General features: G+C 43.2%; 47 protein-coding genes and 3 pseudogenes (1 of these 50 running past the window's edge). 18 read left to right on the forward strand and 32 right to left on the reverse strand.

Going from position 1 to position 57,671, the window contains the following annotated elements; genetic code table 11:
- The first annotated feature begins 81 nt into the window (after positions 1 to 81).
- Positions 82 to 777 (forward strand): LuxR C-terminal-related transcriptional regulator, encoded by a 696-nt coding sequence (locus ACGF7G_RS02920; protein WP_133814562.1) that lies wholly within the window; start codon positions 82 to 84, stop codon positions 775 to 777.
- A 128-nt stretch (positions 778 to 905) separates the two neighbouring features.
- Positions 906 to 1,796: an N-acyl homoserine lactonase gene (locus tag ACGF7G_RS02925; RefSeq protein ID WP_387463432.1), complete on the forward strand. Its 891-nt coding sequence runs from the start codon at positions 906 to 908 to the stop codon at positions 1,794 to 1,796.
- A gap of 134 nt (positions 1,797 to 1,930) precedes the next feature.
- Here the strand turns inward: ACGF7G_RS02925 and ACGF7G_RS02930 are convergent.
- The 8 genes and pseudogenes from ACGF7G_RS02930 to cmoM all read right to left on the reverse strand — a co-directional run.
- Positions 1,931 to 2,062 (reverse strand): annotated as a pseudogene (locus tag ACGF7G_RS02930) (RNA-guided endonuclease TnpB family protein); the annotation flags it as partial.
- Between the two features lie 12 nt (positions 2,063 to 2,074).
- Positions 2,075 to 2,254 carry a hypothetical protein gene (locus tag ACGF7G_RS02935; protein WP_133814560.1) on the reverse strand — a complete coding sequence of 60 codons (180 nt, stop codon included), beginning with the start codon at positions 2,252 to 2,254 and terminating at the stop codon, positions 2,075 to 2,077.
- Between the two features lie 166 nt (positions 2,255 to 2,420).
- On the reverse strand, positions 2,421 to 2,675 hold the full coding sequence (locus tag ACGF7G_RS02940) for a Txe/YoeB family addiction module toxin (protein ID WP_387463434.1): 255 nt from the start codon (positions 2,673 to 2,675) through the stop codon (positions 2,421 to 2,423).
- A complete protein-coding gene (locus ACGF7G_RS02945; protein WP_387463436.1) occupies positions 2,668 to 2,919 on the reverse strand; it encodes a type II toxin-antitoxin system prevent-host-death family antitoxin in 252 nt (83 codons plus the stop codon). The genes ACGF7G_RS02940 and ACGF7G_RS02945 overlap by 8 nt, the downstream gene beginning before the upstream one ends.
- Positions 2,920 to 3,044: 125 nt before the next feature.
- Complete coding sequence (mukB, locus tag ACGF7G_RS02950) at positions 3,045 to 7,493, reverse strand: chromosome partition protein MukB (protein WP_387463437.1); 4,449 nt, start codon at positions 7,491 to 7,493, stop codon at positions 3,045 to 3,047.
- Positions 7,490 to 8,212 (reverse strand): chromosome partition protein MukE, encoded by a 723-nt coding sequence (mukE, locus tag ACGF7G_RS02955; RefSeq protein ID WP_387463439.1) that lies wholly within the window; start codon positions 8,210 to 8,212, stop codon positions 7,490 to 7,492. The genes mukB and mukE overlap by 4 nt, the downstream gene beginning before the upstream one ends.
- Positions 8,193 to 9,515 (reverse strand): chromosome partition protein MukF, encoded by a 1,323-nt coding sequence (mukF, locus tag ACGF7G_RS02960; RefSeq protein WP_133814555.1) that lies wholly within the window; start codon positions 9,513 to 9,515, stop codon positions 8,193 to 8,195. The genes mukE and mukF overlap by 20 nt, the downstream gene beginning before the upstream one ends.
- Positions 9,512 to 10,297, reverse strand: a complete 786-nt coding sequence (gene cmoM / locus ACGF7G_RS02965) for a tRNA uridine 5-oxyacetic acid(34) methyltransferase CmoM (protein WP_387463441.1) — start codon at positions 10,295 to 10,297, stop codon at positions 9,512 to 9,514. The genes mukF and cmoM overlap by 4 nt, the downstream gene beginning before the upstream one ends.
- A gap of 153 nt (positions 10,298 to 10,450) precedes the next feature.
- On the opposite strand from cmoM, the gene elyC reads away from it, so the two are divergent.
- Positions 10,451 to 11,290, forward strand: coding sequence for an envelope biogenesis factor ElyC (gene elyC, locus ACGF7G_RS02970; RefSeq protein ID WP_387463443.1), 840 nt, complete (start codon positions 10,451 to 10,453; stop codon positions 11,288 to 11,290).
- An 80-nt stretch (positions 11,291 to 11,370) separates the two neighbouring features.
- Here elyC and kdsB read toward each other — a convergent pair whose 3' ends face one another.
- From kdsB to ACGF7G_RS03000, 6 genes are all read right to left on the reverse strand, one after another.
- Positions 11,371 to 12,120: a 3-deoxy-manno-octulosonate cytidylyltransferase gene (kdsB, locus tag ACGF7G_RS02975; protein ID WP_387463444.1), complete on the reverse strand. Its 750-nt coding sequence runs from the start codon at positions 12,118 to 12,120 to the stop codon at positions 11,371 to 11,373.
- Positions 12,121 to 12,123: 3 nt separating this feature from the next.
- Positions 12,124 to 12,303, reverse strand: a complete 180-nt coding sequence (locus ACGF7G_RS02980) for a Trm112 family protein (RefSeq protein WP_133814551.1) — start codon at positions 12,301 to 12,303, stop codon at positions 12,124 to 12,126.
- Positions 12,304 to 12,549: 246 nt separating this feature from the next.
- A complete protein-coding gene (locus ACGF7G_RS02985; RefSeq protein ID WP_021325185.1) occupies positions 12,550 to 12,765 on the reverse strand; it encodes a cold-shock protein in 216 nt (71 codons plus the stop codon).
- 392 nt (positions 12,766 to 13,157) lie between these two features.
- Entirely contained in the window at positions 13,158 to 14,153 is a 996-nt protein-coding gene (lpxK, locus tag ACGF7G_RS02990; RefSeq protein ID WP_387463447.1) for a tetraacyldisaccharide 4'-kinase, read from the reverse strand.
- Positions 14,150 to 15,898 carry a lipid A ABC transporter ATP-binding protein/permease MsbA gene (gene msbA, locus ACGF7G_RS02995; protein ID WP_387463587.1) on the reverse strand — a complete coding sequence of 583 codons (1,749 nt, stop codon included), beginning with the start codon at positions 15,896 to 15,898 and terminating at the stop codon, positions 14,150 to 14,152. The genes lpxK and msbA overlap by 4 nt, the downstream gene beginning before the upstream one ends.
- Positions 15,899 to 15,934: 36 nt before the next feature.
- Positions 15,935 to 18,271, reverse strand: coding sequence for a ComEC family protein (locus ACGF7G_RS03000; RefSeq protein ID WP_387463449.1), 2,337 nt, complete (start codon positions 18,269 to 18,271; stop codon positions 15,935 to 15,937).
- Between the two features lie 549 nt (positions 18,272 to 18,820).
- On the opposite strand from ACGF7G_RS03000, the gene ACGF7G_RS03005 reads away from it, so the two are divergent.
- Together ACGF7G_RS03005 and ACGF7G_RS03010 are read left to right on the forward strand one after the other, a co-directional pair.
- Complete coding sequence (locus ACGF7G_RS03005) at positions 18,821 to 19,633, forward strand: 2OG-Fe(II) oxygenase (protein ID WP_387463451.1); 813 nt, start codon at positions 18,821 to 18,823, stop codon at positions 19,631 to 19,633.
- Between the two features lie 4 nt (positions 19,634 to 19,637).
- Positions 19,638 to 20,273 carry a LysE family translocator gene (locus ACGF7G_RS03010; protein WP_387463453.1) on the forward strand — a complete coding sequence of 212 codons (636 nt, stop codon included), beginning with the start codon at positions 19,638 to 19,640 and terminating at the stop codon, positions 20,271 to 20,273.
- A 37-nt stretch (positions 20,274 to 20,310) separates the two neighbouring features.
- Here ACGF7G_RS03010 and ACGF7G_RS03015 read toward each other — a convergent pair whose 3' ends face one another.
- From ACGF7G_RS03015 to ansB, 7 genes are all read right to left on the reverse strand, one after another.
- Positions 20,311 to 20,607: a DUF86 domain-containing protein gene (locus tag ACGF7G_RS03015; protein ID WP_387463589.1), complete on the reverse strand. Its 297-nt coding sequence runs from the start codon at positions 20,605 to 20,607 to the stop codon at positions 20,311 to 20,313.
- Positions 20,608 to 20,698: 91 nt separating this feature from the next.
- Complete coding sequence (gene ihfB, locus ACGF7G_RS03020; protein WP_021325190.1) at positions 20,699 to 20,983, reverse strand: integration host factor subunit beta; 285 nt, start codon at positions 20,981 to 20,983, stop codon at positions 20,699 to 20,701.
- Positions 20,984 to 21,053: 70 nt separating this feature from the next.
- A complete protein-coding gene (rpsA, locus tag ACGF7G_RS03025; RefSeq protein WP_133814544.1) occupies positions 21,054 to 22,727 on the reverse strand; it encodes a 30S ribosomal protein S1 in 1,674 nt (557 codons plus the stop codon).
- 173 nt (positions 22,728 to 22,900) lie between these two features.
- Positions 22,901 to 23,593, reverse strand: a complete 693-nt coding sequence (gene cmk / locus ACGF7G_RS03030) for a (d)CMP kinase (RefSeq protein ID WP_133814543.1) — start codon at positions 23,591 to 23,593, stop codon at positions 22,901 to 22,903.
- Positions 23,594 to 23,772: 179 nt separating this feature from the next.
- Positions 23,773 to 25,059, reverse strand: a complete 1,287-nt coding sequence (aroA, locus tag ACGF7G_RS03035) for a 3-phosphoshikimate 1-carboxyvinyltransferase (RefSeq protein WP_387463454.1) — start codon at positions 25,057 to 25,059, stop codon at positions 23,773 to 23,775.
- 123 nt (positions 25,060 to 25,182) lie between these two features.
- Complete coding sequence (serC, locus tag ACGF7G_RS03040; RefSeq protein WP_387463456.1) at positions 25,183 to 26,271, reverse strand: 3-phosphoserine/phosphohydroxythreonine transaminase; 1,089 nt, start codon at positions 26,269 to 26,271, stop codon at positions 25,183 to 25,185.
- A gap of 235 nt (positions 26,272 to 26,506) precedes the next feature.
- On the reverse strand, positions 26,507 to 27,550 hold the full coding sequence (ansB, locus tag ACGF7G_RS03045) for an L-asparaginase 2 (RefSeq protein ID WP_387463457.1): 1,044 nt from the start codon (positions 27,548 to 27,550) through the stop codon (positions 26,507 to 26,509).
- Positions 27,551 to 27,688: 138 nt separating this feature from the next.
- Here ansB and ycaO point away from each other — a divergent pair, with 138 nt between their 5' ends.
- The 5 genes from ycaO to ACGF7G_RS03070 all read left to right on the forward strand — a co-directional run bounded on the left by ycaO (position 27,689) and on the right by ACGF7G_RS03070 (position 34,950).
- Positions 27,689 to 29,452 carry a 30S ribosomal protein S12 methylthiotransferase accessory factor YcaO gene (ycaO, locus tag ACGF7G_RS03050; protein ID WP_387463459.1) on the forward strand — a complete coding sequence of 588 codons (1,764 nt, stop codon included), beginning with the start codon at positions 27,689 to 27,691 and terminating at the stop codon, positions 29,450 to 29,452.
- A gap of 325 nt (positions 29,453 to 29,777) precedes the next feature.
- Positions 29,778 to 30,635, forward strand: a complete 858-nt coding sequence (gene focA / locus ACGF7G_RS03055; protein ID WP_387463460.1) for a formate transporter FocA — start codon at positions 29,778 to 29,780, stop codon at positions 30,633 to 30,635.
- A gap of 55 nt (positions 30,636 to 30,690) precedes the next feature.
- On the forward strand, positions 30,691 to 32,973 hold the full coding sequence (pflB, locus tag ACGF7G_RS03060; protein ID WP_387463461.1) for a formate C-acetyltransferase: 2,283 nt from the start codon (positions 30,691 to 30,693) through the stop codon (positions 32,971 to 32,973).
- Between the two features lie 74 nt (positions 32,974 to 33,047).
- Entirely contained in the window at positions 33,048 to 33,788 is a 741-nt protein-coding gene (gene pflA, locus ACGF7G_RS03065) for a pyruvate formate lyase 1-activating protein (RefSeq protein WP_133814536.1), read from the forward strand.
- Between the two features lie 316 nt (positions 33,789 to 34,104).
- Complete coding sequence (locus ACGF7G_RS03070) at positions 34,105 to 34,950, forward strand: DUF4225 domain-containing protein (RefSeq protein WP_387463463.1); 846 nt, start codon at positions 34,105 to 34,107, stop codon at positions 34,948 to 34,950.
- 502 nt (positions 34,951 to 35,452) lie between these two features.
- On the opposite strand, the gene ACGF7G_RS03075 is transcribed toward ACGF7G_RS03070, so the two are convergent.
- Positions 35,453 to 35,932, reverse strand: coding sequence for an Hcp family type VI secretion system effector (locus tag ACGF7G_RS03075; RefSeq protein ID WP_166295830.1), 480 nt, complete (start codon positions 35,930 to 35,932; stop codon positions 35,453 to 35,455).
- Positions 35,933 to 36,301: 369 nt separating this feature from the next.
- Between ACGF7G_RS03075 and ACGF7G_RS03080 the strand changes: the two genes are divergently transcribed.
- Positions 36,302 to 37,099: a BPSS1780 family membrane protein gene (locus tag ACGF7G_RS03080; protein WP_387463465.1), complete on the forward strand. Its 798-nt coding sequence runs from the start codon at positions 36,302 to 36,304 to the stop codon at positions 37,097 to 37,099.
- Positions 37,100 to 37,201: 102 nt separating this feature from the next.
- Here the strand turns inward: ACGF7G_RS03080 and ACGF7G_RS03085 are convergent, their stop codons facing one another.
- A complete protein-coding gene (locus ACGF7G_RS03085; protein WP_387463466.1) occupies positions 37,202 to 38,098 on the reverse strand; it encodes a leucine-rich repeat domain-containing protein in 897 nt (298 codons plus the stop codon).
- 691 nt (positions 38,099 to 38,789) lie between these two features.
- Here ACGF7G_RS03085 and ACGF7G_RS03090 point away from each other — a divergent pair.
- Positions 38,790 to 39,590, forward strand: coding sequence for a BPSS1780 family membrane protein (locus ACGF7G_RS03090; protein ID WP_387463467.1), 801 nt, complete (start codon positions 38,790 to 38,792; stop codon positions 39,588 to 39,590).
- A gap of 826 nt (positions 39,591 to 40,416) precedes the next feature.
- Here ACGF7G_RS03090 and serS read toward each other — a convergent pair.
- The 6 genes and pseudogenes from serS to lrp all read right to left on the reverse strand — a co-directional run bounded on the left by serS (position 40,417) and on the right by lrp (position 47,669).
- On the reverse strand, positions 40,417 to 41,706 hold the full coding sequence (gene serS, locus ACGF7G_RS03095) for a serine--tRNA ligase (protein WP_387463468.1): 1,290 nt from the start codon (positions 41,704 to 41,706) through the stop codon (positions 40,417 to 40,419).
- A gap of 104 nt (positions 41,707 to 41,810) precedes the next feature.
- Positions 41,811 to 43,154 carry a replication-associated recombination protein A gene (locus ACGF7G_RS03100; RefSeq protein WP_387463469.1) on the reverse strand — a complete coding sequence of 448 codons (1,344 nt, stop codon included), beginning with the start codon at positions 43,152 to 43,154 and terminating at the stop codon, positions 41,811 to 41,813.
- 8 nt (positions 43,155 to 43,162) lie between these two features.
- A complete protein-coding gene (lolA, locus tag ACGF7G_RS03105) occupies positions 43,163 to 43,774 on the reverse strand; it encodes an outer membrane lipoprotein chaperone LolA (protein ID WP_133814528.1) in 612 nt (203 codons plus the stop codon).
- 27 nt (positions 43,775 to 43,801) lie between these two features.
- Positions 43,802 to 45,874: pseudogene (locus ACGF7G_RS03110) on the reverse strand (DNA translocase FtsK); the annotation flags it as partial.
- 654 nt (positions 45,875 to 46,528) lie between these two features.
- Positions 46,529 to 46,930, reverse strand: a pseudogene (locus tag ACGF7G_RS03115) (DNA translocase FtsK 4TM domain-containing protein); the annotation flags it as partial.
- Positions 46,931 to 47,174: 244 nt separating this feature from the next.
- Positions 47,175 to 47,669, reverse strand: coding sequence for a leucine-responsive transcriptional regulator Lrp (gene lrp / locus ACGF7G_RS03120; RefSeq protein WP_023044766.1), 495 nt, complete (start codon positions 47,667 to 47,669; stop codon positions 47,175 to 47,177).
- Positions 47,670 to 48,176: 507 nt separating this feature from the next.
- On the opposite strand from lrp, the gene trxB reads away from it, so the two are divergent.
- The 5 genes from trxB (at position 48,177) to infA (ending at position 53,839) form a co-directional block, all read left to right on the forward strand.
- Entirely contained in the window at positions 48,177 to 49,136 is a 960-nt protein-coding gene (gene trxB / locus ACGF7G_RS03125; RefSeq protein ID WP_387463470.1) for a thioredoxin-disulfide reductase, read from the forward strand.
- A 105-nt stretch (positions 49,137 to 49,241) separates the two neighbouring features.
- On the forward strand, positions 49,242 to 51,011 hold the full coding sequence (gene cydD / locus ACGF7G_RS03130) for a cysteine/glutathione ABC transporter permease/ATP-binding protein CydD (protein ID WP_387463472.1): 1,770 nt from the start codon (positions 49,242 to 49,244) through the stop codon (positions 51,009 to 51,011).
- Positions 51,012 to 51,013: 2 nt separating this feature from the next.
- Positions 51,014 to 52,780 carry a cysteine/glutathione ABC transporter ATP-binding protein/permease CydC gene (gene cydC, locus ACGF7G_RS03135; RefSeq protein WP_387463473.1) on the forward strand — a complete coding sequence of 589 codons (1,767 nt, stop codon included), beginning with the start codon at positions 51,014 to 51,016 and terminating at the stop codon, positions 52,778 to 52,780.
- Complete coding sequence (gene aat / locus ACGF7G_RS03140) at positions 52,771 to 53,463, forward strand: leucyl/phenylalanyl-tRNA--protein transferase (RefSeq protein WP_133814523.1); 693 nt, start codon at positions 52,771 to 52,773, stop codon at positions 53,461 to 53,463. The genes cydC and aat overlap by 10 nt, the downstream gene beginning before the upstream one ends.
- Positions 53,464 to 53,620: 157 nt before the next feature.
- Entirely contained in the window at positions 53,621 to 53,839 is a 219-nt protein-coding gene (gene infA, locus ACGF7G_RS03145) for a translation initiation factor IF-1 (RefSeq protein ID WP_002211347.1), read from the forward strand.
- Between the two features lie 70 nt (positions 53,840 to 53,909).
- On the opposite strand, the gene clpA is transcribed toward infA, so the two are convergent.
- Positions 53,910 to 56,186, reverse strand: a complete 2,277-nt coding sequence (gene clpA, locus ACGF7G_RS03150) for an ATP-dependent Clp protease ATP-binding subunit ClpA (RefSeq protein ID WP_387463474.1) — start codon at positions 56,184 to 56,186, stop codon at positions 53,910 to 53,912.
- 31 nt (positions 56,187 to 56,217) lie between these two features.
- Positions 56,218 to 56,538 (reverse strand): ATP-dependent Clp protease adapter ClpS, encoded by a 321-nt coding sequence (gene clpS, locus ACGF7G_RS03155; RefSeq protein WP_387463475.1) that lies wholly within the window; start codon positions 56,536 to 56,538, stop codon positions 56,218 to 56,220.
- Between the two features lie 344 nt (positions 56,539 to 56,882).
- Here clpS and cspD point away from each other — a divergent pair, with 344 nt between their 5' ends.
- Positions 56,883 to 57,113, forward strand: a complete 231-nt coding sequence (gene cspD, locus ACGF7G_RS03160; RefSeq protein WP_133814520.1) for a cold shock-like protein CspD — start codon at positions 56,883 to 56,885, stop codon at positions 57,111 to 57,113.
- A 75-nt stretch (positions 57,114 to 57,188) separates the two neighbouring features.
- Here the strand turns inward: cspD and macB are convergent, their stop codons facing one another.
- Positions 57,189 to 57,671, reverse strand: partial view of a macrolide ABC transporter ATP-binding protein/permease MacB gene (gene macB / locus ACGF7G_RS03165; RefSeq protein WP_387463476.1) — the 3' end only. Its footprint extends 1,461 nt past the window's final position; the window shows 483 of its 1,944 coding nt (coding positions 1,462-1,944); its start codon lies beyond the right edge, outside the window — the gene reads right to left on this strand; the stop codon is at positions 57,189 to 57,191.

Consider the following 57,671-nt stretch of genomic DNA (forward strand, 5'->3'; position numbering starts at 1 on the left):
ATTTGATAGTTGTTCTAATCAATTATTGGACTAGGCTTAATATTAATGTTTTGAGATATTTAACAATACCCAGGTTAAATTATGATTAATTTATATGAATTTTATTCGGATTGTGTTGTTGAGGAGTTTAATGATCTTCATTTTGTTATTAAAACCATTCAATCTATTACTGATATAGAATGGTACTCTCTCTTTTACTCTTCAACTAAAAATAATATTAAAGAGGGAAACTTCATTACCAATAATGATCAATTAGCCTTAAAATATCAAAAAGAAAAATATATCAATAACAATCCCGTTTTTGAATATTGCATAAAAAACACTATCCCTTTCATATGGGATTGCAACAAACTAGAAAAAAAATCACTTTTTTTCCATAAAATTAAAGATTATGGAATAAACCATGGCATATCTTTTCCTATGCATGGTATTAATCATGAGTTTGGCATTTTAACTTTATCTTTTTGTTGCAAAGAAGAGGGTTATATAAGGACAATAAATAGAAATTTCAATCAATTAATGGCATTAAGAGATATAATACTACATTATTTAATTATTTTAAAAAACAAAAAAAACAATATTAAATTAAGTGAAAGAGAAAAAGAAGTTTGCTCTTGGTATTTAATTGGAAAAACAACATGGGAAATATCACGCATACTGAATTGCTCAGAAGCAAATATTAACTTTCATTTTAAAAGAATTAGAGAAAAATTTAATGTTAACTCTAGAGGTGCAGCCATAATAAAGGCCATTGAAAATGGCCAAATAGAATTATGAAGCCTTGTTTTACTATCAAATCTGATAGTTGTGATATAAAAAAAATAATGAAAAACTCTACCCGGAAGTGAATAAGAAACAATTTAATTTCAATTAGAATACTTTAATTTAAATTAAGTGAGGATTTTATGAAAAAGCCTATCGTAGGTTTGCTCCTTAGTATTGCCTTTTTTTCAGCAAATACTTTTGCTTTCACGCAAACGGGAAATGAAACCGATGTACAAAATGATATTGCTAATACATTAACCCAACAATATAATAATACCGTTAAAGATTGTGGTGATACTCAATCACCTGCTTTCCTTTGCTCTGGAGTTATATTGCGTGGCACTATACATTCAAATGATTATAAATTTTGGCAACCTAGCCCATCATCCATAAAAAGTGGTGGTGTTTCTTTTTCCTATTTAAGGAAAGACGCTAAGTTTAAACGCTTAGCTTATGGATATAAAAATGGATTTATTGTTTTCCCCAAACATATAGCACCTAAAAATAGAGTCGATTTTTCTGTATTGTGTGCATTTCCTATTGATGGCTATACAGATGAGAGAGCGAATCAAGGTTGTGGTGAAAATATTACTAAGGCGAAAGGTAAAGGTAAATCTTGCCAAGAACAAAATGTGATGAATTCCGATGATTGGATAAAAAATTATAGGAAAGTAAACTCTCAAGATCTTTTTCAATGTGGATTTAATGTTACTAAAGATGTAAATAATCCAGCTATAGCTTTCTATCAAATGTTAGAAAGTATCAAAAAACTTCCACGTACTCCTAATACTCCACCAAAACAGAATGAAATCAGAATTTCAACCTGGAAAGAAAATGATCCTGATAAATTACCTATTGAAGCCCTTTTTTATTCAGAAAATTCAGGTTTAGCTGATGCACAAAAAGATCAGCGTGATTATAAAAACGCAACAGGTAAATTTTTGCCTATTGTTAAAATGCTACTAGCAAGAACTTTAAATGAGGATACATTATTCAAATTTAATATTGAAGATCAAGTTATTAAGTCATAAACGATTATTGGATTACTGTAAGCTCTATTTTTCATACTGAGCTTACCTGTAATCCACCTTCGCCCTTCGTGATGAAACAGAACTCCACTTTGACATCCTCGCCCCCCAAAGGAGGGCGAGGATCCTTACTATGTTCAGACCGGAGTCTGAATCATTTCGGTAGGTTCCTGCTTCACCGGACGGCTTGACTGTACCGTTCCTTCTCCACAGATAAGCACAGCATGTCCTGCCGCTAAAATATTACGAGCGCCGTTTATTATGGCATTCAACTGCTACCTTCAATGGGCTGAAGCGACTGTGCAGCTTCCTTTGCTCAACGCGGCTATCAGACTGAGAACCAGAGACGGTGGCCCAATATTTCTGAGTCGCTCCATAAAGCCACAGCTACGGGCGGGTTTTTCAAGAAAAGTGTCGCTGAAGAATTGTATTAACTGAGGTTTTGTGGAGATAATTGTCATCGGCTTTATTCTCTACTCTCGGTATTTTGTTTGGCGACAATTATCAGATCATAAATAAAGCCTTTTTTCTATCTAAAATAACAGGTTGCTGCTAAAGATCCTGTTTATGATTCCTTGCTAAAAATTTACAAATAATTTCAGACGAAAAATATAAGGTCCTATCCCATTAATAATGATACCGACAAGAAAGAATGATCGTCCGCTCATCTTCCACTTTATAGATCAACCTATGCTCATCAGTAATACAACGTGACCAATAGCCCGTGAGATTATGTTTCAATGGCTCAGGTTTACCAAAACCCCGAAATGGCGTACTTTCTATATCTTTAAGAAGCTCATTAATCCGCTTAACGAGCCTCTTATCATTTTGTTGCCAGTAAAGATAATCTTGCCAGAGTTCATCAGTAAAGATCTTATACATCTAACTGTCTTTCTTGTGAATTTCCATTACTCACCTGCTCTAATGATTTGAGCAAATGCTTAGCGTTAGCCGGTGAACGTAGCAGATAGGCGGTCTCTTCAAGGCTTGCATATTCCGCACTCGAAATAATGACACAATCTCCACCATTTTGTCTGGTGATCAATATTGGTACACAATCCTGAACAGCTTGATCCATAATAGAAGCAAGATTTGCCTTTGCAACACTATATGTTGTCCTCCGCATAATATATCCTTTTCTCGTGTTAATAATACCGAATCTAATAACGATACAATCTCAGAATAAATATCTATGCGCCATCCGTGGCATACTCTCTTTATTTTTATGACTATCGCAAGCCATCCATTTAATTAAGCAGTAGCATCTGAAATTAATTGAGTTACCGGGGCATCCTGCCCAAATCCTCTCAGCCCAACCACGTGCACATGCTCGTGATTTTTAAACACCTTACGCACCAATTTATAGGTGGTCCCTTTTTCAGGGCTGATATTTTCCGGGGCAGCGATAATTAACTGCATTTGCAGGCGTTCGCATAGTTCAAATAGAGTGGCAATGGATTTAGCATCCAGACGCGCCGCTTCATCGAGGAATAGCAACCGACAAGGTGAGATATCTTTACCACGCAGACGGCGGGACTCTTCTTCCCAACTCTGTACCACCATCACCAATATCGACATGCCGGTACCGATCGCTTCACCGGTAGACAGCGCCCCACTCTCTGCTTTCAGCCAGCCATCCGATCCACGGTTAACTTCAACATCCAGTTCCAAGTAGTTACGGTAATCCAACAACTCTTCGCCGATGGTTTGCGGCAAGCGCTGCCCCATATCCACCTGCGGATTCAGGCGTTGATAAAGTTTTGCCATTGCCTCAGAGAAGGTCAATCGCTGGCTATTAAACAGGTCCTGATGTTGTTCCTGCTGTTCAGAAAGTACATCCAGCAATATTGCATGGCTTTCACGCACATTCACATTTAACCGCACACCACGGACTTGTCCGAAGGAAACAGCTTGCAGCCCTTGGTTCAGCATGCGGATTCGGTTCTGCTCACGCTGAATGGTTTTGCGGATAATATTCGCTACACTCTTCGAGCTAATCGCTAATTTCTGTTCACGGGCCGTCAGCTCTTCCGTCAGACGGGCCAGCTCAATTTCCATCTGTTCAATCGCGTCAACCGGATCGTCAGTACGGATAATATCCTGACGAATGCGTTCACGCAGATGCTGATAAACAGCAATAAAGAACTGTACTTTGCGTTCAGGCCGTTTGGGATCTTCCGACAAACGCAGCGCATCACGCAGATGTTCGTTATCAGCCACCGCCAGACGCAACGCACCCAACGCTTTATCCGACATGGAACGTAACGCACCACCCTCCATATAAGCCAACTCACGACGATGCAAACGACGCTCAACACCATTGTCTTTCACCATGCGCATTACCGCGCACCAACCCGCTTTAGCCGAAACCACTTGTTCACGGATCTGATGATAATCGCGTTCCAGTTTACGCAGTTTTTTCTGCACGCTTTCCATTTCCGCTTCACAGAAGGCGATCTGCTTCTCAAGCTGATTGACTCTGGAACGGTTAACGCTGAGTGCTTCATGCAGTCGATCACGACGCTCGCGGGCACGAATTTCAGCATTCGCATCCGCCTGAACACCGATATCTTTCATCTCCTGTTGCAACTCTTTCAGCATATCCTGCTTGGTTTCGTAAGAGCTTTTCAGGGATGCCAGCACCTGATTAAATTGGGAATACTGCGCTTGCTGTTGACGAAGTTGTTCACGGGCACGGCTGCGATCCGATTCCGCATGTTCCAGACGCCGACGCAGTTTGTCATTCAGATCCGCATTTTCACTGAGCATACCCGCAGAATCACTGTAGCTGAAATGCGCACGCCGCTGTACAACTTCCACCAGCGCGAAAGCCTGTTGTTTAGCCTGATGCTGACTGTGTTTGGCGGTTTCATAATCCTGCTGTAACTGTTCATGTTGCTGTGGATCGCTTTGCAGAACCGCAACCATAGGTTCCAGTTTCGTCAGCGCCGAACCATGTTGTTGCAGGAAACGCGCCGCTTCCTGCGCTTCGTCCAGCTCTTCGCGCACTTCTTCTACGCGATCAATTAAAGTTTCATCCAATAACAGACTGATTTGAGGGATCAGACGGTTTAATGTCGTCAGGCTTTCTTTCGCCTGTGCATACTGCTGGCGCTGCTGTTGAGTCTGATCTTCAAACCGGGACACTTCACGTTCCAGTTCCGTGTGACGCTGTCTCCGTTCACGGATTTCGGCTTCCGGATCGGTATCAAATGCAACAGACAGATGTTTACCAACAAACTGACTGTACGCCTGATGAGCACGCTGTATTTTCTGTACATCAAACGAGAGCGTGGCATAACGCTCTGCCAAGGCATCACGCTCCAGATTCAAGGCTTCTAAACGGTTTTCTCTGGCAGCACGACCAAACAGCGGCAATTCAGGGTAACGGGAGTAACGCCATTGGCGGTCAGACGATTTAACCAGCACTGCATTGGTCTGCTCTTCGGCATTAAATACGCTGTCATCAAAGGATTGTGGATCCCCTTCAATTAAGTAGAGATCTTCCGGACAATCTTCCAGCGTTTCAAGATGCGGACGGACCAGAGAAAGATCCGGCACCACAATGCCGTGACGCGCCGGTCCATACAGGGCCGAGAAATACGGCGCATCATCAATGGTGATATCGTCATAAATTTCTGACAGCAAAACCCCGCCGAAACGTTCTGCCAACGCAATCATCCGGCTGTCTTCCGCGCCGCTTGGTTGGCTGAGGCGCTCAATCTGTTTTTCCAGCTCACGTTTTTGTGCCGCAACTTCATCACGCTCTACCGTGGCTTCACGCTCACGCTCAAGCAGCTGCTGCATATATTCCGTCACGTCATTGCTGCTTGCCAACGTTTCACCACTCTGTTCACACAGTTGGTTCAGGGTATCCTGCGCCGCCAGCCAGATCGGTGCGCGGGCCGTCAGTGACTGAATTTTTTGTTTCAGTTGTTCAAGTTCCTGACGCATCTCCATGCGGCGTTCACCGCTTTCATTGACTCTCAGGCTCAACGCTTCTTGCCGGGCTTCAAGTTCATTTTGCAACGCTTCCAGATCTTCAGCCTGATACTGACGCCCCTGGCGCTGACAAAATTCGCCCAATAAACGCTCTGCGTTCTGCTGGTTGTTCAGCCGCTGTTCCAGTTCAGACAACCGCATCCGCAATGGCTGCACCCGATCCGCCAGGTGTCGCTGTGACGGCCAGTCACGCAGCAATTCGCGGGCACTCTGCCATGCTTCACTGCGGCTGGTTTCGCCAACGATATTTTTAACCAGTTGATATGCCTGTTCGAACTGATGATGCGCCGCGTCCGCAACACTTAATTTCTGCTCCAGCGCCAACAGGGATTCTGTCGCCTGCTGCTCTTTAGCCTGAAAGGTTTCCAGCCACGCTTCTGCGTTATCAACGGAAAGATCCGGTAGCCGGCAAAGCTCACGGGCGCGTTCCAGCGCTTGTAATGCCTGTTGATACTGAATAGCCCGGGTTTGTTGAACATCCAGTGCCTGCTGGTAATCCGCCAACTGGCTTTTCAGTTCATCCACTTCCTGTTCCGTCGCCTCCGCTCTGGCTTCATATTCAGCCTGAAGCTCTCCTGCTTCTCCGACAACGTCTGTTTGTTCCTCCAAACGGTAAGACAGCTCTTCCAGATCTACCTGATAACGGTCGATTTTTTCCTGCTGGCGCATAGCGGTCTGCACCAGGTTCAAGTGGTCACTGGCCGCCTGATGATCCGCCTCCAAATCGGAAGAGGCGCCACTCTGTTCAGCCAGCTCACGGGCCATTTCAACATGGCGATACCGCTCAGTTGCCAGTTGTTTACAGCTGCCAAACAGTTCACTACGCAATGCTAACGCTTCATCCAGATGAGTACGGCGCTCATTGGCATGACGCATATAGTCGGCAGAAACGTAAGAAGTTGCTTCGGTGATCAAATGTTTGAACAGATCGCGGTCAGATTGGGTTACCCGAATGGCTTCCAGCGTTATCCGGTTTTCACGCAATGCAGCTTCCATATCCTGAAATGCCTTGCGGACACCGCTGTTTTCCGGCAACAGGTAATCGCGCAGGGAGCGGGTAATCGCACTGGAGATACCACCGTACAGGGAAGCTTCGATCAAGCGATAGAATTTACTGCGATCACCGGCTGAACGCAGGCGTTTGGGGATCACGCCCAAATCGAACATCTGCGCATGATAATCCGTGATGGAGTTAAATTGTTTGAACTGCACGCCTTCCATTTCATCAAGGCGATCTTTCAGTTCATTCAGCGGCAATACACGCGCCTGTCTTTCACCCACATTTTCAGTCAGTAATTGAGTCGGCTGGATAGCCGTCGGCAGCCCTTGGATCATAAAGGGTTTGATATCAACTTTTCGGTCACGGCCCGCCACTTGTTGCAATCTCACCCCAGCCACCACCCGCTGATGACGAGAGTTAATTACATCCAAGGTTGAGTAACAGACTCCCGCGCGTAATTTACCGTGTAATCCTTTATCACGGGAACCGGAAGTGGCACCGGCTTCGGTGGTGTTACGGAAATGGAGCAGCGTCAAATCAGGAATAAGCGCTGTGACAAATGCCGCCATAGTGGTGGATTTACCCGCGCCATTGCCGCCTGATAAGGTGGTCACCAGTTCATCAAGATCAAAAGTTCTGGCAAAAAAACCATTCCAGTTAACCAGCGTCAGCGAACAAAATTTACCGCGTTCAATCATGGTTGTTCATCTCCCGCACCCTCTGCTGAGTTATCCGGTGTTTCATCATTTTCACTGTCATCAAGCGACAAGCTGCCTTCAACCGGCATTGCCTCACCATCACGGATCATCCTCAGTTGTACTTCACGAGGATCGTCGCCACTGCGTACATCAGCACCAAAACGGAATACCGCCTCGGTGATGGTAAATTTGTTGTTGTCATTCGGCAGAAAATAGACCATGCCCAAGCGGCGCAGACGATTCAGCGTCGTGCGCATTTTTTCTTGTAATTTCTGTTTATCCAGATCCGAACCAGAAGAACGCTGGTTGACAAACTTCATCAGTTTGCCCTCATCAGCCAGTGAGAGCAGTTCTTCATACAGTTCCTGAGAGGTAAAAATCCCCTGATTAGCCAGCCGTTCCGGGCTAAGATAGAGATAACAGAGGATTTTACCTACCATCATATCCAGCTCTGATAATACCGAACGCGGGATCAATGTGGTTGAACGAGGCCGCAGATAGAAGAAGCCTTCCGGTGCACGGATCAACTCCACATTATAGCGGGCGTAAAATTCTTCCAATTGCTCCTGAAAATCCATCAGAAAAGCATGATTATCAAGATCATCTATCCCGATATGACGGCCCGCGCGAAGCTGGCTGTCCAGTTCCGGGAAAAGTGAATTGGCTAACGCCTGTGCCAGTTTAATCGGCATAAATTGTTCAATATGTGTCGATGACATGTGCCTGTACCTTGGCTCCGTAATCATTAATCGCTAACCATTCCGCTGGCAACCCAGAGAAATCCGCTTCTGCAATACCCAACCGCACAGCCTGATCCACCAAAATACGCGCCACATCAAAGTGACGGGGAAGCGGATGTTGAGCAAGGTAGTCTCTTAGCACCGCCCCCAAATCCAGTGGGCGTTGTTCCTGCTGATATACCAACAGGGCTTTTTCAATCATCGCTGCCAGTTGCTCGTTTATTTCACTGAATTCTTCATATTCCAGTTCTGACGGCAGTTCGCCGGTCACTTCTTCATTACGTAACGCCAGTTCTTGATCACGCATATCCAGTAAACGCTCTGCGTTGGCAACGGTGAGGGTCCACGGGTTATCAAAATAGTGTTGCACTGATTGACGTAAGCGCTGAGAGAAAATACGGTTTTTATCCATATCAATCGCAGTACGGATAAATTTGTGAACGTGGCGGTCGTAGCCAATCCATAAGTCAATCGCCTGCTGACCCCAACTGATAATACGGTCCAGTTTGCTTTGCAGATCAAATACCAGTTTATCAACCAGCTCTGATCCGCCACTGCCCATATTCGCATCCTGAATACGCAGCAAATTGGCCTGTAGTTTATCTCCGGCCGCTTCCAGTGTGTCTTGCAGCTCCCGCAATGTCCCTGATGTTTCTGATAACAGCTGTTCACAGTTGGCAATCGCGGCTTGCCAGTCTTGATTCAGCAACGCCGCGATATCTTCTTTAACGAAGTTTTGCTGTTCGTCCATCAAGCGTTGGGACATATCAATGCTATCGAAGATTTCCGCGACAGAATATTTCAGCGGCGCAAAGACGTTGCGATGCCAATGAAATTCATCGCCCCCTTCTTCCGCCGCCTCTGCTGCCCGGTGCAGCTCATTCGCCACAATCGAAAGCTGCATAGAGAGGCGTAAGGTAGAAAATTCCCGCTGGCGAATGTAGTAGTCACTGATACTGATGCCAAGCGGTGTTAAGCGATAGATTGCGTTGCCATCAGCCAGCTCACTGGTAAAACGGTTAAGCAGTTTCTGGCGCACCATGTCATTGATGGCATTGTTAGCCCGTGCCGCGACGGATTCCGCAGTTTGTTCGAATCCTTTGCAAACTTCACGAAAAGCATCAATCAGCTCCCCTTCGCTCATCTCACCATCAAGACGCTCGCTGTTTAATACCGAGATAGCCATCAGAAAAGCCAGCCTTTCCACCGGCAAGGAGATGGAAAAATCATTTTTCCTGGCCCAAGACACCAGTTCCGGGATAGTCTGGGAATATTCACTCATAATACATCCTTTAACGCTGGCTTGCGTGCCATTACATGAATGTAACGCCCCAAACTGATATAAGGCTCCTGTCGGCAATAACGCTGCTCTAATTCCAGCAACGCCGGAAAGTTTTCGCTCTGTAATTGGCGACTTTGCAAATAGTCGTGAAAAACACGTACACCGGTTTTACCGGTAATCACCATATTTAATTCATCAAGCCATTGATATACCTGTTCAGGCACCAACGGATTCTGAGGAGACAGTGAACGTTTTCTGCGACGCGGCATATTGGGTGTCGCCAAATGAAAATTACCTAAAATAGCATTACGCATGACCAAACCATTGGCATTGTAAAACATTAAAGACAGAGCACCGCCAGGATTAATGATATTCGTTAATACTTCTATTGCATATTTCTGATCGGTAATCCATTCCAGTACTGCATGAAACAATACCAGATCTACCGGCTGTTCTATATATTGGTTAATTTCCTGTACCGGGCTTGGTATAAATTGCATATTTTGACTGACACCTTTTTCTTTGGCGGTCAGCTTTGCCCGTTGGATCATTTCTTCTGATAAATCGCAAAGTATCACCTGATGACCCAGTTCAGCTAATTGACATGCCATATTCCCTTCACCGCCACCCGCATCTAAAATACGTAGTGGACGTCGTGGTAATTGAGCCAGTAATTCGCTGATATCCTGCCAGACAACGGCTTGCCTGATTTTACCTTTGGTTGTGCCGTAAATATTACGAGAGAATTTGTCTGCAATATCATCGAAATTGCGATCCCGCATGAAAAACTGCCTCACTAATGGAATAGATCTGATTTATCTGTTGAGATTTCATTATGCCAGCTGCTATTTTGGCACAGCATTCATTGACATAACCACTTTTGACTACAAATCGTGGGCCATATGGCTATAATTCAATCAAATTAAGGCAAATAAATGCTATTTTTATTTAAAAAGTACCTTGGTGCAATGGTAATGCCTCTGCCATTAATATTACTGATTTCACTTGCTGCCTTATTCCTGTTGTGGTTTACCCGTTGGCAAAAAACAGGGAAAACGGTTCTGACGTTCAGTTGGCTTGCTCTGCTTCTGCTCAGTCTGCACCCCATTGCCGATAAACTACTGTTACCATTGGAATCGGTTTACGCTAAAGCCTACCAACCTGATCCCGGTAATATCAATCCACCGGTTGATTATATCGTCGTTCTTGGTGGTGGCTTCACTTATAACCCAAATTGGGCACCCAGTTCAAACCTGTTCAACAACAGTTTGCCGCGGGTAACAGAAGGCATCCGTTTATATCGCCTCAACCCCGGCGCTAAAATGGTCTTTACCGGTGGTCAGGGAGTGAATACTAAAAGCAACGCGGAAGTCGCCGCTATAGTAGCACAATCTCTGGGAGTGCCCGCAGAAGATACTATCGCACTGACAAAACCCATGGATACAGAACAAGAAGCACATGAAGTTGAAAAATTGATTGGCAAGCGCTCTTTTATTTTGGTCACTTCCGCCAATCATATGCAGCGGGCAATAACTTTCTTTAAACAACGTGGATTGAACCCTATTCCCGGCCCGGCAAATCAATTGGCGATCACGTCCTCTTTACATCCCTGGGAAAAATACCTGCCATCCGCTTACTTTCTGTCTCATTCGGAACGAGTATGGTATGAAACTTTAGGTACTATCTGGCAACGTATTAAACCATCGAAAAGTTCAGAGCACCCACAAACATCAGAACATGCTCAACCGGTAAATGATCCGCAAACCACGCCTTGAAATAACATGGAGAAACGAAGGCGCAAATAGTAATAACATGACGCGCTTTCGTTAACCCAAAAATGAGCTCAAATAAGTCATTAGATTTCAGCAAAAACTTTCCTGACCGCAGCTAAATCTTCTGGCGTATCAACCCCCGCTCCCGGCGCTTTTAGTGCAATACCAACATGGATCTTCTCGCCGTACCAAAGTACCCGCAATTGTTCCAGCATTTCAATTTGCTCTAACGGGCTTGGCTCCCATTGCACATAACGACGGATAAAACCCGCGCGGTAGGCATAAATACCAATATGGCGCAGGAAATTATCACCAATCATGTTCCGTGATTGCATAAAACGGTCACGTTCCCAGGGGATCGTCGCTCTGGAGAAATAGAGTGCATAACCCTGTTTATCCATCACTACTTTCACCGCATTGGGGTTAAAGGCTTCTTCCGCGTCACGGATTTTCACCGCCAACGTTGCCATGCCAGCCTGGCAAGCCGCCAGATTCGCTGCGACTTGTTGAATAATTTCTTCAGGAATTAATGGTTCATCACCCTGAACATTGACAATAATTTCATCATCGGAGAGTTGATATTTTTCAATAACTTCTGCTAACCGTTCAGTACCAGAATGATGATTCTCGTTGGTCAGACAAGCCTCACCACCCGCAGCCACAACCGCATCAGCAACATCGTGATTATCAGTTGCCACAATAACCCGTTCAGCACCGGAACGCATGGCGCGCTCCATAACCCGCACAATCATTGGCTTACCATGAATATCAGCTAATGGTTTACCGGGTAAACGGGTAGAAGCAAAGCGGGCAGGAATAATAACGGTGAACATACCTTATTTTCCCTCATCCAGAGGTAATTCACGGGCTTCGTGGTCTAACAGAACGGGAATACCATCACGTACAGGGAATGCCAGTCGATCCAACTTACAGATAAGTTCAGAATTCTCTTTATCGTAACTGAGCTTGCCGTTACATACAGGGCAAGCAATAATTTCGAGTAAACGGTGATCCATATACATCCTCCAGTTATGGAGCTTTCATTTGATGCGGCTCAGAATAACATAAGCCTGGTGTCACCGTTAACTCTTGTTATTTGATCTTTCGATCCTTTTCCCAATCTCATTCACAAGAATCCAGATAGAGGAAATGCGAAGGTTCAGAATCATCTCAGTAGATGTTATGCTTTTGTCTGAGAGTCGATTTAGCTCTCTCTTTAATCATAAAGAGCGACAAATAAAATAATCTAATGAAATGAAGTCTTAAAATGCAATGACATCGGTTGCAGTTAAGCTATAACCGTTGCGAGTAATTGAAAATTCTACATTTTGCCCTTCTGTGAGTGATTTGCTTTTTGTATTAGCAATCGCTTTTCTTCTGACCAATATGTCTTGTCCCCCATCTTGTGGAGAAATAAAACCATATCCTTTATTCTCATCAAACCATTTCACTCGGCCCATCTTTAATTGTAATGTCATGATAAATCCCCCATTTGTTCATCTCACAATAATTCAATTTATTGTTTTTGATGTTTTTTACCCTTGATTAAGTTTTCGAATAGAACCTCGTCTCAGTTTCAATACGTTAAAATACACTTAATTCGAGTAGCACATTTGTTTAAGTCATGGATACAAACAACAAGTATCCTGCCGACATTGCCGATGACTGAACCAAGTTCATACAACGGTTGTTCATCTACAATGCATCGTTTTAATATCATTTAACAATGATAAAAAATCAAATAAATCTGGAATAATGACTGAAATTTTATGAATTGGTAAGAGAAGAACGGCTTGATAAGGAAGCAGATAGAACAACCTCCTTGCTCGCTATCAGCTCACATTGGGCTGCTTTAGTTCAACTGTGAAATTTACTTAAACTTTTTATTTGCTTCCAATAATGAACCTATTTCATTCAGCATTACCTGCCCTTTTTCCTGTGGTAATTGGGCATCTACCGGTAAATACCACCAATTTGTCCGGGCAAATTTAAAGCACTTAACGGCATCTTTTTCCGTCATGAGTAAATTCTGGTTTGTCTCAGCCAGATGACTCAACTGCTCTTCGGTGTACATTTGATGATCGGCAAATGCATACTCTTTTTGCACGTCAGCCCCCAGCTGTTGCAGGGTAGCAAAGAACCGTGGTGGATGCCCGATTCCTGCCATAGCAATAGCATGAGGTATGCGATTCACTGGCCGTTTTTCACCGCTGACCATATTCACCGCCAGCCTGCCGGCTAATGTCATTGATAATTCGCCTGATTGAGGAGTACCGCCGTTGGTAATAACGGCATTAACCCTATTCAACCGCCCGGATAACTCACGCATCGGACCAGCCGGAAGCCACCAGCCATTACCAAAACGGCGTACGCCATCAATGACCACGATTTCAAAATCCCGTTGCAAAGCATAATGCTGTAGACCATCGTCAGTCACGATAATATCCAATGGCGTATCTGCCAGTAACGCTTTTACCGCTTCAACCCGTTTTGGCGCAACCGCCACAGGTGCGCCAGTACGACGATGGATCAACACAGGTTCATCACCGGCCTGAGCCGTAGTGATCTTGTCAGTCACCAACAAAGGATAATTTTCTGCTTTACCGCCATAGCCACGGGACACAACACCAACCCGGTAACCTTTTTTCTGCAACTGTTCCACCAGCCAGATAACAACCGGAGTTTTTCCATTACCTCCGGCAGTCAGATTACCCACCACCACAACAGGTACAGGCGCTTTCCAGGATTGACTCAACCCTGCGTTATAACTCAATCGCCGTAAGCCACTTATCAGCCCATAAAGGGCTGAAAAAGGTAATAACAGCCAATAAAGCCATGAACGGCCTGACCATATGCGTTCAATCATTGCCCAAATTGCATCCGATGTAGTTGTGAGTAAACCCCATTGTTCTCCAGCAAAGAGAGATGGTTACCTCGTTCAACAATATGCCCGTCTTCAATAACCAGAATTTCATCCGCTTTTTCAATAGTTGAAAGACGATGGGCGATAACCAGTGAAGTTCTATTTTTCTGCAATTCATCCAACGCAGCCTGAATTGCCCGCTCAGATTCCGTATCCAATGCTGAAGTCGCCTCATCAAGAATCAGAATCGGAGAATCACGCAATAAGGCACGCGCGATAGCAATACGCTGGCGCTGCCCCCCTGAAAGCAGAACACCATTTTCACCGATCATGGTATCCAAGCCGTTATCCAACTTCCTGATGAAGTCCATTGCATAGGCCATCTCAGCCGCCTTCTCAATCTCTCCGCGGCTGTATTGGTTTTCACTGGCATAAGCAATATTGTTCGCTACCGTGTCGTTAAATAAATGGACATTCTGCGATACCAGAGCCACCTGGCTACGCAAAGAGGAAAGGGTATATTGCCGTAAATCATGCTCATCAAGCAAAATACTGCCTGCGTTGATATCATAAAAACGGGTCATTAAATTGGCTATTGTGGATTTACCAGAACCCGATCGCCCTACCAAAGCAACCGTTTTTCCGGCTGGGATATACATGGAAATATTTTGTAACGCCGGCAGTTCTTTGGTCGGGTAGCAGAAAGAGACATCACGGAACTCAATATCCCCTTTCGCTTTCTTAAGTTCCAATTTGCCGTCATCTTTTTCCTGTTCCATATCCAGAATAGCAAACAGCGTCTGACAGGCAGCCATACCACGCTGGAATTGTGCGTTAACATTAGTCAAAGATTTCAATGGACGCATCAGCGCAATCATTGATGAGAATACGACGGTAATTTTACCGGCGGTCAGTGTTTCCATAATATCCGGAAAGCTTGCCGCGTACAGTACAAAAGCCAAAGCAAACGAAGCAATAAGCTGAATAATCGGATCAGAAATTGATGAAGCGGAAACCATCTTCATGCCTTGCTGACGCATACGGTTACTGACTGTATTAAAGCGCTCAACTTCGACTTTCTGCCCGCCGAAAATCAGCACTTCTTTGTGCCCTTTCAGCATCTGCTCCGCACTGGAGGTGACTTGCCCCATGCTGTTCTGCATACTTTTGCTGATACTGCGAAACCGACCCGATACCACGCGAATAACTATTGACACAATTGGGGCAATGACAATCAGGATCAGAGATAGCTGCCAGCTATAGCAGAACATCAGGATAAACAGGCCGATGATTGACGCCCCTTCCCTGACAACGGTAATCAGTGCACTGGAGGAGGAGGAGGCCACCTGCTCAGAATCATAAGTAATGCGGGAAAGCAGAGTCCCGGTAGATTGCTGATCAAAAAAGGATACCGGCATCCCCATCATATGGCTGAACAGACGACGGCGCATCTGCATAACCACCTTACCGGAGACCCAGGAGATACAGTAACTTGATACAAACCCGGATAACCCACGCATAATCATCAAAGCAATGACAACCATTGGCATCCATTTCAGTACATCATTGCTTGCTTTGCCGAAACCCTCATCAAGTAAAGGCTTAAGCAATGAAAGCATTAATGTATCACCGGCAGCATTGATGATCAGTGCAACCGCAGCAACTATTAGCCCAATCTTAAACGGAACGATGATTGGCCATAGTCGGCGAAAGGTCTGCCAGGTAGAAAGGTCTTTATCATTCATTATTGAGTTACCAACACCAAAAAGAAATAGCGGGTTATTCTACTCATGATCACCACGAATACCAAACCACTGATGATACCAACGTGACATAATTTGTTGCCTGTAGCCCATAACTTCAACATAATCGCCATAAAAATAAGCGGTTATCTGCCCGGACACTGCGGTAGTACGCCATTTTGCACCGGCCTGACGATAACGCCGCTGCACCTTAACCGAAGGGAGCCGCCACGGGCTATAGCGTGCAACAGAGGCCAATGCATATTGCGGTGCCACGGTATGAATAAAAGCGGCCGTAGATGATGTGTTACTACCATGATGTGGAACTTGCAATATCGTCGATCTTAAATGCTCTTTTTCTATTCCCAGCAGCTTATATTCCCCCTGTTTTTCCAGATCCCCGGTCAAAAGCAGGCTATATTGACCATCATCTACACGAATGACACAAGATTCATTGTTACCCGCACGTAATGATCTTGCCGGCGGCCATAATACACGGAAGCTCAACCCCTGCCAGCGCCACTGTTCACCGCGTATACAGGGAAGATGTTCACTGTTAATTAAAGGACTTCTGACAGTAATATCAGGATATTTCTGTTGTAAGAATACCAACCCGCCCGTATGGTCAAGGTGATCATGACTGATAATAATCTGCTCCGGCGTTAATCTGTGCCAACGCAAATAAGGGATTATCACCCTCTCAGCCATATTGCCGGTTTCCCAACGGTTACCGGTATCAAAAATCAGCGCCTTGCCCTCTTTTTCAATGATAACAGCCAGCCCATGCCCAACATCCAGCATAGAAAACCGCCATAGATATTCTTCGGCGCGCCTCAGATAACAGAGCATGACCCCTAAAGAAATGCCAATCAGCAATTTGTATGATTGCCACCAGGCGAATCGCCAGATAATGAGACTAAACCAAGCAATAAATGTGATTAGTAGAGGAAAACGGCCAGTTTCACGCCATGACTGTTGCAAAACTGGCAAAGGGATCAAAGAGAAGGTCACAGAGTAATCGACTAATTGCCATAATAAAGCCTGAATAAGAGGGCAAAAAGTGCTTATTAATGCCAGCATAATCAATGGCACAGTGATAAAAGAGATGATTGGCACGGCCCAGAAGTTAGCAAATAAAGCGGCAAAATTAACGCCATGAAATAATAATAGCTGGAGGGGAATAAGCATCAGCATCATGCCCATTTGCAGATATAACCCACGTAGCCATAGCCATTTCCAGCCATAACGAAATGGTTCAGTCAGCGGTGCCCAGTAGAACCAGAACATCAAAGCCATCACAGCAAAGAAGGAGAGCCAGAAGCTATCAGAAAGCACGGTCAGGGGATCAAATAAGAGAATAATTGCCGCTGTCCACAATGCCCACTGCCAAGGAAAACACAGGATATTTCTGTAGCGTAAATAGAGCCAGAGAGTTAAGCCAAGTAATGCGCGAATAGCCGGAATTCCCCAACCCGATAGCCAGACATAATTCATTGCCACTATCCAGCCGGTAATCAGTGGGAATTTGTGCCCTATCCAACGTACAGGAAAGAAGAGTTGCAATACCCTTGCCATTCCCCAACCAAACAGGCTGGCAATGGTAATATGCAACCCTGAAATTGCCATAAGGTGAGCAGTACCTGTCTGTTGTAATAATAAGTTATCCTCCTTACTTAGCCATTGACGCTCACCGAATGCCAATGCCATTGCAATGCCACTGTGTTTTAACTCACGCATAGCCGGAGCAATATTAGTGACCAGTTGCTGGCGTAAATTACATTTCTCGTTAATCAATTCAGCATGAATCACTTTCCCTGTTAGAGGCTGGCGGATAGCCAATGCCCTGCGCTGGCTATCATAACCAGCTTGATTTAGCTGACTATGAACTGGCCGTAATTTCATTTTTAGCCGCCATTTTTGACCAGCACACAGAGATTCAGGTGAAATATTCCAATAAGCAGAGATATACAGTGGCGGGAAAATAATTTTATTTTCATCTGCAATAATACGCAGAAGAACCCGGTTTTTTCCTTCACTTTCTTTATCACCCAATGACAAACTTTCAACAATGACCCGTGATAAGTGCTCTTTCTCACTGAAATAGATTATTTGTTCCAGCAGATGATTCCCCTGCCAGCATCCAATAAGAAATGCCAGCAACGAAATTGATACCATCCGGCAAAGACAAGATGGCAAAAACAAACAGAATAAAGCCAGTAATATCAATGCAATAATTTGCTGTTTTTGCGGTAATTCAGGCAAAAAAAGCAAGGGTATAATACCGGCAATAATGGCTATCGCAGCCTGATTCACGCTGATTACCGGAACAGGCTGTTTCCAATTTATCGTTATTCTGTTTATCAAGACTGCAAGCCACATCCTTGTTTATCCCATCCTTACTCTTTTATTTTACCCAACAAAGTATTCCTTATTATTTAAAAGGCAGCCAGAGGCATCGGAAAAATTATCAAACACCTTCGCAGATTAATTTTAAGCTAAAAATAATTTCATAGAAAAATGCGATCAACTTCGCAAATGGTCATACGTTGACATATTATTTTTTATCTTTATATTCAGTACGGATATCGAATAAAAAACACTACCAGCCCATACTTGTACTACAGACACAAACACGCAATCCAGGCTATCAATAAGTTATATTATCCATTTATTATTACCATTAAATATCTTGTTTCTGAAATCATTAGTAAATGCTGTAAAGTATCGTATGCAAAATAAAAAATCATTACCATCAGGTATTATCTATATTATTGGATACTAACTTGGAGGAATTACATCAATCACTATCTAATTTTTGTGAACAATATCGCATTGATTAAACATGAAGAAGACTATATTACACTTTCCATTCTATTTTCATGTGGAAAATCATCAAAAATCATGTTAAATACAGACAAGGTGGTTTTTATGAAAAATGAAATAATTATATCTGATTCTTTACAAGAAAATGATCTCACTAGACTATTTAATGATGAAGCGTTAGCAATTCATGTAAAAAAATATGTTGATAGTCCTATTTCAGACAAGCTCTCTGATTTTTTCCTCTCGCATGAAAATCTGGAACTTCATGCACATGATTTGAAAAAAGGAGACAAAACTATTTTTGTGGATTATGGCGTTGATAGAGTTGGTATATCTTACAACACGACGTTTGGAAAACCCAAAGATAGCGACAGTTATAAAAAATATTTTGAGAACGTGTTACCCGCAATAAGAAATGTCAGAAACTTCTGTGCTCCCATGTTGTCCCCTTTCGATAAATTTCGTTTAGAGTTAGATGAAATATGGTCCTTTGGAGCCAGTATTGCAAACTTCGAAGGTAAAAAGATGCATGTTGGTATCGCCAGGGTGATGAAAAGGCCTGAACGCTCTTTTATGGTTGAAAAACAACCTCATTTTGATGGCCTTCAACAGCAATCTGTCAATTTGTTGGGGCAATTCTCGGTGAATATATATATCAAAATGCCTGTAAATGGAGGAGAGCTGGAACTGTGGGATGTTCCTATGATTCCTATCACCGAGTTAATCGAAGATAATGCAGAAAATGATTGGCGAGGCACTCTTCCTCCATCCATTCTTATTAAACCAGAACAAGGAGATTTGATCATAATAAATACCAGGAAACCCCATGCCATTCGTAGTTTTTCCGATGGGTGTAGAATATCGTTACAAAGTTTCATTGGATTATCACTAAATAAACATCTCATGCTATGGAATTAATTATATGGTTGATGTAATAAGTACATTAGGAACGTTTTTTCTTTTAGGTTTGGGAGCTGCGGCTCCCGTTGGCCCTATAAATATAGAAATTATGCGCAGACACTTAAATATCAGTTGTCTTCACGCTGTAATTTTCGGTTTAGGCGCTTGCTTTGCCGATATAATTTATTTGTTGCTTTTAGGGGCTGGGGTATTACAATTATTTTCTAATACTATTTTTATGCCTATTTTCGGTTTTTTAGGTTCGTTAATCGTCATTTGGTTTGGTATTACCAGTTTTCTAAATAAGAAAAACGAAGAAAATAGGAATATCATACGAAAGCCCTACCACAGACAGTTTTTTGATGGTGTATTGTTAACACTCTTAAATCCGTACAATGTTATTTTCTGGTTATCTGTAAGTGTACAACTCAACAATATTACATCAGGTAAATACAGTTTATTTATTGGCGCATCAGGTACAATTATTGGTGTTATATTTTGGGTGGCATTGATTAATGCGGTTATATTTTTCTCTAGAAAAATGCTAAACCACCGTGTTATTAAATTTATTAATTATATCAGTGGAGTCATTTTGATTATACTTGGAATCTATTTCTTTTCATATTCAATGACGTTATTCAATCTGAAATTTTCTTAAGTCCGGAAATGCTATGCCTGAGGCTCGAATAACGTTTTTAATCAAACGAAATTTCGTGGAAATCCTTAGGCATTACTTCTAAAACTTGCTGATAAGCGAACGACAGTGGCGATTCAGGGTTAGCAACGGCGAAATTGGGATAGCGCCTCCCAATGTTGTTACTGGCCTCACCGATAATCTCGAAGTTGCGGATCACAGCGTCCTGCACTAACCGGTTGTTTAGGAACGCCAGTTCGTCCATGTCTTCCGTGTAGCTGTCGATTCGCTTGATGGCTTCGAGGATGTGTCGGATCGCGCCAATGTCAAAGAGGGTAGTTTCCGGCGTCGGGTCAATACGCTGACCAAAAGATCAGCATTTTGTTATCAATCTAAAACAGCACCCAAAGGTGCTGTTTAGAATAAGCAATAACTTGTTATCTTCAAACTTAATCGTAGATATTCACGCGATCACGTAACTCTTTGCCAGGTTTAAAATGGGGAACGTATTTACCTTCCAGTTCCACTTTATCACCCGTTTTAGGATTACGACCTACGCGCGCGGCACGGTAGTGAAGAGAAAAACTGCCGAATCCGCGCACCTCTATACGCTCACCATCTGCCAATGTTATTGCCATATGGTCAAGCATTTCTTTCACTGCATCTTCAACGGTTTTGGCCGAAATATGAGATTGCTGGCCAGCAAGTCTTTCGATTAATTCAGACTTGGTCATTAGTACCTCCCTAAACTACCGTACTTGGATAACACTAATGTGATGTGTTATCCACCGTTATTAACTTTAACTACTCGCCTTTAGCTGCTTTGAAAGCTTCAGCCATTGCGTTGTTAGCAAAGTTTGTATCTTCTTGCTTGTTCACAGAAGCAATAGCGTCTTTTTCATCAGCTTCGTCTTTAGCACGAACAGACAAGTTGATTACACGGTTTTTGCGATCAACACCAGTATATTTAGCTTCAACTGCATCACCAACGTTCAGAACCAGAGTTGCATCTTCAACACGGTCACGAGAAGCTTCTGATGCACGCAAGTAACCTTCAACGCCGTCAGCCAGTTCTACTGTGGCGCCTTTAGCATCAACCGCAGTAACTTTACCATTAACAATAGCGCCTTTCTTGTTTACAGACAGGTAGTTATTGAATGGATCTTCCGCCAGTTGCTTGATACCCAGGGAGATACGCTCACGCTCTGCGTCAACTTGCAACACAACAGCAGCAATTTCGTCGCCTTTTTTGTATTCACGAACGGCTTCTTCACCGGTAACGTTCCAGGAGATGTCAGACAGGTGAACCAGGCCGTCGATACCGCCATCCAGACCAATGAAGATACCGAAGTCAGTGATAGACTTGATTTTACCTTCAACACGGTCATTCTTGTTGTGAGTTTCAGCAAACAGCTGCCATGGGTTAGCTTTACACTGTTTCAGACCCAGGGAGATACGGCGGCGTTCTTCGTCAATATCCAGAACCATAACTTCCACAACGTCACCAACATTAACAACTTTGGATGGGTGGATGTTTTTATTGGTCCAGTCCATTTCTGAAACGTGCACCAGACCTTCAACGCCTTCTTCGATTTCTACGAAGCAGCCGTAGTCAGTCAGGTTAGTGACACGGCCTGTCAGTTTAGTTCCTTCTGGGTAACGTTTAGCGATTGCTACCCATGGATCTTCGCCCAGTTGTTTCAAGCCCAAAGATACACGGGTACGCTCACGGTCGAATTTCAGTACTTTAACTGCGATTTCATCGCCCACATTGACGATTTCACTTGGGTGTTTAACACGTTTCCAAGCCATATCAGTAATGTGCAGCAAGCCATCAACGCCGCCCAGATCAACAAAAGCACCGTAGTCAGTCAGGTTCTTAACGATACCTTTAACTTCCATGCCTTCTTGCAGATTTTCCAGCAGTTGATCACGTTCTGCGCTGTTTTCAGATTCGATAACAGCACGACGGGAAACAACTACGTTGTTGCGTTTCTGATCCAGTTTGATGACTTTAAACTCAAGCTCTTTACCTTCCAGGTGAGTCGTATCACGAACTGGACGAACATCAACCAGAGAACCAGGCAGGAATGCACGGATACCGTTCAGTTCGACAGTAAAGCCGCCCTTCACTTTGCCGTTGATGATGCCAGTAACAGTTTCTGCTTCTTCGTAAGCTTTTTCCAGCATCAGCCATGCTTCATGGCGTTTTGCTTTCTCACGGGACAGAACAGTTTCACCGAAACCATCTTCAACAGCGTCTAGCGCAACATCAATTTCATCACCGACCTGGATTTCCAGCTCACCCTGAGCGTTTTTGAACTGTTCTACAGGAATAGCAGATTCTGATTTCAGACCCGCGTCAACCAATACGACATCTTTATCAATAGCAACAACGATGCCGCGAACGATAGCACCTGGACGAGTTTCAATAGATAGCAGGGATTCTTCAAAGAGTTGAGCAAAAGATTCTGTCATGTTAATGATCTTCAAAATTTCAATTTAACGTCCATTTAGCTTCCCGCCGAATGGGGTTGTTTTACATGCCCTGTCACTATTTCCTTGTGACAAGGTTGTTTGGTTTGTGGGAAAACTTTATTAGCCCACATTCCCAATTTTCAGTACATCACCAGCAATTATAAGCTAAAAACTTAAAATTGCTCAGGTAATGTAAGCGTTTTTTTCACATAATTTAGCGCTTTATCGATAACTTCTTCGATAGACATACTGGTTGAATCCAATATTAATGCGTCTTCAGCAGGCGCTAACGGTGCAACTGTCCGGTTACGGTCGCGATAATCACGTTCCTGTATCTCGGATAAAAGACGTTCAAAGTTAACACTAAAGCCCTTTTCCTGCAACTGTAGCATACGTCTGCGCGCTCGTTCTTCGGCGCTGGCATCAAGGAATATTTTCACCGGTGCATCAGAAAACACCACCGTTCCCATATCTCGGCCATCAGCAATCAGACCCGGAGCAATGCGAAAAGCACGCTGACGCCGTAACAATGCCTCACGCACCCGTGGAAAAGCCGCTGCCTGTGAGGCGGTATTTCCCACCGTTTCGGTACGAATTTCATTGCTGACGTCTTCACCCTCAAGTATCACACTTAACTTGCCTTTTTCCGGGACAAAACGGACATCAAGATTAGCTGCCAACGGAACTAACGCGTCTTCACACTGAATATCCACCTGATGATGAATCGCCGCCAGCGCCAACACCCGATAAATAGCACCTGAATCAAGCAGTTGCCAGCCTAAAGCTTTCGCCAGTGCCTGACATAAAGTGCCTTTACCCGCGCCACTTGGCCCATCAACAGTTACTACTGGGGCTATCGCCACCATTATTGTTCTCCTTTCGCATGGCGAATTCATTTTCGCCGGATGCTGAATATTTACTCAATAAAACAATCAATATCTGTAGCTTATTATACGCCCTCAAAGGGGAAGCTAAATAAGCGGATTCTACGGCAAGTAGGTTTTGATCAAAGAAATACGCTTTATTGAGTCATAATTATCGCCAGTTATGACTTTCGCTGGCTTAATCTTTCCAATTGATTGAAATAATCGGGGAAGGTTTTTGCTGTACAACCTGGATCGAGGATAGTAACCGGTGTATCAGACAGAGCCACCAGTGAGAAGCACATTGCCATCCGGTGATCATTATAGGTGCCAATTTCAGCGGGTAGTAATCTTTGTGGCGGTGTAATCCGGATGTAATCTTCCCCTTCTTCTACCTCCGCACCCACTTTACGCAATTCAGTCGCCATTGCATGGAGCCGGTCTGTCTCTTTCACCCGCCAGTTGTATATATTGCGAATAACCGTTTCCCCTTGCGCAAACAGCGCGGTCGTCGCGATTGTCATCGCAGCATCAGGGATCGCATTCATATCCATATCAATGCCAGTCAGGGTACCACGTTCACATTCAACGAAGTCATCACCCCAGCGAATTTCCGCCCCCATTTTTTCCAGGACATTGGCAAATTTGGTATCCCCCTGAAGGCTGTTTTTACCAATTCCAGTCACACGCACACGGCCACCTTTGATTGCCGCCGCCGCCAGAAAATAGGAAGCAGAAGACGCATCACCTTCAACCAGATAGTGGCCCGGAGAGTGGTATTTCTGCCGGCCTTTAATGTGGAAAACCTGATATTGATCGTGACTGACGGTAATTCCAAAACTTTTCATTAGTGCCAGAGTGATATCAATATAAGGTTTGGAAACCAATTCACCCTGAATATGAATTTCAGAATCATTTTCTGCCAATGGCGCGGTCATGAGCAACGCAGTCAGAAACTGACTGGAAACACGACCATCTACGGTCACTTTGCCGCCAATAAAGCCGCCTTTAATGTGTAACGGCGGATAATTTCCCTGCTCCAGATAATCAATTTCTGCGCCCCCTTGACGTAAAGCATCCACAAGATGACCAATCGGGCGCTCTTTCATCCGGGGTTCGCCAGTAAGAATGACGTCATTTTTGCCAAGGCATAAAGCCGCCGCTAATGGGCGCATTGCGGTGCCGGCATTGCCAAGAAACAGTTCTACCGGCCCTTTGCTGGTAATCACCCCACCCATACCGTCAACTTCACAACAGGTACGATCATCAGACAAACGATAGCTGACCCCCAATGCCGTCAAAGCATTGAGCATATGGCGAATATCATCACTATCCAGCAAGTTAGTTAGACAAGTCGTGCCTTTGGCGAAAGCCGCCAATAATAGTGCACGGTTGGAAACACTTTTTGACCCTGGCAGGTTAATAGTTCCATTAATGGAGAAAATAGGTTGTAGCGTCAGGGATTGCATAAATAACAGGATCTCCGATTCTCAATTAAATTTAAGTATAAGTGAGTTATTTTTATGTTTGAGGAAATATTTCCTTAACCCTGAATATTCCGGGAACATTTGCTCCCGGTCATGGTTGGCAAGTTAGCCGTTACGGCGCTCAAAATCAGCCATAAAATCAACCAAAGCCTGAACCCCTTCTATCGGCATAGCATTATAAATAGAAGCACGCATACCGCCGGAAACACGGTGTCCTTTCAGTGCCTGCAAACCTTGAGCCTCTGCTTCTGCCAGAAATTTGCTGTCCAGTGAAGCATCTGCCATCTGGAACGGTACATTCATCAGGGAACGATTTTCAGGGGCAATCTGGTTGCGATAGAAATCACTGTTATCAATGGCATGATAAAGCAGCCCGGCTTTGGCTTGGTTACGTTTTGCCATTTCTTGTACCCCACCTTGCGCTTTCAGCCACTTGAAAACCAAGCCGGAGAGATACCAAGCAAAAGTTGGCGGTGTGTTGAACATGGAGTCACACGCCGCCAGAACGGTATAGTCAAAAATCGACGGGGTTTCTTTACGAGCTTTACCTAATAAATCTTCACGAACAATAACCAGTGTGAGCCCCGCCGGACCAATATTTTTCTGCGCTCCAGCATAAATCATACTGTAACAGCTAACATCCAACGGCCCTGAAAGAATAGAGGAAGAGTAATCCGCAATAATAACTTGATTATCATTAAAATCCGGCTTTTCATGAATTGCGATACCGTCAATAGTTTCATTCGGGCAATAATGAACATAAGCCGCATCATTGCTTAATGACCATTCGCTCATTGGTTTGACACCTTTCAAACCATTAATGTCGGTTTTGATATTAATCACATTCGGCGTACAATATTTTTTTGCTTCTTTGACTGCACATTCAGCCCAGTAACCGCCATCAATATAATCCGCTTTAACCTTGTCACCCAGCAAGTTCATTGGAGCAGCGGCAAATTGACCGCGGGCACCACCGTGGCAAAACAATACCTTATAATTTTCAGGCACTGATAATAAATCCCGTAGATCCTGTTCTGCTTCCTTTGCTACAGCAATAAATTCTTTACTACGGTGACTGACTTCCATAATCGAAGTCCCGATACCATGCCAGTTACAAAGTTCCTGTTCTGCTCTGCGCAATACTTCAACCGGTAACATTGCTGGGCCTGCACTGAAATTATATACCTGACTCATTTACCTCACCCTATTTGACGAAATAATAATGATAACAACAAGAACCCGATATATCGGTTGTATCATTCCCATTTCGTCGCTGCAACGGTTATTGGATATTAAACAAAGATAAGCGGAAAATAACGTGTGTTGACAACATAATGAGAGTTTGATGGGAAAACAACGTATTCAAGGCGCTGTATTTTACAGCGCCCGCACTTAACTTTTATCTCCCCAATAATCAGGGAACGATAACTCAATATTTAACAAACATTTCGTGAATTTTTACCGGATTATGAGTTTTAGTCAGTGCTAATTGTAAAAGCACTCTGGCTTTTTGCGGATTCAGACGTTCAGACGCGACAAAACCATATTTGCTATCATCCACTTCCGCATCCTGGGTGACATACCCCACCGGTACACGGCTTGATCTCACGACCACAACCCCATCTTTAGCAGCCTGAGCGAGGGTATCAAAAATCGTTTTGTACATATTACCGTTACCCACACCAGCGCTGATAATCCCTTGGTAACCATCATTTAGCAAAGCTTTCGCTGGCAGATCAGAAGCATTAGCATAGTTATAAACAATCCCGACTTTTGGCAGCTTATCCAGTTTACTGACATCAAAAATAGCCTTATCCGCTCTCGGTTTAGCTTCAGCGTAATAATTGACCTTACCATTATGAACAAAGCCTTCCGCGCCGGCATTAATTGGCTGGAATGCCTGAACTTCAGTGGTACTCATTTTCACCACGGTACGCCCACTGATAACCGTATCATTCATTGCCATTAACACGCCACGCTTAGCTGATGCTTTATCTCCCGCAACGACCACTGCGTTGTACAGGTTTAACGGGCCATCAGCACCCAGCGCCGTAGATGGACGCATTGCGCCAACCATGACAATCGGTTTTTGACATTGGGTCGTCAGATCGAGGAAATAAGCCGTTTCTTCCATCGTATCTGTGCCATGTGTGATAACAAAACCATCGGTTTTGTCGCAATCAGCATTGATTTTTTTCGCCAAGGTTAGCCACACCTGATCATTCATATCCTGCGAGCCAATACTCACCACCTGCTCACCTTTCAGGTTAGCGATATCTTTGATCTCAGGAACAGCGTTGACTAATGCATCAATCCCTACTTTTCCAGCGACATAGGTGGATTCAGTTGCAGATTTCCCTCCACCTGCAATCGTTCCTCCTGTTGCCAAAAGCGTAATATTTGGCAAAGCAAATGCAGAACCGCTGATTAATGCTAATAAACTTGCTAAAGCTGTGTGTTTCATCTTTTTCATGCCGCTTCCTTAAGAAAAAATATCCTGTTTGATTATGAACAATGATATCAATAAATCTGTGATGTATACTAGACTTTAGCTACTGAAAAAAAACTCGTATGATGAGCGTTTTGTAATGGGCTCTCATAAGTGAATATCATGACGCAAACCTTCATTCCCGGCAAAGACGCCGCACTGGAAGATTCGATCAATATCTTTCAGCAAAAACTGCAACATCTTGGCTTTAATATCGAAGAAGCCTCTTGGCTGAATCCGGTTCCTCATGTCTGGTCAGTGCATATCCGTGACCGCGACTGCCCTTTATGTTTCACCAACGGCAAAGGGGCAAGTAAGAAGGCCGCTCTAGCTTCTGCTTTAGGGGAGTATTTTGAACGTTTGTCAACCAACTATTTTTTTGCTGATTTCTACTTAGGACACGCTATCGCTAACGGTGATTTTGTCCATTATCCCAATGAAAAATGGTTTGCTTTACCAGATGATGATTCCTTGCCAGAAGGCATTCTGGATGCCCGGTTACGTCAGTTTTACGATCCTGAGAATGATTTATGTGCAAGTCAGTTAGTTGATTTGCAATCAGGTAATGAAGAGCGCGGAATCTGCTCACTGCCGTTTACCCGTCAATCTGATCATCATACCGTTTATATTCCAATGAATATTATTGGCAATCTTTATGTTTCCAATGGTATGTCAGCAGGCAATACAGTTAATGAAGCCAGAGTCCAAGGGTTATCAGAAGTTTTTGAACGCTATGTAAAAAACCGGATTATCGCAGAAGGCATCAGCCTGCCAGAAATTCCCCAGGAAGTGATGAATCGTTATCCTGGGGTTGTTGAAGCAGTTAACAAATTACAGGATGAAGGCTTCCCGCTCTATTGTTATGACGCTTCTCTTGGTGGGCAATTCCCGGTTATTTGCGTGGTTCTGTTTAACCCCAATAATGGTACTTGTTTCGCCTCTTTTGGTGCTCATCCTGAATTTGGTGTGGCACTGGAACGTACAGTTACCGAACTGTTGCAGGGCCGTAGCCTGAAAGATCTGGATGTGTTCAATGCCCCCACTTTCGATAATGAAGAAATTGCGGAACAGACTAATCTGGAAACCCACTTTATTGATTCGAGCGGATTAATCAGTTGGGATCTATTCAAACAAGCTGCTGATTATACATTTGCTGACTGGAATTTCAGCGGCACTACAGAAGAAGAATTTGCCACCTTGATGGCTATTTTCAAACAACTGGATGCGGAAGTTTATATTGCTGACTACGAGCACCTTGGTGTTTATGCCTGCCGTATTCTGGTACCGGGTATGTCTGATATTTATCCTGTGGAAGATTTGCATATTGCCAATAACACCATGGGGATCCATCTACGGGAAACTTTATTCGCGCTACCGGATAGTCAATGGCGACCGGAGGAATATCTGGCACTGCTTGAACAATTAGATGAAGAAGGTCTGGACGATTTTACCCGTATCCGTGAACTACTTGGTATTGCGGTTGGTAAAGATAATGGCTGGAGCAATTTACGTATTGGTGAATTGAAATCCATGTTGGCGCTGGCAGCGGGTGATCTGGAACAGGCGCTGATTTGGGTAGAATGGACTCAGGATTTTAACGCCTCAGTCTTTACGATAGAACGGGCTAACTATTATCGCTGTCTGCAAACACTGCTTTTACTTGCTTTGGAAGCAGATAAAGAACCTTCGCAATATTACCAGGCATTCATAAAAATGTACGGGCAAGATGCTGTTGAAGCAGCGTCAGCAGCGGTTGCGGGTGAAACGTGTTTTTATGGCCTGTGGTCAATCGATTCAGATTTAAAATCACTGTCTGCTCATCAGGCTTTATTAGCCGCTTATGAGAAGCTGCAAAAAGCAAAATATCACTTCTGGAATGCCAAATAATATTCAATTTGGCTGAAAAGATGATTCAGTATTAAAAGTAGAATTCAGGTTAAATTAAGCTTATTTAAAACAACAAATAAATAACAAATTAACCTGAAATTTTACTTATTGAATTGCCTTTCAATTGGCAAATAAAAAAATACAATAAAATTTAAAAAAAATTTAATCAACGTAACTCAATAAATTAATTAGCATTTTATCCATTCAATCCCATCAAAACCGCGTTTGCTCGATGAGGATTATGATCTATATCAAATTTAGCGCCAAGCACCTTTGTTACTATCATTACGTACAATAACTAATGAATAATAAAGAGAATGTTAGTATGCGAGCTGACAACCCTTTTAACTTATTGCCACCTGCTGTAATGACGCAAATCGCCGATGATATTGGTGTTTATAAAACCACCAAACATCCTGCAATAACTTATATATCAGCCATCACTGCCGGGGTTTTTATTTCTATTGCGTTTGTCTTTTATATTACCGCCACCACAGGAACCTCCTCTGTCCCTTATGGGTTAGCTAAATTAGTTGGCGGGATCTGTTTTTCCCTCGGATTAATGCTCGTTGTCGTTTGTGGCGCAGACTTATTTACTTCCACTGTGCTCACCATTATTGCCAAAGCAACCGGACGGATAACCTGGAACCAAATGTTTAAAAACTGGATTAACGTTTATTTGGGTAATTTGATTGGTGCGCTATTTTTTGTCGCAGTGATATGGTTTGCCGGTCAATATAATGTTGCTAACGGATTATGGGGCCTGAATGTGCTACAAACGGCTGACCATAAAGTACATCACACGTTTATTGAAGCCCTGTCTTTAGGCATTCTCGCCAATCTGATGGTTTGTCTCGCCGTTTGGATGAGTTATGCCGGGCGTAGTTTGATGGACAAAATATTTGTCATGATTTTGCCTGTGAGTATGTTTGTTGCCAGCGGCTTTGAGCACAGTATTGCTAACATGTTTTTAATTCCGCTTGGTATTGTTATTAAGCATTTCGCACCTACTGAATTCTGGTTCAATGTGGGTGCTACACCTGAACAATTTTCTCAACTCACTATTTCACACTTTATTACCAATAATTTAATTCCGGTCACTATCGGTAATATTATCGGCGGCGCAATTTTGGTGGGTTTGACTTACTGGTTAATTTATCTGCGTAGTGAGCAAAAACATTAATTCGCTCCCTCGCCGGGTTTCTCAAAAGTTCGATTATTAAAAGGGTAGAAGTATCATGACTGAATTAAATGGAAAATTCTCTGTAGCATGGCAAGGTTTTAATCAGGGTGATTGGCAGAACGAGGTTAATGTTCGTGACTTCATCCAAAAAAACTATACACCATATGAGGGTGATGAATCTTTCCTGGCAGGTTCAACCAAAGCAACTGATGCCCTGTGGGAAAAAGTCATGGAAGGTATAAAAATCGAAAACCGTACTCACGCGCCGGTTGATTTTGATACTGATGTTGCTGCTACTATTACCTCTCATGATGCGGGTTACATCGAAAAAGATTTGGAAACCATCGTCGGCCTGCAAACTGAAGCCCCGCTAAAACGCGCCCTGATCCCATTTGGCGGCATCAAAATGGTAGAAGGTTCATGTAAAGTTTATGGCCGTGAACTTGATCCTAAATTAAAACAGATTTTCACTGAATATCGTAAGACGCATAATCAGGGTGTGTTCGATGTTTACACACCAGATATTTTAAAATGCCGGAAATCCGGGATCCTGACGGGTCTGCCTGATGCCTATGGCCGTGGTCGTATCATTGGTGACTATCGCCGGGTTGCGGTATACGGTATCGACTATCTACGTGATGATAAACTCGCCCAATTCAATTCGTTGCAGGAAAAACTGGAAAACGGTGAAGATCTGGCGATAACCATTCAGTTACGGGAAGAGATTGCCGAACAGCATCGTGCTCTGAATCACATTAAAGAGATGGCCGCTAAATACGGCTATGATATTTCGGGTCCCGCAACTAACGCTAAAGAAGCGGTACAGTGGACTTACTTCGCTTATTTGGCCGCAGTCAAATCTCAAAATGGTGCTGCAATGTCCTTCGGACGCGTATCCAGCTTTCTGGATATCTACATTGAGCGGGACCTGAAAGCCGGTAAACTGACAGAAATCGAAGCGCAGGAATTGATCGACCATCTGGTCATGAAACTGCGGATGGTTCGTTTCCTGCGTACACCTGAATATGATGAACTGTTCTCCGGTGATCCTATCTGGGCAACAGAATCTCTGGCTGGTATGGGAGTGGATGGTCGTACTCTGGTGACCAAAAACAGTTTCCGTTTCCTGAACACTTTATACACCATGGGCCCATCGCCCGAACCCAACATGACTATTCTGTGGTCTGAAAAATTGCCGGTAAGTTTCAAAAAGTTCGCAGCAAAAGTTTCCATCGACACCTCATCTTTACAGTATGAGAACGATGATCTGATGCGTCCTGATTTCAATAACGATGATTACGCTATCGCCTGTTGTGTCAGCCCGATGATTGTGGGTAAACAGATGCAATTTTTTGGTGCCCGCGCAAACCTGGCGAAAACCATGCTGTACGCCATTAACGGTGGCGTGGATGAAAAGCTGAAAATGCAGGTTGGCCCGAAAGAAGAGCCAATGCAAGATGAAGTCCTTGATTACGACAACGTGATGGCCCGTCTGGATCATTTTATGGATTGGCTGGCAAAACAGTATGTTACGGCACTGAATATCATCCACTATATGCATGATAAATACAGCTACGAAGCCGCACTGATGGCGCTGCATGACCGTGATGTTTACCGTACTATGGCATGTGGTATTGCCGGCCTATCTGTCGCTGCTGATTCACTATCTGCAATCAAATATGCCAAAGTTTCGCCAATCCGCGACGAAGACGGTTTAGCTATTGATTTCAACATTGAAGGTGAATACCCACAATTCGGTAACAATGATTCACGGGTTGATGATATCGCCTGTGATCTGGTTAAACGCTTCATGAAGAAAATCCAGAAGCTGAAGACTTACCGTAACGCAGTGCCTACTCAATCGGTTCTGACCATCACTTCTAACGTAGTATATGGCAAAAAAACCGGTAACACGCCTGATGGACGTCGCGCTGGCGCGCCATTTGGACCAGGTGCCAACCCAATGCATGGGCGTGACCAGAAAGGGGCTGTCGCTTCTCTGACATCTGTTGCTAAACTGCCATTCGCCTATGCGAAAGATGGTATCTCTTATACTTTCTCTATCGTACCGAATGCGTTAGGTAAAGATGATGAGGCACGTAAAACTAACCTGGCAGGTCTGATGGATGGCTACTTCCACCACGAAGCAGCAGTTGAAGGTGGTCAACATCTGAACGTCAACGTGATGAACCGAGACATGTTGCTGGATGCAATGGAAAACCCTGAAAAATATCCTCAGTTAACCATTCGGGTATCCGGTTATGCCGTGCGTTTCAACTCATTGACAAAAGAACAGCAACGGGATGTGATCACCCGTACTTTCACACAATCTATGTAATAATGTGTTGCTAAAAGGCCCTGAATTTTGGGGCCTTTATCTATTTATCCCGTCAGTTTTGGAGCAATCCTGTTATGTCCGTACTTGGCCGTATCCACTCTTCCGAATCCTGCGGTACCGTTGATGGCCCAGGTATCCGGTTTATCGTCTTTTTTCAGGGCTGTCTGATGCGCTGCCTCTATTGCCATAACCGCGACACATGGGACACCCACGGTGGTAAAGAAGTCACTGTCGAAGAATTGATGAAAGAGGCCACAACCTATCGTCATTTTATGAACGCATCAGGCGGCGGCGTTACCGCATCAGGTGGTGAAGCCATTCTTCAAGCTGAATTTGTACGTGACTGGTTTAAAGCCTGTCGTGCCGAAAGTATTCAAACCTGTCTTGATACCAATGGATTTGTCCGCCGCTATGATCCGGTTATTGATGAACTGATGGACGCAACTGATCTTGTTATGCTTGATTTGAAACAGATTAATGATGAAATCCACCAAAAGCTGGTAGGTGTTTCAAATCACCGCACTTTGGAGTTTGCCCGCTATCTGGCTAAACGTAATCAAAAAACCTGGATTCGTTACGTTGTCGTCCCAGGCTGGTCTGATGATGATGAATCCGCTCATATGCTGGGTGAATTTACCAGGGATATGAAAAATATTGAGAAAATTGAGCTTCTGCCTTATCACGAACTGGGTAAACATAAATGGATTACTATGGGTGAGGAATATAAGCTGGAAGGTGTTAAACCTCCTGCAAAAGAGACAATGGACAGAGTTAAAGGTATTTTGGAAAGGTATGGGCATAAGGTTGTGTATTGAATTTCTTAACCTCCACTCCTGAAATGAAATATGAAGTACAGTAAAGCTGAAAATCGGATTAGTCCGGTTCTCAAGATTAAAATAAAAAAGGAAACATCTATCAATTCAGGCATAATCTCTCCGAAAGACAGAGATGCATTCAGGAAATAATCGAAGAACTGGTATTTATATTTCCACGCTAACTCTCCTGCGTCTAAAACGCTCTTAAAAAAACACCCTTAAAAACAAAAATAAATATTGACTTACAATTTACATTGTGTATTTTTATTATATCGCGCTATATTAAGTTAAGCTTCAAAGAAACAGGTGGTTTGTTTTGGATACTTTAGATGAATTCTACGAAAGAAATCCTTGGGCCAGAGGGTACTTTGATAATAGTACCAATGAAGAAAGGAAACTTCTGAAAATTCAGATGGATAAACAAAATGAGTTGATGGTGCTCATGGACAGAGTTGCCAACAAATATATGAAATGGAGCCTGGCTAAAGACCATTTTATTCATGAAGTTATTGCTTATTCTGAAGATATCACCGCAAAGATAAATACCGGGGAGCTTTCGATCTCTGAGGCAATAGCGTCGTTAGATGAAGAGATGCAATCGTTAGAAAAACAGGATGCAATGCTTTCTCAAAAGAGAGTAAGGCAAGCTATCATTGTAAAGAAAAAATCACCAGATGAGAATACTAAAAGCAGAAAAGATGAAGTAGTCAATTTGATTATTGCATGGATTGGATTTGTATCTGGAAGTATACAATTCCTTAGTGGGTTTATTACTATTGATTCCCTTGTTGGGGCAGCGCCAGGAGCACTATTAATGGCTCATGGCTTTAATAACATTATTGAAAATGGGCATTATATCCTTTATCGTGAGAGCTATACTGGACCGGTTAAATTTGTCTATGAAGGGGTTGGAGAAAAAGCTTTTGGGATGGATAAGAGCAATGCTGATGTGATATATACATCTGTTGATGTTGGTATGTCCCTGAATGGATTACTTGGCTATAAACTCGAGCCAGATAGTCAAAGATTATATCGGTATATAAATGCTGATCTGCTTGTTGGTTTGAAGCGACAAGGTATAGAAACTATGAATTATAAAGAGATTGCTTTAGAAATCACAGGTGATCTGAATACCGTTTATGGGCAATATAGATCGTATTGAAGGAAGGATAGAATGGTAGATTATTTATACATTATTTTTTCTTTACTTGCGTTTTATCCTCTATATATTGCTTTTAAAAAACTTTTAACCCCCTATGATGTTTATATTAACTTTTCAGCTGTATTGCTTATGGTAGCATCTAATCTTTTCCATATACATGTTTTCTATACTAGTCGGATTCCATTTTTGGGTGTGTCCATATCAGATAATGACTTCATGTTTTACAGTCCTTTTGTACTATCTTGGTTGTGTACCATTACCTTCATGATCGCACACAGCAGACATTATAGAAAAAACAAATGGTAATTTTACAGGTGAAATAAATTAATGTCTGCGACCATGTCATTATTTATCTTTAGGTTATTTAAATATCATTTCTTATATAACAACAAGATAAGATACCATAAAGCAAATATAATATTAATTTAGCATGATGAGTTGCAATACAGATCATACTGATGATTTTTGCAGGTAAAATAAAGCTATTTTACCTGCAAATAGATTAATAAATGCGATCATCCCAAATACTATAAGCACTAGTCCCTGCTATATGATGAGTCCATGTGATACTCTTATATCGCAAAGAGATCGTTTCTTGCGGCTGAGAACCCGCATGTGTTATCGAATGAGGATGATAAATAGCTAAATCAGTTATCGTCGCCCCAATCACTTTTATGGTGTAATACAATTCCAGAATCCCGGCTTGATTCGCTCTATAACCATCAAAGATGGCATCCAATACTTCATTATCTGAAATCGCTACCCCTAAAAGCGGTGACGACTTATCAATAGGCTTTTTAAATGTTATCGGATGATGATTAACATTCTGCTCTCTGGTTAGAGAGTGCGCAAGGCTATATACAAATATCTGGTCTATATGATCCAATTGACCTTTATTTCCAATTGAATCTATAGACGAACAACCTGCCGATATTAATCCCTGTTTATGGCCCTTTAAGGTTAAATAAATTAAGTCTGACATATATACTCCTACTTAGTGCTCAAATATCGATGAATTACCATTAACACCAGCCTCCATTCTACATAAAAAAAAACCAAATAGAATTAAAATTTATGATTTAAGGGATATGTTTCGATTAAACTCAGACATTAAATTATATTGAAACACTTTGTTACAATTATTTACAACTTAATACAATTAGAAACACTCAGCAATACATTGAATTCAAATCGACCAGAATTTTTGTCTTATTCATTATAATTAGCACTTGTCGATTAACGAAATTAATATAATATATACTCAGATTTCTCAAATAGTGATGTCTTTTCAAATGAAGACAAGAAAAAGCTATTTAGCCTATTACTAACTAACAGATAAACTGGAAAATTCATGAATAATCAAGATCTAAGTTCTAATCCCAACATACCTGACAATAAAGAAGTGTTTATTCCTGGTGGTCAATCCCTTGATGGGGGAAGTGGAATAAAATGGATTGGTCAGGCATGGAATCTCGTCAAAAACAAATTAGGCATGTGGGTACTGCTCAATATTATCTATCTGGCTATTATTATAGGTCTCCAGATAATTCCTCTTCTTGGGTTGTTCGCTGGAGTCTTGGGCCCAATATTTATTGGCGGTATTATTGCGGTGTGTGAAAAACAGAGAACTACCGGACAATTTGAGCTAGGGCTGTTATTCAGTGGATTTCAGAAAAATTTTACATCACTGCTTTGCGTTGGTGCTTTATCATTTGGCATTATAATCCTTGGCGTAATCGCAGCACTCATTGTCGGCGGTGATACAATGATTCATACCTTATTATCCAGCCAACAAGGGAACATTTCAGCCGAAATGCTCCAACATAGCCTATCTACGCTATTTCTCAGTACCTTTGTTATATTCATCTTCTACATCGTTGGCCTCGCTTTAACCTGGTTTGCACCAGCATTAATCATTATCCATAATTTGAAATTTGGTGCTGCCATGTCAATGAGCCTGGAAGCCGTGAAAAAGAATTTGTTACCAGGTTTCCTATTCTTCATGACTATCGGCTTAATTTTCATGATCTCCGCAATTCCTTTAGGTTTAGGCCTCTTAATCTCTATGCCACTATTTTTGGTTAGCTATTACTCCTCTTATCGCAGCATTTTTATCGGTAAGGAGAAATCATCTACTTTAATTATCTAAAAGACATATCTACTATTTGCTGAAAAAAATCATTTTTATTTTCAGCAAATTAATAAATATGATAACGATAAAAATAAGTAATCAAAAACACTTAATTAAATATTACATATGCACCAAACAGCCACGTTTCATAAGTATGGAAACGGCATAGGGTACTTCTGAAAAACGATTCCACCTGAGATCAAGTTTTTTAAGATTATATAAATCAATAAAGCTATCAGGTAAAGTAGATAGATTATTAGCTCGTAAATCTAAAGTTGTAAGTTTACTCAGTGAACCAAATGAATCAGGCAATTCATTAAGTTTATTGAACCTAAAGTTCAATTCTCTAAGTGAAGTAAGATTTCCAAAATCTAATGGGATCTCTGAAATGGAATTGTTTGATACATCAATTACAGTTAAAGATTTTATGTGACTAATTTCATCAGGCAACAATTTGATATTGTTATTCATAAGATGAAGTTCACGAAGATTCGATAAGTGTGAAATTTTTTCATCTATATAGGTAATTTTATTATTATATAACCGCAATTCAACTAAGGAGTTAATTTTAAAAAGTACATCTGGAATTTGCTCAAATAAATTATCTGTAAGATTAAGATAAATGAGATTTCCTAATTTATGAAAATTTTCAGGAATTAATGATATATTGTTATCGCTAACATATAAATATTGCAATGATTCTAAATCACTTATCCCATTTGGTAAGTTGTCTATTTCATTTTGACCGAGATCCAGCATTCTTAATGAAGAAAGTTTACAAATCGATTCAGGAATTATTTTTAACTTATTGCATGATATATTAAGAACCTGCAAATTTTTGTGATTACAGATGGCATCAGGAAATACATTAATGTTATTGTTATAAAAACTTGCGGTTTTTAATTTTGTCCCTGATAACATCAGCTCATCAATAGCACTCAATTTCAATCCGTCCTGATTCAAATGTACAACGTCAGAATCTTCATAAAACTCATTTAAATGTTGATGTAGTAACATAAATATCTGCTTTCCTTACTTAACCAATATTATATTTTAAGATGCCATTACACAGCCTGTAAATTGAAATATTTTCTTCCTAAAAACACTTTATTACAATTATTTTCAATGTATTTTTTGAGATGAAGTCAACCTTTTCTCCAAAGCACATCAACGGTTTGTACTACTATATTTTGAAATGCCTTTAGCCAGAGATATCGGGCCAAGAATAACGCTCCCAATGCATATATACTCAACATAGTGAGCACTCTTTGATAGAACTCACATATATTAATAGATTAAAAAGAAGATTCAATTAATGGATTAATTAAGTCATTAATTTATTCTACGTCTATTTTGAAAATTTCGACACAATTCACATGGCTGAATAAAATCAGCCAAATAATATTTTGACCATCTCAAATTATCTAAAATATAAGCATTGATTAGATTATATAAAAGACAGTAATATATTACATAGACAACTTAGCTATTTAGGTTACTTTGGAATATTTTTATACAATTAAAAATATTTAACCATGAATTGCATGGAAATCCACCAACATTTTTTGCTTATTACTCCTAATTAGTACTTGTTGATTAATAAAATTAATATAATATACTTGCCGGCTTTCTCCAGCAGACTGGAGCTCTTGAGGTACAGACAGAAAAAGCCATTTAATATAAGTCAACAATTAAATTGGAAAAATACATGGATAATAAAAACCTAAGTTTTAATTCCCAAGCAACATCTGACAATCAGGAGGTGTTTATTGCTGGTGGTCAGTCCCTCGATGGGGAAAATGGGATAAAATGGATTGGTCAGGCGTGGAGTCTCGTCAAAAGTAAATTGGGTATGTGGATACTGCTTAACATTGTCTATTTAACTATTGTGTCTGTTCTCCAGTTTATTCCTCTCCTTGGGATATTTGCTGGAATTCTCAATCCAGTATTTCTTGGCGGTATTATTGCCCTGTGTGAGAAGCAAAGAACTACCGGAAAATTTGAACTAGGGCTGTTGTTCAATGGATTCCAGAAAAATTTTGCCGCGCTGCTTGGCGTTGGTGCTTTATCATTTGGTATTATGATCCTTGGCGTTATCGCCATGTTTATGGTCGCCGGTAGTGCGCTGATGAATATCCCATTGGCCAGCCAATATGGTGAACCTTCTGTTGAAATACTCCAAAGCGGTATGTCCTCGTTACTTCTTGGTTCCTTTGTTCTGATCGTTTTCTGTATCATTACTGCCGCTTTAACCTGGTTTGCACCCGCATTAATCGTTCTCCATAATTTTAAATTTGGTGCTGCCGTATCAATGAGTTTAGAAGCCGTGAAAAAGAATTTACTGTCCGGTTTCTTATTCTTTACTATTATGGCAATAATACTCATAATCTCTATAATCCCTTTCGGCTTGGGTCTTTTAATCTCTATGCCGTTAATTTTGGCTTGCTATTATTCATCTTACCGCAGCATTTTTATCGGTAAGGAGAAATCATCCATTTTAGTTAGCTAAAAGATATATCTATTCTTTACCAAATCCAACAATTTTCATTCTCACTAAATGAGTAACTAATAGAAATGTAAAAGAATATCTCCTTAGAAGAAGGTAATGCTGTTTGATTAAGATACCTTGAACAACGCCACATCTTTGAAATAATTCAGAGAATCTCCTTTTCTCTGGATTATTTTATGCTCCAGCAGGATATTGAACTGGTCATTAAGGTACTGGGCTCTCCTTTTTCCGTTGACGTTATATTATTTGCTTTTTTTAAACACATAAATATAAAATCTTGTTTCATAAAAATAAAGCTCATTGAGCTGTTTGAAACAGCGTTCAATTGAATCCCGTTGAATGATATGGCATACAACTCTTAATTCAGAAATGAGATCATGATTAAGAGTCGCAATATTGTATTCCTAAATATCCCAAATTGTCATTCTACTTTTAATGGTAATTTATTCTTGGAATAAAGGTAGCTAAGTCTATTTTCTTACTGTTTATATTAATGAGTATCTGAAATGGGGGTAATCTACTATCCCCAATATCATAAAACTCATGGCCCGTTATTACCCATCTCTTTGACTGCCAAGAGAAAACCAACCCAGATATCGCGCCAAAAATATGTCCTTCCGTTGAAATATCTCCTTGCCACGGCAATATCAATAAAATTAATTTTCTTACTACTAAGTGATTAGATTATTTAGCTTAAATAATGATATTGATCACAATATTATGATGTGATTTTATTTACACAGGGGTAATATTTCCTTAGGCGATGGTTTAAGATTGACAATAAAAAAGCGCCAAATTGGCGCTTTTTTATTAACACAATAGATAATCAACCGATATATTCTAAACCGCCCATATAGGGACGCAATACTTCAGGAATTTCAATGCAGCCATCTGCTTGCTGATAATTTTCCATTACAGCAACCAAAGTACGGCCAACAGCCAAACCAGAACCATTCAGGGTATGAAGCAGTTGAGTCTTCTTATCGTCTTTACCACGGAAACGCGCTTGCATACGGCGAGCCTGGAAGTCCCACATGTTAGAACAGGAAGAGATTTCACGGTAAGTGTTCTGCGCCGGTAACCACACTTCCAGATCGTAAGTTTTACATGCACCAAAGCCCATATCACCCGTACACAGTAAGACCTTACGATAAGGGAGGTGCAGTAATTGCAATACTTTCTCTGCATGGCTCGTTAACTCTTCAAGCGCATTCATTGATTCATCAGGATGAACAATCTGGACCAATTCAACCTTATCAAACTGGTGCATGCGGATCAGGCCACGGGTATCACGACCATAAGAACCCGCTTCTGAACGGAAGCAAGGTGTATGTGCTGTCATTTTCAGTGGTAATTCGCTTTCATCCAGAATTTCACCACGAACCAGGTTGGTTACCGGCACTTCAGCCGTCGGGATCAGTGCGTAATGGTTCGCGGTTTCCTCTTCCAAAGGCTTGGTATGGAAAAGATCTTCACCAAATTTAGGTAACTGACCTGTACCATATAAGGTGTCATGGTTAACCAGATAAGGAACGTAGGTTTCCAGATAACCATGCTGCTCGGTATGAAGGTTCAGCATAAATTGTGCCAAAGCACGATGCAGACGGGCAATCTGCCCTTTCATCACCACAAAGCGCGAGCCAGTCAGTTTAACAGCAGCGGCAAAATCCAGACCATTCGCCAGTTCACCTAATGAAACATGATCTTTGATTTCAAAATCATATTGACGTGGTTCACCCCAGCGACTCACTTCCAGATTATCATTCTCATCTTTACCTATTGGTGCAGAGTCATCTGGCATGTTAGGAATACTTAACACCAAATCGCGGATTTCAGCCTGAAGTTTTTCCAGTTCGGATTTCGCTGTATCCAATTTCTCACCTAACTGGTTCACTTCCTGACGTAATGGATCAATATCTTCACCACGGGATTTTGCCGCACCAATAGCTTTCGATCGGGAATTACGTTCTGCTTGCAGGGTTTCAGTTTCAACTTGTAAAACTTTGCGGCGCTCTTCTTGTTTGCGCAGCGTATCCACGTCAAGGGTATAACCCCTGCGAGCCAGTTTTTCGGCGACTGCGTCTAGCTCATTACGCAGTATGTTTGGATCGAGCATGCTTGTCCTGTGCTTGTCGTTATTACGTTAGATGATGTGAATAGACCCACAAGTTTATGGGCCATAAGATATTTTTACCCGTCAACCTTACCGCAACAGCAACATTAGCGATAGCGTTTTATCAGGCTATTTTGATCCTGTTCAGCAAGCCAGGCGAGTTTATCACCTATTTTGCCTTCTAATCCTCTGCTAGCCGGGTGATAATAGCGGGTTTCCCTCATTTCAGGCGGAAAATAAATTTCACCGGCAGCGTAGGCGTTAGGTTCATCATGAGCATAGCGATACTCTTCACCAAGCCCCATCTCTTTCATCAATTTTGTCGGCGCATTACGTAAATGTGCGGGAACATCATAGTCAGGCTTTTCCCTTGCATCAGCCAGCGCGGCTTTAAAAGCAGTATAAACAGCGTTGCTTTTCGGGGCACAGGCAAGATAAACAATCGCCTGAGCAATTGCCCTTTCACCTTCCGCGGGCCCAACCCGGGTAAAACAATCCCATGCGGCAATGGCGACCTGCATTGCCCTGGGATCTGCATTGCCGACATCTTCCGAAGCAATAGCCAGTAAACGACGGGCAACATATAGCGGATCGCCACCCGCAGTAATAATCCGGGCATACCAGTAAAGCGCAGCGTCAGGCGCAGAACCACGCACAGATTTATGTAATGCTGAAATTAAATCGTAATAACGATCGCCTTTATTATCAAAACGGGCACTACGCTCTCCGCTGACTTCGTTCAATAACTCCGGAGTCAAAACCCGTTGCCCTTGAGCATTGGTTTCTGCCATATCCGCCATCATTTCCAGCAGATTCAGTGAACGACGGGCATCACCAGAAACCAACTCTGCAACCATGTGACGGGTGTTTTCCGGCAAAACAATATCCTGACCATGATAACCACGCTCTTTATCCTTCATGGCTTGATCAAGCACTTGTTCAATCTCTTCTATCGTCAATGATTTAAGCAGATAAACCCGCGCCCGTGAGAGTAATGCGGAATTTAGCTCAAAAGAGGGGTTTTCTGTCGTAGCACCAATAAAGGTGATCGTGCCATCTTCAATATGTGGCAGAAAAGCATCCTGCTGGCTTTTGTTAAAACGATGAACTTCATCAACAAACAAAATAGTTCTACGCCCGGCGTTCCGGTTTTGACGCGCTTTTTCAATAGACTCACGTATTTCTTTAATACCGGAAGTGACCGCAGATATTCGTTCAATATCCGCCTGCGCATAATATCCAAAAATTTCAGCTAATGTTGTTTTCCCCGTTCCAGGCGGCCCCCATAAAATCATGGAGTGCAGTTGCCCCGCCCGAATAGCTCTTGGCAATGGTTTTCCTTTAGCCAGTAAATGCTGCTGGCCGATATATTGCTCTAATGTCACCGGCCGCATACGCGCAGCCAGTGGCTGGAATTCATTTTGTGAAAAATCGAGTGACAGGTTGCTCACTTAAAACCTCACTGGCGCTGATCATCCAGCGTAACGCCTTTCGGTAGCGTAAAACTGAACTTTGCCGCATCTACATGGGTATTTTGCTGCCCTTTTAATTGATAGATACTTTTTTGTCCATCCTGTTCAACAGCTGAAAATTTCTGAATAGTGCCATCAGTCGTTACAGTAATAAAAAAACGTTTCAGATTGCCATTGATATTATTCGGTGTCAGCTCAAAATCATTCCCTTTCTGGCTGATTTTATATTGAGACCAGTCTTTAACATCGTTACGGGTAATAAGCATAAACGGCGTGTTGCCAGTGGCATCTTTCAGCCAGTTGGCCGTTACCTGCTCAACAAACGGATTATAGAACCACAATGTTTTACCATCCGATACCAAAACACTTTCATCCGGTGATGTCATATGCCAGTTAAACAGGTTTGGGCGTTTAACCCACAATTGCCCTTCACCTTCCTGAATTGTTGCACCATCATCGCTGGTTACTGTCTGAGTAAAGCTGGCATGAAAACTATTTACTTTGCCCAAACGTTCCTGCAAATCCTGGCTGGCATTTGCCCATGAGGAATTGATACTCATGCCAGCCATCAAACAACCCATTAATATTAGCTTCTTCATGTAAGAGATACCTTTACTCAGTATTAATTATCCGCGCTCATGTGGCGGCGGTGCCAATACTTCACGATTGCCATTATGGCCTGGAGCACTGACAATCTGCTGTGCTTCCATCTGCTCTACAATCCGCGCAGCACGGTTATAACCAATACGGAACTGACGCTGTACACCAGAAATCGAAACCCGCCGTTTTTCAATCACAAATTCAACTGCCTGATCGAACAGTGCATCCAACTCCTCGCCGCTATCAAGACCCAGACCACCCTCAGCATCATCGCCACCACTGAGGATACTGTCAACGTACTCAGGACGACCACGGGCTTTCCAGTCATTAACCACTTCATGAACTTCCTGATCCCGGACAAATGCACCGTGAACACGTACCGGAATAGAGGAGTTTGGCGCTAAATAAAGCATGTCCCCCATTCCCAAAAGAGATTCAGCACCACCCTGATCAAGGATCGTACGAGAATCTATCTTACTGGAAACTGTAAAGGCAACACGGGTTGGAATATTCGCTTTAATCAGGCCAGTAATAATATCGACAGATGGACGTTGGGTCGCCAGAACTAAATGAATACCGGCAGCCCGGGCTTTCTGCGCCAAGCGGGCAATCAATTCTTCTACTTTTTTGCCAACTGTCATCATCAGGTCAGCAAATTCATCTACCATAACAACAATATAAGGCTCTTTTTTCAGCACAGGATGTGTGATATCCATGCTGTCGCCAGGTTTCCAGAATGGATGAGGAATTGGACGGCCCATCTCTTCCGCCTGTTTAACCTTTTCGTTATAACCGGCCAGATTACGTACACCCAACGCAGACATCAGTTTATAGCGGCGTTCCATTTCACTAACACACCAGCGCAGCGCATTCGCCGCATCTTTCATATCAGTAACAACTTCAGTCAACAAATGCGGAATGCCTTCATAAACTGACAATTCCAGCATTTTCGGATCTATCATGATAAAGCGGACATCCTCTGGTTTTGCTTTATAGAGGATGCTGAGGATCATCGCGTTGACACCAACAGATTTACCCGAACCGGTTGTACCCGCCACCAGCAAGTGAGGCATTTTGCCTAAATCAGCGACAACCGGCTGACCACCAATATCTTTACCCAGCACAATTGTCAGTGGTGATGGATTATCGCGGAATTTTTCGCAATCTAATACTTCACGCAAATACACTGTCTGACGTTTTCTATTCGGCAACTCCAGACCAACATAGGGCTTACCGGGAATAACTTCAACAATACGTACCGCTACCGCAGACAAAGAACGCGCTAAGTCTCTTGATAAGTTGGAAATACGTGATGCTTTAACACCTGGAGCCAGATCCAATTCAAATCGGGTAATCACCGGACCTGGCGAAAAACCAACCACATCAGCTTTAACCCGATAATCACTCAAACGCGCTTCAATCAAACGGGAAGTTTGCTCAAGGGCAAACATATCAACTGGCTCCTCTTCTGCCAGAGGGCTGGCTAACAGATCAAGCGAAGGCATTGGCGTCGTTGGTTTTGGTAATGACTGATCATTACGAACCAGAAATGGATGGAATAGGCTATTTTGCTGCGGTTGCTGCGGTTGCTGCGGTTGCTGCGGTTGCTGCGGTTGCTGCACAACATTGTGTACAGGCGCTGGTATAAAAGCAATTTCTGTAGGCTGTACTAATAAACTTTCCGGCACTGATTGAACAGAAGGCGTCAACAGCGGCTCTACCAGCTCTTTTTGCGGGTAACCCTGCACTTGATCATGCTCACGTTGCCGTGGTGCAACCACCTGTTTAACAACCTCTGTCTGAACCGGTTCTTCCACTGAAAGCTGATTTTCTGGTTCCGGTTGATTCTGCACTATCTGAGGCTGAGTTTGCGCCTGTTCTTCGATATCCGCAGTGATACGGTAACGCTCACTCTGCTGTTCAAGAAACTGCTGGCGCAACAACGCTTCCTGCTGTTTATCAGACTCAGTATCATCACAGCCATCTATCTGTTGTCTGGCCTCTTCTTCACGCTGTTGCTGTTCTGCAAGACGCTGTGAAGGGACTTTAATGCCATACAGTTCACGACGGGTTGGCAGACGGACTGGGTTAGGACGGGGTAGTTCTGGCCCGATCCCCCGTTTAACCTGAGAGTTGCCTGCTATAACCGTTGCAGAAGCTACTGGCGCAATATCTTTTGGCTCTGTTTCAGGCGTAAAAGTGAAGGTATCACTGCTATTGTGCCCGTTGCCAGCCAGTTCAAATGTTGGTGCCGTTTTAATAACAGGCTCAGATTCAGGTTTAAAATTATATTCAGAAGGGATTTCGAACATGTAACGAACAGATTCGTCATTATTTTTTTCATGTTCTTCTGCTAATGACTGAGACCATACAGCATCATCAGATAGACTTACCTGAATTTCAGGTTCAGCATCAATATCAGCCATATTAATAACTGGGATATCAGATTGCTGTTTTTCTTCGGCTTCTGCTTTCACTGATTCTGGTTCATCCAGTTCAGCTTTTGCCAATTCCGCCGCAGACGGTGCTGTAAACAGCACATCATCATGATCAATATCAACCGCTGTAAATTCGGGTTCTGTTTTACCATTGGTGGAATTCTCCGGCTCAATAACCATTTCACCATATGGAGTATATTCTTGTTCATGACGGCTGCGATTGGTAATAAATCCTATCGCGCCAAGAATTATTGCCCCGGTTTTTTCAGCAATCGTTAACCATGACCAGCCAGTAAATAGCGTAAACCCAATTGCCCAAATACACAGTAAGGCCAGTGTCGCGCCCAATTCATTAAACCAAGGCAACATCGCACTACTAAACAAACTGCCAATAATACCGCCAGAAGCAAAGTAATGGAGATCGTCAACATTCAGCGCGGCTAATCCACATGAAGTCAAGACGATTGCCAATGCACCAATAACGCGCAAAGCAAGCACGAAAAAATCGACATATTCTCTGTCATCATGTTGTCTGAAAGCCGTCCAACAACCCAATATCATGAGTGGCGGGATGGCATAGGCCAGTATACCGAATGCAGAAAACAACGTATCGGCCAACCATGCACCAACACCACCACCAAAATTATGGACCGGCTCATGCCACGCAGTCTGGGACCAACTGGGATCAGAAGGGTTAAAACTGATAAGTGCGACCATCAGATAAGCCGCTAAGATAACAATGACAAGCAACACAGCTTCTAACAACCTGCGCCCACTACTAAGTCTCTTCAACCTAATATTTTTATCTTCTGTATATTCCTGGCTCAAGAAAGGCTCTCCAGGTTTCCTGTTGATTTAACGGAACAACGCCGAGATAGCTCAGCGTTGAAACTGTATGCATAAACAGGAGTGTACCTAAGTTCTTCCAGTTTTGCACCTGTACATTTTTTTTGGCAGGATTTCAGCGGGTCTTAATGACCAAACGGTTACTCTGCTTCACTTCTTCCATCACAACATATGTGCGGGTGTCATTAACACCTGGCAGACGCAGCAAAGTTTCGCCCAGTAACTTACGATACGCTGACATATCTGGTACGCGGGTTTTCAATAAGTAATCGAAATCACCGGAAACCAAATGACATTCTTGAATCTCTTCCAATTTCTGCACAGCAGCATTGAATTGTTCAAAAACATCTGGTGCACCACGGTTTAGGGTGATTTCAACAAACACCAGCAACGATGCATCCAGATAATGAGGATTCAACAATGCGGTGTAGCCAATAATAAACCCTTGCCGCTCCAGGCGACGCACACGCTCCAAGCAAGGAGTCGGCGACAATCCTACCCGTTTAGACAGTTCTACGTTAGAAATCCGACCATCTTTCTGCAACTCATTGAGGATATTACGATCTATACGATCAAGATCTTTTCCCGGACGTTTTTTATTATCTATCATCTTTTGATCTCTCTTTATTTTCCTACACCCATAACATTTTCCCCTATCTCTCTTGAGTCTGAGCTGGAAAAGATGTCTTTAAAGTTAAAGCTCCGCTCTATCAGAGTAAAGCAGCTCACAGGCCATTTTCTTCGTGCTGCACAGAGAAGATTATCCGCATATCGATTTGTCGATTTTTATAGAAACGGATTTAGCGAGGTGGATAATTATCTCTTACAGTGATGTTTTCGCAAATGCACAGCCGATTGTCAAAGCAAATGAACAAAAATCAGAACAACCTGTGGAACAAATTTTCAGTTAATCGTTTCGATAGCTTACCATTGATTAAAAATGAGCAAATGAAAGCCAAACAACACTAAAAGAACACTTTTCTCAGGTTAAAGTCATTGCCAGTTAATATCTATCGGTAAAATCGTTAGTAACATGAGTCTTTTAGCTTTTTTTACCCTCCTATTTCTCCTACAATCGTTCGATATACGATATGCAATAAATGGAAATGAGGTATTCATGAGCACCGCCAAACACCATAAACTCATTATTCTTGGCTCCGGTCCCGCAGGCTATACGGCTGCGGTTTATGCTGCCCGGGCAAATTTAAATCCGGTTCTTATTACCGGGGTTGAAAAAGGCGGTCAGTTGACTACAACCACTGAAGTCGAAAACTGGCCCGGTGATCCTGAAGGTCTGACCGGCCCAAGGCTAATGGAACGTATGCACCAACATGCTGAAAAATTCCAGACCGAAATCATTTTCGATCATATTCAAAAAGTTGACCTGCAAAACCGTCCTTTCCGTCTTTATGGTGATGAACAAGAATATACCTGTGACGCACTGATTATCGCAACAGGCGCTTCTGCACGTTATTTGGGTCTGCCTTCCGAAGAGTCGTTCAAAGGCCGTGGTATTTCAGCCTGTGCAACCTGTGATGGCTTCTTTTATCGTAACCAGAAAGTTGCCGTGGTCGGCGGCGGTAATACCGCAGTAGAAGAGGCTTTATATCTGGCAAATATTGCAGCAGAAGTTCACCTGATTCATCGCCGTGATACATTCCGCTCAGAAAAAATCCTGATTGGCCGTCTGATGGATAAAGTTAAAAATGGCAATATCATTCTGCACACTAATCGTACTCTGGATGAAGTGCTCGGTGATGAGATGGGCGTTACGGGTGTCCGTCTGCGCGATACCCACAGCGGCACAACCGAAGAATTAGCGGTTACCGGCACATTCATTGCTATCGGCCATACCCCTAACACCGCTATCTTTGCAGAACAGTTGGAACTGGAGAATGGTTACATTAAAGTTCGGTCCGGTTTACAGGGTAACGCTACCCAGACCTCAATTCCCGGTGTATTCGCCGCCGGTGATGTAATGGACCATACCTACCGCCAGGCAATTACATCCGCCGGTACAGGTTGTATGGCAGCCCTTGATGCAGAACATTTCCTTGATGGGCTGGCAGCGAAATAAACTCTTTTTCTTTCAAGGCGCTATTTCAGTAGCGCCTTTTCGCATGTAACATATCGGCAGGATGCTGACACTAGTCCAGCCTTTTTGATAATCAGAATTTTTCCTATGGACAAAACAAGACAGTATGAATTGGTTCGCTGGTTGAAGCAGCAAAGTGCTCCGGCCCGGCGCTGGCTCCGCCTGTCCATGCTATTTGGCTTAATCAGTGGCTTGTTGATCATCACTCAAGCCTGGTTACTGGCCTCAATCCTGCAAGCTTTAATCATGGATCACATTCCCCGCGAGCACATCATGGATAAATTCTGGCTGCTGGCGACAACCTTCGCTCTGCGGGCAATAATCAGTGTTATCCGGGAACGGATCGGTTTTATTTGTGGCAAAATCGTGCGCCAGAAAATCCGCACGATGGTATTGGATAAACTTGAACAACTTGGCCCGGTATGGGTTAAAGGTAAACCAGCAGGTAGTTGGGCAACGATTATTCTTGAGCAAATAGACGATATGCAGGATTACTACTCTCGCTATCTGCCACAGATGTATCTCGCAGTGATGATCCCTATTCTTATCCTGATCACCCTATTTCCTGTTAACTGGGCTGCCGGGCTGATTTTGTTTGCAACGGCTCCGCTTATTCCCCTGTTTATGGCACTGGTTGGTTTAGGTGCCGCAGATGCCAACCGGCGAAACTTTGTCGCATTGGAGCGGTTGAGCGGTAATTTCCTTGATCGTCTGCGCGGGCTGGAAACGTTGCGCCTGTTTTATCGTGGCAAAGCGGAAGTACAACAAATCAGCGAATCCACTGAGGATTTCCGCCGCAAGACAATGGAAGTTCTGAGAATGGCATTCCTCTCTTCAGCGGTGCTGGAATTCTTTGCTGCTGTTTCTATTGCCGTCGTTGCCGTCTATTTCGGTTTTTCCTATCTGGGTGAGCTTAATTTTGGCAGTTACGGTATGGGCGTGACCCTGTTTGCGGGTTTTCTGGTCTTAATCCTCGCCCCGGAATTTTTCCAGCCACTGCGTGATCTTGGTACTTATTATCACGCCAAAGCACAGGCTGTTGGCGCAGCCGAATCATTGGTGACGCTGCTAAACAGTGAAGGTGAACATGCACCTGCGAGTGGCGATAAAACGCTAAGTAACCAAAGTTCTCTAACGATAATCGCTAATAATCTGGAAATTTTGGCTCACGATGGCAACCCGCTGGCTGGCCCACTAAATTTTACTATAGAGAAAAATCAACGCGTTGCATTAGTTGGGCAAAGCGGAGCAGGTAAAAGCTCGCTCTTGAATTTATTGTTAGGGTTCCTACCCTACCATGGCTCAATACAAATCAATGGCACTGAGCTGCGTGAGTTAGATCCACAGAAATGGCGTGATCAATTGAGCTGGGTTGGGCAAAATCCACACCTGCCTGAGCAAACTTTGCTTGATAATCTTCGCCTGAATCAACCTGATGCGAATCAACAACAAATCCATCAGGTTATGGAACAGGCATACGTCACCGAATTTGTTAATGATTTACCTGATGGGCTGAATACCATTATTGGTGATAATGCAGCACGGCTATCCGTTGGTCAGGCCCAACGTATCGCTGTTGCCCGCGCCTTATTGAAACCTTGCCAATTATTATTACTGGATGAGCCTGCCGCCAGTCTGGATGCTCATAGCGAACAACGGGTGATGAAAACACTGAATCAGGCATCTTATCATCAGACGACCCTGTTAGTTACCCACCAATTGGAGGAAACACGGGAATATGATCAGATCTGGGTCATGGAAAAAAGGTTAATCATTGAACAGGGAGATTACCAGACGTTGAAGCAATCTCAGGGAGCATTCGCCCGTCTGTTATCTCATCGGAGTGAGGAGCTTTAGTTATGCGGGTATTGCTTCCCTTTCTGGCGCTCTATCGCCGCCATTGGTTTCTTATCAGTTTAGGTATGGTTCTAGCGATTGTTACGTTACTCGCCAGCATAGGCTTACTGACGCTGTCTGGTTGGTTCCTTGCCGGCACCGCGCTGGCAGGTTTTGCCGGACTTAATACATTCAACTATATGCTACCGGCTGCGGGTGTCCGTGGTGCCGCTATTCTGCGTACTGCCGGACGTTATACTGAACGGCTGGTCAGCCATGATACAACTTTTCGTGTACTGGCACATTTGCGGGTATTTGCTTTTCAGAAAATCTTGCCACTTTCACCGGGAGGAATCGCCCGTTTTCGCCAGGGTGAACTACTCAACAGGCTAGTTGCTGATGTTGAAACGTTGGACCATCTCTATTTACGAGTCATTTCACCGATATTCGCAGCCATTGTCGTTATCATCGTCCTCACTTTCGGCCTCGGTTTTCTGGATCTCACATTGGCCTATGCCCTTGGCAGTATTATGCTGACTCTGCTGATCTTGCTGCCATTGGTATTTTATCACGCAGGTAAACCCATCGGCCGTGATCTGACCATTCTGCGTAGTCAATACCGCACTCAACTCACGGCGACATTGCAGGGACAAGCCGAATTGATGGTATTCGGTGCTCTTGGCCGCTTCCGAAAGTCGATGGCGGATGTTGAATCACGTTGGCTAAAGCGTCAGCAACAGCAAGCTAATCTGACCGGTTTGTCACAAGCCATCATGATTTTTGCCACCGGTATGACCGTCACATTCATCCTGTGGATAGCCGCTAATGGTGTGGGAGGGAACAGTCAGCCAGGTGCCTTGATTGCACTGTTTGTCTTCTGCTCGCTTGCCGCTTTTGAAACCCTGGGCCCGGTCGCTGTTGCATTCCAACACCTGGGACAAGTCATTACCTCTGCAACCCACGTTTCCCAATTGATGCAACAAGAACCGGAAGTGATTTTTCCTGCTTCTGGGCCGGAAAGTTCAGAGCAAATCAGTATTAACATTGAAAATCTCTGTTTCACTTACCCCGAACAACCATTACCTGTCCTGAAAAATATTTCTCTCTGCTTGAAAGCGGGAGAACATATCGCTCTGTTAGGAAAAACAGGTTGTGGTAAATCTACGTTGCTACAGTTACTCACTCGTGCCTGGAACGCGGATTCAGGTACTATCTGTCTGAACCAACATCCTATTACTGTTTATGACGAACCGACCCTGCGCAGTATGATATCGGTTGTTCCACAACGTGTTCATGTATTTAGCCATACGTTGCGTGAAAATTTATTACTGGCAAAGCCAAATGCTGCCGATAATGAGCTGGAAACTGTGCTGAAACAAGTAGGTTTAAGCAATCTGCTGGAAACGGATGAGGGACTGAACTGCTGGATGGGCGAAGGTGGCCGTCAGTTATCAGGCGGTGAACAGCGCCGCCTGGGCATTGCCAGAACGTTACTGCATTCAGCGCCTCTCATGTTACTGGATGAACCAACGGAAGGGCTTGATGCGGATACTGAACAGCAAATTCTGTCCCTACTGCGCCAGCATTGCCAGCATAAGACATTGATTATTGTTACCCACCGTCTGTACAGTCTTGACCATATGGACCGTATTTATGTCATGGATGGAGGCGCTATTATTGAACAAGGGCAGCATAATGAGTTACTGGCTCGACAAGGCTTCTATTATCAGTTTTATCAGCGGCAATATCAGATTCGCCTGAATCGGAGCGGTAATACACCATGCCAATAATTCAACTGAATGATGATTCATATGACTTCCCTCACCCAGCAGAGGCATTAATGGAACCGAACGGCCTGCTGGCAGTGGGCGGAGATTTATCCTCTGAACGGTTGAGCGCAGCTTATCATCAAGGGATCTTCCCCTGGTTTTTACCCAGTGAAATACCGCTTTGGTGGTCACCTGATCCACGTGCGATAATCATGCCGGGTGAATTGCATACTGGCCGGACATTACGCCGGTTTCTGCGCAATCATCCATACCGCATTACGGTGAATCATGCTTTTGAACAAGTAATTCATTACTGCGCTCAACGGCAGGAAGGAACCTGGATAGGCAGGGATATCCAACAAGGTTATCAAGAGTTACACCAGACAGGAAAGGCGCATTCGGTAGAAGTCTGGTATGGTGAACATATTGTCGGTGGCCTGTATGGCGTCAACGTTGGCACTTTATTTTGCGGTGAATCTATGTTCAGCCGAATGGAGAATGCATCCAAATGCGCTTTCGTTGCTTTCTATCACCATTTTCTGCGATACGGTGGTGAACTGCTTGATTGCCAAGTGCTAAATCATCACACTGCCTCACTGGGAGCAAAGGAAATCTCCAGGGAAGAATTTATTCAGTATCTTTATCAATTCAGAAACCGGTCATTAAAACCTGGCTGCTGGTTGCAACAAGTACTGGAATTATAATCAATATTTTACCAACCAATGTTGATTATGGCGGGAATGCAGCCATGAGTTATTTGCAAATATAGTGGTTTAAAAGACAACATTCCTTTACATAATGCGGGTTTTTCGGCATTATCTGGCCGGTTAAAAACGATGGTTATTAAACTTAGAGGATTAGATGGCCAAAGAAGACAATATTGAAATGCAAGGTACCGTGCTGGACACGCTGCCAAATACTATGTTCCGCGTTGAATTAGAAAACGGGCACGTAGTCACTGCTCACATCTCCGGTAAAATGCGTAAAAATTACATCCGCATCCTGACAGGCGACAAGGTTACAGTTGAGCTGACCCCATATGACCTGAGCAAAGGCCGTATCGTCTTCCGTAGCCGCTGATTCATTACCGTTTCAGGTATTACACCACAGGTAATAGCAACTTTGTATTCACCTGTGGTGTGACCCTATATCAGTGCACTACGTTTTCCGGTTTCTGCTTATAAGCATTGCTGAAATCGTAGGTCAGTACCCGTTTTGCCTTATCCAGATCAATACGAACCGAGCCACCGTGAACTAATGAACCAAACAATAGTTCATTGGCTAGCGGTTTTTTCAGGTTATCTTGAATGACCCGCGCCATTGGACGAGCGCCCATTGCTTTATCGTAGCCTTTATTACACAGCCATTGGCGAGCATCCGCACTGACTTCCAGTGAAACGCCTTTTTCATCCAATTGTGCTTGCAGTGCGACAATGAACTTATCGACTACCTGTTGGATAACCTCAACAGAAAGCGCATTAAACCAGATAATGCCATCAAGACGGTTACGGAATTCCGGTGTAAATACCTTCTTGATCTCTCCCATCGCGTCAGAGCTGTTATCCTGCTGCTTAAATCCGATGGATGTGCGCTGAGTTTCACGTACGCCAGCATTCGTTGTCATAACGACAATAACGTTACGGAAATCCGCCTTACGGCCGTTGTTATCGGTCAGAGTACCGTTATCCATCACTTGCAATAACAAGTTAAATACATCTGGATGGGCTTTTTCAATCTCATCAAGCAGCAACACTGAATGAGGATGCTTAATCACCGCATCTGTGAGTAATCCCCCCTGATCAAAACCAACATATCCTGGTGGCGCACCAATCAAGCGGCTGACGGTGTGGCGTTCCATATATTCCGACATATCAAAGCGCAATAATTTGATATTCAGTGCCCTGGCAAGCTGCACGGTGACTTCCGTTTTGCCCACCCCTGTCGGGCCAGCAAGCAGGAAAGAACCCACCGGTTTATTATCCTGCCCTAATCCCGCACGACTCATCTTGATTGCTTCGGTTAATGCTGCAATCGCTGTATCCTGACCAAACACCAGCATCTTCAACCGCTCATCCAGCGTCTTCAATACATCCTTATCACTGGCCGAAACTGTTTTTTCAGGAATACGGGCAATACGTGCAACGATAAATTCAATATCCGACACATTGATCGTTTTCTTACGCCGGCTGATCGGCACCAGACGAGTACGCGCCCCCGCCTCATCAATGACATCAATGGCTTTATCGGGTAAGTGACGATCAGTAATATATTTCACTGATAAATCAACCGCAGCGCGGATAGCTTTCGTGGTATAGCGTACATCATGGTGCGCCTCGTATTTTGGCCGCAACCCCTTAATAATCTGTACCGTCTCTTCCGGTGAAGGTTCAACAATATCAATCTTCTGAAAACGACGCGCCAGCGCCCGGTCTTTTTCAAAAATATTACTGAATTCATGATATGTCGTAGAACCAATCACCCTGATACGTCCACTGGATAACAGAGGTTTGATCAGATTAGCCGCATCGACTTGCCCCCCTGACGCCGCACCTGCACCGATAATGGTATGGATTTCATCTATGAATAGAATACTTTTTCTATCTTGCTCAAGGTTTTTTAACAAGGCTTTGAAGCGCTTCTCAAAATCACCGCGATATTTGGTTCCTGCCAGCAATGAACCAATATCCAGTGAATAAATCGTACAATTGGCCATCACTTCCGGTACATCTTTTTGTACAATCCGCCATGCCAATCCTTCTGCAATAGCGGTTTTCCCCACCCCCGATTCCCCCACCAATAATGGGTTATTTTTCCGGCGACGGCACAGTACCTGAATCGTTCTTTCCAGCTCATCATGGCGGCCAATCAATGGATCAATCTGCCCTCTTAGGGCAAGTTGATTAAGATTAGTGGTAAAATTCTCCAACCGATCTTCACCAGCAGGCTGTTCTTCCGCAGATTGAGCGCCTATTCCCTGATGATCCGATTCAATGTCTTCTTTCTGCGTTCCATGAGAAATGAAATTAACCACATCCAAACGACTGACATCATGTTTACGCAGCAAATAAGCAGCCTGAGACTCCTGTTCGCTGAAAATAGCCACCAGCACATTAGCACCGGAAACCTCTGAACGCCCAGAGGACTGAACATGAAATACCGCGCGCTGAAGAACACGCTGAAAGCTCAAGGTTGGCTGAGTCTCCCGCTCATCATTCTCAGGCAGCAACGGTGTTGTTTGTGAAATAAAATTCTCCAGCTCCTTACGCAATTGAGCCAGATCGACCTTGCACGCTTCCAATGCTTCACGCGCTGATGAATTGCTTAACAATGCCAGCAATAGGTGCTCCACGGTCATAAACTCGTGTCTGTTATCCCGCGCTTTAGCAAAGGCAATATTAAGACTAAGTTCAAGCTCTTGATTGAGCATAGGCACCTCCCCCTAAAATCAGTATACTTGGTCAGATTTTTTCCAGCGTACAAAGTAATGGATGCCCCTGCTCCCTGGCATACATATTTATCTGAGCCGCTTTAGTTTCTGCCACCTCTGCGGTATAAACCCCACAAATAGCTTTACCCTGATAATGGACATCCAACATTAATTGCGTTGCCCGTTCAACATCATAAGAAAAGAACTTTCGTAATACGTCAACTACAAACTCCATCGGAGTGTAATCATCATTGTTAAGAATGACCTGATACATTGATGGCGGTTGCAATTTTTGCTGTTGCTCATCCTTAACTAACTCTTTATTTTTCAAACTATTATGATATTCACTCATTGTTTTTCCAACAGGATTAATCGCTAATACCAGCTACTGCCAGCAAATAAATTATGTTTCCACTTATCTTATCATTTATCTGGGCAACTCCGTTTACCACAGTCTATTCCGCTATAAAAACCCGGCATAAAAGTGAATGAACAAAACTCATATCGTTATCTATATCAAACTTTGGTCATTCAAAACAACCAGACATTTGTTCTGTACTTGACGAGAATTTGATTTTTATTACAGTATGTTTTGTGAACAAACATAGATAATGTAACTGGTTACATGTGATTGTTTACGAACGTTATATTAATGACTCATCTCAACCGAAATGATTAAACGAGGGATGTAAAAGTATGGAGACAGGTACTGTTAAGTGGTTCAATAATGCCAAGGGCTTTGGGTTTATTTGCCCGGCAAGCGGCGGAGAAGATATATTCGCTCATTACTCAACCATTCAGATGGACGGTTACCGGACACTGAAAGCAGGCCAGAAGGTGTATTTCAGCATTCACCAAGGCCCAAAGGGAAATCATGCCAGCATTATTGTTCCCCTTGAAAACGAATCCAAAGGCCAGATAACCTGACCTATGGGTAATATGACCAGGTGTTACTTTTACACCCCACAGGCAATTTTGCCTGTGGGGTGACATAACGTCCACTTATTCTCTCGCCAGAGCGTCTATCGGATCAAGGCGGGCAGCATTACGGGCCGGCAAAAACCCAAATATCACACCAATTGCGGTAGAACAGGCGAAAGCACTCAGTAAAGCGACTGGCTGGAAAACAAAACTCCAGCCTGGCAGTGCCAGTTGCGCAATAAATGCAATCGTATAAGACAGTGCTATTCCCAAAATACCGCCAACTAAACAAACCAAAATAGCTTCTATCAGAAATTGCTGCATAACATCACTGGTTCTGGCCCCTACGGCCATACGGATGCCAATCTCTCTTGTGCGTTCAGTGACCGAAACCAACATAATATTCATGACCCCGATACCACCAACGATCAATGAGATTACTGCCACCATTGTTAAAAACAGCTGCAAAGTACGGGTCGTTTTTTCCACCGTTTTTATCAGCATATCCGTGTTATAGGTGAAAATATCCTTTTTCCCATGGCGTAAAGTCAGCAATCGAACGAT

This window comes from Photorhabdus sp. RM323S (assembly GCF_042879375.1).
GTDB lineage: Bacteria > Pseudomonadota > Gammaproteobacteria > Enterobacterales > Enterobacteriaceae > Photorhabdus > Photorhabdus tasmaniensis.

Coding starts and splice junctions, on each gene's coding strand:
- ACGF7G_RS02920 (WP_133814562.1), top strand. CDS start 82: ATGATTAATTTATATGAATTTTATTCGGATTGTGTTGTTGAGGAGTTT.
- ACGF7G_RS02925 (WP_387463432.1), top strand. CDS start 906: ATGAAAAAGCCTATCGTAGGTTTGCTCCTTAGTATTGCCTTTTTTTCA.
- ACGF7G_RS02935 (WP_133814560.1), bottom strand. CDS start 2,254: ATGACAATTATCTCCACAAAACCTCAGTTAATACAATTCTTCAGCGAC.
- ACGF7G_RS02940 (WP_387463434.1), bottom strand. CDS start 2,675: ATGTATAAGATCTTTACTGATGAACTCTGGCAAGATTATCTTTACTGG.
- ACGF7G_RS02945 (WP_387463436.1), bottom strand. CDS start 2,919: ATGCGGAGGACAACATATAGTGTTGCAAAGGCAAATCTTGCTTCTATT.
- mukB (WP_387463437.1), bottom strand. CDS start 7,493: ATGATTGAACGCGGTAAATTTTGTTCGCTGACGCTGGTTAACTGGAAT.
- mukE (WP_387463439.1), bottom strand. CDS start 8,212: ATGTCATCGACACATATTGAACAATTTATGCCGATTAAACTGGCACAG.
- mukF (WP_133814555.1), bottom strand. CDS start 9,515: ATGAGTGAATATTCCCAGACTATCCCGGAACTGGTGTCTTGGGCCAGG.
- cmoM (WP_387463441.1), bottom strand. CDS start 10,297: ATGCGGGATCGCAATTTCGATGATATTGCAGACAAATTCTCTCGTAAT.
- elyC (WP_387463443.1), top strand. CDS start 10,451: ATGCTATTTTTATTTAAAAAGTACCTTGGTGCAATGGTAATGCCTCTG.
- kdsB (WP_387463444.1), bottom strand. CDS start 12,120: ATGTTCACCGTTATTATTCCTGCCCGCTTTGCTTCTACCCGTTTACCC.
- ACGF7G_RS02980 (WP_133814551.1), bottom strand. CDS start 12,303: ATGGATCACCGTTTACTCGAAATTATTGCTTGCCCTGTATGTAACGGC.
- ACGF7G_RS02985 (WP_021325185.1), bottom strand. CDS start 12,765: ATGACATTACAATTAAAGATGGGCCGAGTGAAATGGTTTGATGAGAAT.
- lpxK (WP_387463447.1), bottom strand. CDS start 14,153: ATGATTGAACGCATATGGTCAGGCCGTTCATGGCTTTATTGGCTGTTA.
- ACGF7G_RS03000 (WP_387463449.1), bottom strand. CDS start 18,271: ATGTGGCTTGCAGTCTTGATAAACAGAATAACGATAAATTGGAAACAG.
- ACGF7G_RS03005 (WP_387463451.1), top strand. CDS start 18,821: ATGAAAAATGAAATAATTATATCTGATTCTTTACAAGAAAATGATCTC.
- ACGF7G_RS03010 (WP_387463453.1), top strand. CDS start 19,638: ATGGTTGATGTAATAAGTACATTAGGAACGTTTTTTCTTTTAGGTTTG.
- ihfB (WP_021325190.1), bottom strand. CDS start 20,983: ATGACCAAGTCTGAATTAATCGAAAGACTTGCTGGCCAGCAATCTCAT.
- rpsA (WP_133814544.1), bottom strand. CDS start 22,727: ATGACAGAATCTTTTGCTCAACTCTTTGAAGAATCCCTGCTATCTATT.
- cmk (WP_133814543.1), bottom strand. CDS start 23,593: ATGGTGGCGATAGCCCCAGTAGTAACTGTTGATGGGCCAAGTGGCGCG.
- aroA (WP_387463454.1), bottom strand. CDS start 25,059: ATGCAATCCCTGACGCTACAACCTATTTTCTCCATTAATGGAACTATT.
- serC (WP_387463456.1), bottom strand. CDS start 26,271: ATGAGTCAGGTATATAATTTCAGTGCAGGCCCAGCAATGTTACCGGTT.
- ansB (WP_387463457.1), bottom strand. CDS start 27,550: ATGAAAAAGATGAAACACACAGCTTTAGCAAGTTTATTAGCATTAATC.
- ycaO (WP_387463459.1), top strand. CDS start 27,689: ATGACGCAAACCTTCATTCCCGGCAAAGACGCCGCACTGGAAGATTCG.
- focA (WP_387463460.1), top strand. CDS start 29,778: ATGCGAGCTGACAACCCTTTTAACTTATTGCCACCTGCTGTAATGACG.
- pflB (WP_387463461.1), top strand. CDS start 30,691: ATGACTGAATTAAATGGAAAATTCTCTGTAGCATGGCAAGGTTTTAAT.
- pflA (WP_133814536.1), top strand. CDS start 33,048: ATGTCCGTACTTGGCCGTATCCACTCTTCCGAATCCTGCGGTACCGTT.
- ACGF7G_RS03075 (WP_166295830.1), bottom strand. CDS start 35,932: ATGTCAGACTTAATTTATTTAACCTTAAAGGGCCATAAACAGGGATTA.
- ACGF7G_RS03080 (WP_387463465.1), top strand. CDS start 36,302: ATGAATAATCAAGATCTAAGTTCTAATCCCAACATACCTGACAATAAA.
- ACGF7G_RS03085 (WP_387463466.1), bottom strand. CDS start 38,098: ATGTTACTACATCAACATTTAAATGAGTTTTATGAAGATTCTGACGTT.
- ACGF7G_RS03090 (WP_387463467.1), top strand. CDS start 38,790: ATGGATAATAAAAACCTAAGTTTTAATTCCCAAGCAACATCTGACAAT.
- serS (WP_387463468.1), bottom strand. CDS start 41,706: ATGCTCGATCCAAACATACTGCGTAATGAGCTAGACGCAGTCGCCGAA.
- lolA (WP_133814528.1), bottom strand. CDS start 43,774: ATGAAGAAGCTAATATTAATGGGTTGTTTGATGGCTGGCATGAGTATC.
- lrp (WP_023044766.1), bottom strand. CDS start 47,669: ATGATAGATAATAAAAAACGTCCGGGAAAAGATCTTGATCGTATAGAT.
- trxB (WP_387463470.1), top strand. CDS start 48,177: ATGAGCACCGCCAAACACCATAAACTCATTATTCTTGGCTCCGGTCCC.
- cydD (WP_387463472.1), top strand. CDS start 49,242: ATGGACAAAACAAGACAGTATGAATTGGTTCGCTGGTTGAAGCAGCAA.
- cydC (WP_387463473.1), top strand. CDS start 51,014: ATGCGGGTATTGCTTCCCTTTCTGGCGCTCTATCGCCGCCATTGGTTT.
- aat (WP_133814523.1), top strand. CDS start 52,771: ATGCCAATAATTCAACTGAATGATGATTCATATGACTTCCCTCACCCA.
- infA (WP_002211347.1), top strand. CDS start 53,621: ATGGCCAAAGAAGACAATATTGAAATGCAAGGTACCGTGCTGGACACG.
- clpA (WP_387463474.1), bottom strand. CDS start 56,186: ATGCTCAATCAAGAGCTTGAACTTAGTCTTAATATTGCCTTTGCTAAA.
- clpS (WP_387463475.1), bottom strand. CDS start 56,538: ATGAGTGAATATCATAATAGTTTGAAAAATAAAGAGTTAGTTAAGGAT.
- cspD (WP_133814520.1), top strand. CDS start 56,883: ATGGAGACAGGTACTGTTAAGTGGTTCAATAATGCCAAGGGCTTTGGG.